We start from the raw sequence: 57671 nt of genomic DNA on the forward strand, positions 1-57671 counted from the left end.
TGTCAAAGATCTTCTCGCTCGTCGCCGATTGCTCGGTGACGCCCGGGACGTTTCGTCCTGGGTGAGCCGCCCATTCTACATCGCTTTTGAAGACCGTCAACACCCGTGATGAAGAAATTTTTCGTCGTCGGTTGTTGCGGAGACCTTCGCGAAAGGGCATCTCGTCGAAGGGGGTCGAATCATAGCGCCGCGACGTGGATCTGGGAAGAGGCACGAGCACTTTTCTGTCATGAAAAGTGTGCGCGGCGGCAACGCTACACTTCCACCACCTGATGATGAGCACCCACGATGAAGTCCATGCTCGTACCCATGCTGTTCCTGCTGGCCGGCTGCACCAACTCGGTTTCCGCGAGCCATGCATCACTCGCCGTGGAGCTGCACGGGCAGCATTTTTCAGTCGAACTGGCTACAAACGATGCCAGTCGCGAGCACGGACTGATGATGCGCACCACGCTTCCTGCCGATCACGGCATGCTGTTCGTGTTTCCCGATACGGCGCCGCGGGGGTTCTGGATGAAGAGCACGCTGATCCCGCTCGATATCCTGTATTTCGACGCCGATCGCCGGCTGGTCTCGATGCAGTTGAATACCGCCCCGTGCAAAGCCGACCCGTGTCCCATATATCCGAGCAGTGGACCTGCCCGTTACGTGCTGGAACTCTCGGCCGGAACGGCGGCACGCATCGGGGCAAGAGTGGCTGATGAGTTGAAGATCGCGGGCGACGTAGGAACAGTGCGTTGAGCAGACGCTTGCGGCAGATCCAGCAGGCCGACGCGATAGGGAATGAGCGCTTCGGGACGCAGGCTTTCCAGAGCGTCCCAGTCGTCTTCGAACGGAATGAACTGCTGCATGAGGATGTTCCTGGGTGTGATGCGCGAACTGATCACGCAGGAACATCAGAACAGGTGGCCCGGTCAATACGCTGACACGATCGGGCCATTTGCGGGCAGAACCGGGACCTCAGTCGATCTCGATCATCTCGAAGTCGTCCTTGGTGGTACCGCAGTCCGGGCAGGTCCAGGTATCAGGCACATCTTCCCAGCGCGTCCCGGCAGCGATGCCTTCGTCGGGCACACCCACAGCTTCGTCATAGATATAACCGCAAACGACACACATCCATTTGCGCAAGGCTACGGCTTCGGTGGAACTCTGGCTCATGATCGAACTTCTTTGCTCAAGGTTGAATGTCGCATTCTCGCAACTCGTCCGGCAATGCGAAAGTATGGCGACATCACCGGGCGCCTCTCCACACACATGAGACAAGCACTTGAAGCATGCCGCACCACTGCCAGGCCACGGCCTGTATGTCATTACCGATGGACCGCGTCCGGACCTGCTGGATGTCGTTGCGCAGGCGCTGGCCGGTGGCGCACGCCTTCTGCAGTACCGCGACAAAAGTGCCGACGCAGCACGACGCCATGCCGAGGCTACTGCACTCAGGCAACTGTGCACCATCCACGCGGTACCGCTGATCATCAACGATGATGTCGCCCTGGCGCATGCCGTGGCGGCGGACGGTGCGCATCTGGGCAAGGACGACGGGGACATCGGCGCCGCACGTGCCCTGCTGGGCGAAGACGCGATCATCGGCGTCTCATGCTACGACTCGCTGGCGCGCGCGCAGGCGGCAGCGCGTGCAGGCGCAGGCTATATCGCCTTCGGTGCGTTTTTCCCCTCGCCGACCAAGCCGCTGGCACCCCACGCCCCACTGGATCTGCTGAGGCACAGCGCCGCGCTCGGCGTGCCGCGGGTGGCGATCGGCGGCATCACGCCGGACAATGCCGTTTCCCTGGTGGAAGCAGGTGCGGAATATCTTGCCGTGATCTCCGCCGTGTTTGGCGCTGCCGATGTGCATGCCGCCGCGCAACACTTCGCCCACCTTTACCCCTCCGATTGAGAATCCGACGATGACCAACCACGAACTCTTCCAGCGCGCGCAGAAACTGATGCCCGGCGGCGTGAACTCGCCGGTGCGCGCGTTCAAGTCCGTCGGCGGCGAACCCTTCTTCACAGCCCGCGCCGACGGCGCTTATCTGTGGGACGTGGAAGGCACGCGCTACATCGACTACGTCGGCTCATGGGGCCCAATGATCGTCGGTCACAACCACCCGGTAGTGCGCGAGGCGGTCGAACGTGCCGCGAAAAACGGCCTGTCATTCGGCACGCCCTGCGCGGCCGAGGTGACCATGGCCGAGACGATCACGCGCCTGATCCCGTCGATCGAGATGGCGCGCATGGTCAACTCCGGCACCGAGGCGACGATGTCGGCAATCCGCCTGGCACGCGGCGCTACCGGCCGCGCGAAGATCGTGAAGTTCGAGGGCTGTTACCACGGCCACGGCGACAGCTTCCTGGTGAAGGCCGGTTCCGGTGCGCTGACGTTCGGCGTGCCGACCTCACCAGGCGTACCGAAGGCAAATGCCGATCTCACGCTCACCCTGCCCTACAACGACCTGGATTCCGCCAAAGCGCTGTTCTCGGAGCACGGCAACGAGATCGCCGGCCTGATCATCGAACCGGTCGCCGGCAACATGAACTGTATCCCGCCGAAGGACGGCTACCTGCAGGCGTTGCGTGAGCTGTGCACGCAACATGGCACCCTGCTGATTTTCGACGAAGTGATGACCGGCTTCCGCGTCGCACTCGGTGGCGCGCAGGCGTATTACGGCGTGACGCCCGACCTGACCACGTTCGGCAAGATTATCGGCGGCGGCATGCCGGTAGGTGCCTACGGTGGCCGACGCGACCTGATGGAACAGATCGCACCGGCCGGCCCGATCTACCAGGCCGGCACGCTGAGCGGCAATCCGGTGGCAATGGCGGCCGGCCTGGCCATGCTGGAGCTGATCCAGGCACCCGGCTTCCACGAAAAGCTTGCCGCGCGCACGCGCCTGCTGACCGACGGCTTTCAGTCCGTGGCCGACGGCGAAGGTGTCGCATTCAGCAGCAACCGCGTGGGCGGCATGTTCGGGTTGTTCTTCATTGCCGAAAAAGTGGCGACCTACGCGCAGGCCACGGCGGCAGATACCGCGCTGTTCAACCGCTTCTTCCACGGCATGCTGAAGCGTGGCGTGTATCTCGCGCCTTCCGCATTCGAAGCCGGCTTCATGTCCAGCGCGCACAGCGACCAGGACATTGCCGATACGCTGGAGGCTGCACGCGGAGCACTGCGCGAAGCGAAGGGCTGATCACCACTGGCCGGTATTGGGCATGGACGCCCACGGCTCCTGTGGCGGCAAGTGGCCGTTCTGCAGCAACTCGATCGAAATCAGGTCGGGCGAGCGTACGAAAGCCATGTGACCGTCACGCGGCGGGCGATGGATGGTGCAACCCATCGCCTGCAGCCGCGCGCAAGTGGCGTAGATGTCGCCCACTCGAAACGCGAGATGGCCGAAGTTGCGTGCGGAGCCGTAGTCTTCCTGCGAGCCCCAGTTGTGCGTCAGCTCGATTTCCGCCTCGGGACTTTCCGGAGCGGACAGGAACACCAGCGTGTACTTGCCTTCAGGGACTTCCTTGCGGCGCACTTCGCGCAAACCGAGACCTTCGCAGTAGAACCGCAGCGAGGCGTCGAGATCGCGCACGCGTACCATGCTGTGCAGATATTTCATGTGGCAACCATCCGATAAAGTGATTCGCGGAGACTGCACATGATAGGACGGTCGTGTCATCACTGCCGTGACCGGGCAGGGCCGTGCTTCAGGCGTCGAGGCGCGCACGCAGAGATCGGGCAAGTGCATCCAGACGCACAGGCTCACTGATGGCCGGTAATCCGTCGGGATAGACTTGCAGCAGGCCGTCGCCCGGCCAGCGTGGATGTACGTGCAGGTGGAAATGAAGCACTTCCTGTCCGCCAGCCTCGCCATTGGATTGCCACAGGCTCAGTCCGGGCGGGCCAAATTCGGCCCGCAGTGCCTGTGCCACCCGCACTGCAGCCTGCATCACGCTTGCCGCCTCATCGGCAGCAAGCGCGTAAATGTCGGGCACATGCCGGCGCGGAACCACCAGCACATGTCCTGACACAGCTTGGCGCAGATCCATGAAGGCGAGTACCGCACCATCGTCCAGGATCACGCTGACCCGTTGCGTACCGGCAACGATCGCGCAAAATGGGCAGCAGTCCACCGTCATGCTTGGGCAAATGCCGTCAGGGCATGGCCCAGACGATCCAGACCCTCGGCCAGCTCCTCGTCGGTAATCGTCAGTGGTGGCACGAAGCGCAGCACATCCGGGCCAGCCTGCAACAGCAGCAAGCCGTGTCCGGCGGCATGATCGAGGATCTCGCCTGCCCTACCCTTGTACGCTTCGGCCAGCACCGCACCGATCATCAGGCCGCGCCCGCGTACCTCGGCGAACAGGTTCAGCTCTTGATTGATGCGCGCCAGTCCGGCGCGCAGGCCGTTTGCCTGGTGCTCCACATTCATCAGTACGGCGGGTGACGCGAGCTTGGCCAGCGCGACGCGCGCCACCGCAGCGCCCATCGGATTGCCACCGAAGGTGGTGCCGTGCGCGCCATACTGCATCACCTCGGCCACCTTAGGGCCGGCCAGCAGTGCGCCAATCGGGAAGCCACAGCCGAGTGCCTTGGCCAGCGTCACGATGTCCGGCACGACGCCGTCGGGCTCATGCGCGAACAAGGTGCCGGTGCGACCCATGCCGCACTGGATCTCGTCCAGCACCAGCAAGGCGTCGTGCGCGTCGCACAGCTCGCGCACGCGCCTGAGGAATTCGGGCGTTGCCGGCAGCACACCGCCCTCGCCCTGCACCGGCTCCAGCATCACCGCGGCGATGTCGCCTTGCGCAAATGCCGCCTCCAGCGCCGCGGCATCGTTGAAATCCAGATAGCGAAAACCAGCCGGCAACGGTTCGTAACCTTCCTGGTATTTCGGCTGTGCCGTGGCGGTGACCGTGGCCAGCGTGCGGCCATGAAACGAGCCGCGAAACGTGACGATCACCCGCTGCTCCGGCGCGCGACCTTTCGATGTGGCCCACTTGCGCACCAGCTTGATCGCCGCCTCGTTTGCCTCGGCGCCGGAATTGCAGAGGAATACTCGCTCGGCAAACTCCGCGGCGTTGACCAGTTCCTCGGCGAGCCTCAGCGGGGGCTCGGTATAGAACACGTTGCTGCTATGCCACAGCTTGTGCGCCTGTGCGGTCAACGCAGCGAGCAGATCCGGATCCTGATGACCGAGCGCATTCACTGCGATGCCGGCGCCGAAGTCGACGTAATCACGGCCCTGCGTATCCCACACCCGCGCACCCTTGCCGTGGTCCAGTACCACCTCGCGCGGTCGATACACCGGCAGCCAGTAGCGCTTGCCGAGATCAATCAGGGTGGATGTGGACGGGACGTGCGTATGCATGGCGTACTCCGAGCATCGCCGCCCGGGCGATGTCGTCTAATAGTGGGGAAGGGGGCTGCGCATCCTAGCCTAGCGAAATCCCGCAGCACCAGCCATCTGCGGATCGCGACGCCAGCCAGGCGTGACATCGGATGATTCCGGTCATTGCGGCGCTGGCGCGGTACTTACCTTCAACAAACATGCGGTGCCCATGCACTCACCGCTGCATGCGACTCTGGTGACGATGCAGGGCATGGCCTGGTGCAGGACGTACCGAATGACACGTTGGGCCTCAGGACCCTATATGTTCTGGGCCACTGGCGATGGATGATTGTTCACGCCCCCGGTCGCCAGCTGCTTCACGAATTTTCCGTTTCCACGCAATTCGCCCAGCGCCACCCTGTGCTTCTTGCACAAGCGGTAGACGGTCACTCGTGACACCTTGAGGCGTCGCGCGCATTCGCTGATGTTGAAATGACTTTCATGCAGGCAGGTCACCACGGCCTTGCGCTCGGCCGCCACACGCGACAGCCCGAGACTGGTGCGATCCCCAGCCGGCGGCACATCCTGCAGATCCAGATCGGCTGCGCTGATCAGCGCACTCTCGGTCATTACCGCCGCACGCTGCACGCGATTGATCAGCTCGCGTACATTGCCCGGCCATGCAAATCCACGCAGCGCCTGTCGCGCGTCACTGCTGAATGCACGGACACGACCACCATGCTGGTCGTGGAACATTTCGAGAAAATACTGGGCGAGCGCTTCGATATCGTCCTTGCGTTCGCGCAATGCCGGAACACGCAAACGCAGCACGTTGAGCCGGTAATACAGGTCCTCGCGGAAGGAACCTTGTGCCACCGCCTTTTCCAGATCCACATGCGTCGCGGCCAGCACACGCACGTCCAGCTTGATCAGCTGACTGGAGCCAACCCGCTCCAGCGTGCCCTCCTGCAGCAGGCGCAGCAGACTGGTCTGTGCATCCAGCGGCAGATCACCGACCTCATCGAGAAAAACCACCCCCCCGGTAGCCACTTCGAAATGACCGATGCGCCGCGCATTGGCTCCGGTGAAGGCCCCGCGCTCATGGCCAAACAATTCGGACTGCACCAGATTCTGCGGCAACGCTCCGCAATTGATTGCCACGAATGGCCGTTCACGGCGTGCCGACAATCTGTGCAGCGCGCGGGCCAACACTTCCTTGCCGGTGCCCGTCTCGCCGGTGATCAGCACAGGCAGATCCACCCATGCGAATTTTTGCAGACTGACCACGACCGCGCGCATCGCCGGGCTATGCGCATTGATGACACCGGGAATGTCCGCTTCCATCGCCGGCGACGGAAGGACGACAAACTTCATCAGCGTGTCGATCAGACACTGCATGTCAACCGGCGCCGTAAAGGACTCGACGCTGGCCCGCAGAATGCGCTCCACCTCCGCCGTGTGTACGGCCGTCTCCGGGGAAACCAGCGCAAGCCAGGGCAGCCACGGATGCCTGGCCATCACCTGTCCGATCGACCGCGCCGTATCCGCACTGCACCGGCGCAGATCGGCCATCGCCACCACAATATCGCCGCGCCGCATGCCGATACCATCCTGCAGCCGGGCATCGGCCACCCGCGTATGCCAGCCCGCCTGGGCCAGATGCGCGCGCTCCTCATCTCCTGAATGACCGAACCAGACGACACAGCGCCTGGGCGCTTCTATGCTAGTCATGGGGTACCCCTTAGCCCTTCCAGGGTCACAGACTGCAACTCGGATGAAACACCAGGACAGCCGTCGCCTCCCGGAAACTGCACAACGACCATCAGGAACCGCTGCGAAGGTGGTTCATTTGCGAGCTATATACTCCGTCTGAACAGCAAGTGCATGACAAATGGGCACATTTTTCAGCCGGTATGGCCACTCCATACGATGTATGGCTTATGCAAGAATTGACAGTTGACAGGCCATTGCCTGTCAGAAGTCCTGTCATTCACGGCCCTCAGTCCAGAAACAGATCCGGCATCAGCGGCGCCCCTGACTGCATCGCGTAGATATCGAAATTGCGGACTCCAAGGTCGCCCAGGACATCCTCGTCGATCGCGAAGTGGCCGGTGTAATCGCACGCCGGGCGAGTCAGGATGGCATGCGCGGCGTCGGCGACGATCTCGGGTTTGCGGCAATGCTCGGGTTTCACGCCATCGATCATGCCAATCGCTGCAGTGGCGATCACCGTGCGCGGCCACAGTGCATTCACCGCGATGCCCAGCGGGGCGAACTCCGCGCTCATGCCGAGTACGCACAGACTCATGCCGTACTTGGCGATAGTGTAGGCGGTGTGCGGCGCGAACCATTTCGGATCGAGGTTCGGCGGCGGCGACAGCATCAGCACATGTGGATTCGCTGCCTGCTTCAGATACGGCAGGCAGCTCTGGGTGACCAGGAAGGTGCCGCGGGTATTGACCTGGTGCATCAGGTCGTAGCGCTTCATCGGCGTATCGGCGGTGCCGGCCAGCCAGATCGCGCTGGCGTTGTTGACCACGATGTCGATACCGCCGAAGTGTTCCGCCGCCCGTGCAGCCGCAGCACGCACCTGTTCCTCTTCGCGGATATCGACCTGCAGCGCCAACGCCCTGCCACCGGCGGCCTCGACGGCTGCCGCGGCGGTGTGAATGGTGCCTGGCAGTTTCGGATTCGGCACGCCGCTCTTGGCTGCGATCACCACATTCGCGCCATCGCGGGCAGCGCGCAGCGCGATCGCAAGCCCGATACCACGCGAGGCACCGGTGATGAACAAGGTCTTGCCGCCCAAGTGGCTCATGCGCGTCGACTCCATCGGAAAATATCGGTTCGGAACCGTGGCAGTTTAACCGCCGCCGGTTCACGGCTTCTGGAAGCGCGGCAGGATGTCCCGCAACTCCTCCAGCCGCAGGATCGGATCGTTCAATTCGAGCATGTGCTGCTGCTCGTGCGCATCCAGCGGCAGCAGCTCGGCCAGGCGCAAGCCCAGCCAGCTGGCGTCGTCATATGCACTACGCGGAGCGTGTCGCCAATGCGGTGCCATGGTTTCGATCAGCCGTTCGAGAATGCTCTGCAACAACGCAAACTCCACCGGCACCGGCAACTCCGGCTCGGCGGGCCAGACCTCCACATCGCCGCGCAGCAAGCCATCGGCACGCACCCGGGTACGCGCGACCCGAAAACGCGAATCACCCACGGCAACGATGCCGAGCAGGCCGTCCTCACCACGATGAAAATCACTGATCCGCGCAATCGTGCCGATCGCTGCCGGGATCGCCGGCGCACCGGTCTCACGCCCTTCCAGGATCAAACACACGCCGAAACCGGTGCCAAGACGCGTGCATTCGCGCACGAGATCGAGATAACGTGGCTCGAAGATGCGCAACTGTAGCTGACCACCGGGAAACAGTACGGAGGCCAGCGGAAACAAGGGCATCTCGATGAGCGGCGACTGAGCAGCCATGGGGCGAGTGTAGCCAGTGCCACGCGTCCGGTCAGCGATCGCGCCCGTCAAGCCTGTAGCAAACGCTCGACGAAACGCCGCGGCGCCGCTTCGAAGCCGCCGTTGGACATGAAGATCACCTGGTCGCCCGGTCGTGCCTGCGCATGCAGCGCTTCGATCAACGCATCCACCGTCGGTGCGGTGCTGCCGCGACCACCAAGTGCCGCGGTAACATGACCGGCATCCCACGGCAACTCCGGGCGATGCAGGAACACCACGCTGTCGGCATCCGCCAGCGACGGTGCCAGCGCCTCGGCGTGCGCGCCCTGGCGCATCGAGTTGGAGCGTGGCTCCAGTGCCACCAGGATGCGTGCCGTGCCGACCTTGGCCCGCAGTCCGGCCAGCGTGGTGGCGATCGCGGTGGGGTGATGGGCGAAATCGTCGTAGACACGCACGCCATTCACCTCGCCGACCAGTTCCATCCGTCGCTTGACGCTTTCGAACGTGGCGAACGCGGGCAACAGGGCACGCGGATCGGCACCGGCGGCAGTAGCAGCCGCCAGCGCGGCCAATGCATTCATCACGCTGTGGTTGCCGAGCAGCAACCAGCGCACCTCGCCGATCAGCTCGCCATGATGCTGCACGGCAAACACCGAACCATCCGCCTCGATCAGCGTGGCCTGCCAGTCGCCACAACCGATGCCGAAGGTTTCCACCGGCGTCCAGCAGCCCATCGCCAGCACGTCGGCCAGACGCGCATCCGTTGCATTCACGATCAGGCGGCCATTGCCCGGCACCGTGCGTACCAGGTGATGGAACTGGCGCTGGATCGCCGCCACGTCGGGGAAAATGTCCGCGTGGTCGTATTCGAGGTTGTTGAGGATGGTGATGCGCGGCCGGTAGTGGACGAACTTCGAGCGCTTGTCGAAGAACGCGGTGTCGTACTCGTCCGCCTCGATCACGAACGGCTTGCCCTGCCCCAGCCGCGCCGACACACCGAAATTGCCCGGCACGCCGCCGACCAGGAAACCCGGCGCGAGTCCGGCCTGCTCGAGCAGATGCGCCAGCAGGCTGGTGGTGGTGGTCTTGCCGTGGGTGCCGGCCACCGCCAGCACCTCGCGCCCGGCCAGCAGGGTCTCGCCCAGCCATTGCGGACCGGAGATGTAACGCAGTTGCGCATCGAGCATGTACTCGACGGCAGGATTGCCGCGGGTCATCGCATTGCCGACCACAACCAGATCCGGCGAAGGCTGAAGATGCGCGGCCGCGTAGCCGCTCATCAATTCGATGCCAAGCGCTTCCAGTTGCGTGCTCATCGGCGGGTAGACGTTGGCGTCGGAGCCTTCGACCGTATGGCCCAGCTCGCGCGCCAGCGCGGCGACACCGCCCATGAAGGTGCCGCAGATGCCGAGGATATGCATACGCATGCTGGAAGGGATTCCGTTAAAGCCTCTCCCTACCGAAAAGGGAGAGGCATGGACTCAGCCGTTCGCGGCGGCCGATTCTTGCTGGAGTGCACGCTTGACCCGCGCCGTGACGTCGGCCAGTTCGCCGACACCGTCGACCACCTGCAGCTTGCCACGTCGGGCGTAGAAGTCGGCTACCGGCGCGGTCTGCTCGGCATAGATCGCCAGACGCTTGCGCACCGTGTCCGGGTTGTCGTCGGCGCGGCCTTCGGCCTTGAAGCGGATCTCGCAGCGGCTGATGATCGCCTCGTTTGGCACGTCCAGCTTCACCACCGCATCCAGCGGCTGGTCGAGCCTGGCCAACAGGTGGTCCAGCGCATCGGCCTGGGCCAGATTGCGCGGATAGCCGTCGAGGATGAAGCCGGCCCTGGCATCGTCTTGCGACAGGCGCTCTTCCAGCATGCCGAGCAGGATGTCGTCGGAGACCAGTTGGCCCGCATCCATCACCGTCTTGGCCTTGAGACCCATCGCGGTGCCCGCCGCCACCGCGGCACGCAGCATGTCGCCGGTGGAGATATGCGGCACGCCCAATTCCGCTTTCAGCCGGGCAGCCTGCGTACCTTTGCCCGAGCCGGGCGCACCAAGTAGGACCAGTCGCATAATGCTCCACAAGTTTGGCGGGCTGCTGCACACTGCAGCAGCCCGCCAGATTCCCAGAATTGGCTGTCAAATTAGCCGCTGCACCCGGTGCCGTCAAACGGAAGACACCACCTTCGGCAGCCAAATGCTTGTTGTCGCAAAAGTTTGTCATTGACCATCTTCCCCGTACCGTCACTCGATCGAGGATTCCAATGAGCCCGAAGCCCCCCCCGTCTACCATTGCCGGCAACCTGCTCTACGCCCAGTCCGGTGGCGTCACTGCAGTCATCAACGCCACGGCCGCCGGCGTGATCGAGGCCGCGCGCGTCAAGGGCGTGAAGGTGTACGCCGCCCGCAACGGCATCCTCGGTGCGTTGCGCGAAGAGCTGATCGACACCTCGAAGGAATCGGCCGCGGCGATCGGAGCATTGCGCCATACCCCCGGCGGCGCGTTCGGCTCCTGCCGCTACAAGCTGAAATCGCTGGAGGACAACCGCGCCGAATACGCGCGGCTGATCGACGTGTTCCGGGCCCATGACATCCGCTGGTTTCTCTACAACGGCGGCAACGACTCGGCCGACACCGCGCTGAAGATCTCGCAGCTGGGCAAGGCCATGAACTACGACATCCGCTGCATCGGCGTGCCGAAGACGGTGGACAACGACCTCGCCGTCACCGACTGCTGCCCCGGCTTCGGCTCGGTGGCGAAATACACCGCGATTTCCACGCTGGAAGCGAGCCTCGACGTCGCCTCGATGGCCGAGACCTCGACCAAGGTGTTCATCCTCGAAGTGATGGGGCGCCACGCGGGCTGGATCGCCGCCGCCGCCGGACTCGCCGGCGAAGGTGCGGATGCGCCGCCGCACATCATCCTGTTCCCCGAAAACGTGTTCGACGAAACCGCCTTCCTCGCCAAGGTGAAAGCCACCGTCGAGCGCGTGGGCTGGTGCACCGTAGTGGCCTCCGAAGGCGTGCGCAACTCGGCCGGGCAGTTCCTCGCCGAAGCCGGTACACGCGATGCGTTTGGTCATGCGCAACTCGGCGGCGTGGCGCCGGTACTGGCGGCGCTGGTGAAGGAGAAGCTCGGCTACAAATATCACTGGGCGCTGCCCGATTACCTGCAGCGCTCCGCGCGGCATGCCGCGTCGAAGGTCGATGCCGAACAGGCCTATGCGGTCGGCAAGGCCGCGGTCGGGTACGCACTGGCCGGCCTGAATGCGGTGATGCCGGTGGTCGTGCGCAGCAGCGACGCACCCTATCGCTGGAAGATCGAGCCGGCGCCGCTGGCGAAGATCGCCAATCGCGAGAAGAAGATGCCGAAGAACTTCATCAGTCGCGACGGATTCGGCATCACCGCCGCTGCACGCCGTTATCTGGCCCCGCTGATCCAGGGCGAGGCACCGCTGCCCTACGGCAAGGATGGCCTGCCGCGCTATGTGCAGCTGAAGAACACCGCGGTGGCGAAGAAGCTGCAACCCTTTCAGCGCTGAAGCGCAAATCCGTGCGATACATCCCAGTCAGCTGAGTCCGACCTGAAGCCAGGGTGGGCCAGCTGCCTTCCGTTCAGCCGCATGTTTTTACGATTCCTCCAACCCTAGTCGATCGCCGCGCCGTTGCGGCCACGACCTTCGTGGAGGAGACCATGATGAAACTCATCAGCCGCCTGATCATTGCCACCGCCCTGCTCGCCACCGGCAGCCTGGCGCTGGCCGCCCCCGATCGCGACGACCATGGCCGCCATGATCGTGACAGCCACGGACACAACCGCGGCCACGACGACCATCGTCGCTACGGCCATCACGATGGCGGCCCTCGCCACTACGGCCGCCCACACTGGCAACGCGGCCATCGCTACAACGGCCCGACCTATGTCGTGCGCAACTACGGCCATTACCGCCTGCGTCAGCCACCGCGCGGTTACCACTGGGTGCGCGCGAACAACGACTTCCTGCTGGTCGCGGTCGCCACCGGCATCATCCTGGACGTCGCGCTGCATTGATCCAGCATCGACACGCATGATCCGAGGCCATGCCATGCGCATGGCCTTTTTCATTTCAAAATGACGGCGTCCCTGCGCGCTGCGCCGCACAACAGCCTGCGCAGCAACGTCTGCCTATACTCCCCGGGACCGCCCGTTCCGGACGGCCGCTTACAACCCATGGGGAGGCTCAGATGTTGCAGCAGTATGGCTGGATCGTTCTGGCGTGTGCGGTAGTGGCGATTTTGTATGGCGCGATTTCCGCGCGCTGGATCCTGGCGCAATCGCCGGGCAACGATCGGATGCAGGAGATTGCGGCAGCCATCCAGGAAGGCGCACGCGCTTACCTCAACCGCCAATACACCACCATCGGGGTGGTCGGTGTGGTGCTGCTGCTGCTGATCGGCTTCTTTCTCAACTGGCCGACGGCGATCGGCTTTCTGTTCGGCGCGATTCTTTCCGGCGCTGCCGGCTACATCGGCATGAATGTATCCGTGCGCGCCAACGTGCGCACCGCCGAAGCTGCACGGCGCGGCCTGGGACCGGCGATGGACGTGGCATTCCGTGGCGGCGCGATCACCGGCATGCTGGTGGTCGGACTGGCCCTCCTCGGTGTCACCGGTTACTGGCTGGCACTCAACCACATGGGCATCAGCGGCGAGCCTGCCCTGCATGCACTGGTCGGACTGGCCTTCGGCAGCTCGCTGATCTCGATCTTCGCCCGTCTCGGTGGCGGCATCTTCACCAAGGGTGCCGACGTCGGCGCCGACCTGGTCGGCAAGGTCGAGGCCGGCATTCCGGAAGACGACCCGCGCAACCCGGCGGTGATCGCCGACAACGTCGGCGACAACGTCGGCGACTGCGCCGGCATGGCAGCCGACCTGTTCGAAACCTATGCGGTCACCGTGATCGCCACGATGCTGCTGGCCGGCCTGACCTTCGCCAACAACCTCAACGCGGTGCTGTACCCGCTGGTGCTTGGTGCCGTATCGATCATTGCCTCGATCATCGCGACCTTCTTCGTCAAGGTGAAACAGGGCGGCTCGATCATGGGCGCGCTGTACAAGGGCGTGATCGTCTCTGCGGTGCTTTCGGCGATCGCGTTCTGGTTCGTCACCGGCAACCTACTGCCGGACGGACTGATCACAGGCGACGGCCTGGTGATTTCCAACCACGCGCTGTTCCACTGCTCGCTGATCGGCCTGGTGCTGACCGGCCTGATCGTGTGGATCACCGAGTTCTACACCGGTACGCAGTACGGTCCGGTGCAGCACATCGCCGCCGCATCGACCACCGGCCATGGCACCAACATCATCGCGGGCCTGGGCGTCTCGATGAAGTCCACCGCGTTGCCGGTGATCGTGATCTGCGCGGCGATCTGGGGCGCGTATGCACTCGGTGGCCTGTACGGCATCGCGATCGCCGCCACCGCCATGCTGTCGATGGCGGGCATGATCGTGGCGCTCGACGCCTACGGCCCGATCACCGACAACGCCGGCGGCATCGCCGAGATGTCCGACCTGCCGCCGGAAGTGCGCGGCGTGACCGATCCGCTCGACGCGGTCGGCAACACCACCAAGGCGGTGACCAAGGGCTACGCGATCGGTTCGGCCGCACTGGCCGCACTGGTGCTGTTCGCCGATTACACGCATAACCTGGAAACGCATTTCGGCGCGGCGACCACGTTCGATCTCTCCAACCACTACGTGATCATCGGCCTGCTGATCGGCGGCCTGATCCCGTATCTGTTCGGCGCGATGGCGATGGAAGCGGTCGGCCGCGCGGCAGGCGCGGTGGTCGAGGAAGTGCGCCGCCAGTTCCGCGACATCCCCGGCATCATGGAGGGCACCGGCAAGCCGCAATACGACAAGGCGGTGGACATGCTGACCAAGTCCGCCATCAAGGAAATGATCGTGCCCTCGCTGTTGCCGGTGCTGGTGCCGGTGGTGGTCGCGTTCGGCTTCAAGTGGCTCGCCGGTTCGTCCTCGGCCGGCGCGCAGGCGCTTGGCGGCGTGCTGATCGGCACCATCGTCACCGGCCTGTTCGTGGCGATCTCGATGACCACTGGCGGTGGTGCGTGGGACAACGCCAAGAAGTACATCGAGGACGGCCATCACGGCGGCAAGGGTTCGGAAGCGCACAAGGCTGCGGTCACCGGCGACACTGTCGGCGATCCGTACAAGGACACCGCCGGCCCGGCGGTGAACCCGCTGATCAAGATCATCAACATCGTGGCACTGCTGCTGATTCCGCTGCTGTAAGCCACGCATTCCCTTGCAGCGAAAATCCCGCTTCGGCGGGATTTTCGTTTCATGGCGATGCTGATCGGGCTGCCCTGACTTTAGTCACAGGCGGGTGCATGTTCGTACGGTTACGCTCGATCCACGGCGGATCATGTCCGTCGTCTTCATTCGCACACGAGGGGCACACGATGAAATCGGTCTGGCTGATGCTGGCACTCGGCGTCACACTGACGGGCATGAGCAACAGCCACGCCCAGAATGAGAAACCCGCCAAGGCGCCCACGGACACGAAGGTCGCCGACGATCCCTACCTGTGGCTGGAAGACATTCGCGGCAGCCGCTCGATGGACTGGGTGAAGCAGCAGAACGCGGTGACGACGAAGCAGTTCGTCGACAACGCCGAGTTCACCAAAACCCGCGACGGCATTCTCGAGGTGCTCGATTCGGACGCACGGATTCCCGACGTCGAACGGATGGGGGAATACCTCTACAACTTCTGGCGCGACAAGGCGCACCCGCGCGGCATCTGGCGACGCGCCGCGCTGGCCGAATACCGCAAGGCCGAGCCGAAATGGGAGCTGCTGCTGGACGTCGACGCCTTGAACAAGGCCGAGGACAAGCGCTGGGTGTTCAAGGGCGTGCAATGCCTGAAACCGAAGTACGAACGCTGCCTGATCTCGCTGTCGCCGGACGGCGGTGACGCGGTGACCGTGCGCGAATTCGACATCCCCGGCAAATCCTTCGTCAAGGGCGGCTTCGAGCTGCCGGTGGCGAAGACCGAGGCCAGCTGGATCGACGACGACACGATCTACGTCGGCACCGATTTCGGCCCCGGCACGATGACCGAATCGAGCTACCCGCGCATCGTCAAGCAATGGAAGCGCGGCACGCCGCTGACGGCAGCCACCACGGTCTACGCCGGCAAGCCCACCGACCTCGCCATCGGCGCGTCGCACGACCGCACGCCGGGTTACGAGCGCGACTTCGTGTCGGTCGCCAAGGACTTCTTCCACAGCGAGCTGTACCAGCGCGTCGGCGACAAGCTGATCCGCGTCGATGTGCCGACCGATGCCAGCGCCGACGCCCATCGCGAATGGCTGCTGGTGCAGACACGCTCGCCGTGGACGGTCGGTGGAACCACCTGGCCGTCCGGTGCCCTGCTGGCGACGAAGTTCGACGACTTCATGGCCGGCAAGCGCGAATTCACGATGCTGTTCAAGCCGGATGCGCATACCTCGCTGGACACCTACGCCTGGACGCAGCATCACCTGATTCTTGACGTGCTGGACGACGTCAAGAGCCGCCTCGAAGTGCTGACGCCGCAAGGTTCGGGCGACTGGAAGCGCGAGGCGATGCCCGGCGCCCCGGCGATGAGCACGATCAGCGTGGTCGACACCGATCCCGATCACAGCGACGAATACTGGCTCGGCGTCACCGGCTTCCTCACCCCGTCGTCACTCGAACGCGGCGTGCTCGGCAGCGTGCCGGCCGAAACGATCAAGCAGGAACCGGCGTTCTTCGACGCGTCGAAATTCGAGGTCAGCCAGCACTTCGTCAACTCGAAGGACGGCACCCGCGTGCCGTACTTCGAGATCGCCCCGAAAGACGTGAAGCTGGATGGCAGCAACCGCACCTTGCTGTACGGCTACGGCGGCTTCGAAGTCTCGCTGCAGCCGCACTACAGCGGCAGCATCGGCCGTGCGTGGCTGGATCGCGGCGGCGTGTATGTAGTCGCCAACATCCGCGGCGGCGGCGAATACGGCCCGCAATGGCATCAGGCCGCATTGAAGGCAAACCGTCCGCGTGCCTACGAGGACTTTGCCGCCGTCGCCGAGGATCTGGTCAAGCGTGGCGTGACGTCCGCAAAACATCTCGGTGCCGAGGGCGGAAGCAACGGCGGCCTGCTGATGGGCAACATGCTGACGATGTATCCGCAACTGTTCGGCGCAATCGCCTGCGAAGTGCCGCTGCTGGACATGAAGCGCTATACCCACCTGTCCGCCGGTGCCTCGTGGATGGCCGAGTACGGCAATCCGGATACCGCGGACTGGAATTTCATCAAGACGTTCTCGCCATACCAGAACCTGCGCAAGGACGCGCACTACCCGCCGGTGCTGTTCTACACCACCACCAGCGATGACCGCGTCGGTCCGGTGCAGGCGCGCAAGATGGCCGCGAAGATGCAGGCGATGGGCATTCCGGACGTGTGGTCCTACGAGAACCTCGAAGGCGGCCACGGCGCCGGTGCCGACAACAAGCAGGCGGCACTGATGCATGCGCTGGCCTACGACTTCCTGTGGGATCAGCTGAAATAAGTCGACTCGCACGCTCATGCCGTCCACGCGAGCCGGCTTTTGCCGGCTTGCTTTATCTGGTCGACCGGATTTCGCCGAAACCCGCGTGTGAAGTAACCTTCGGGCTCACCGAACCACCCGCACCGTCATGCATTCACGAATCACGATCAGCCCCGAACTGCGCGAATGGATTCTTGCCACGACCCGCGCCGGTCATGGCGTGCCGGACGTGCTGCGGCTGATGAAGGAGAACGGCTACGATCCGCGGCAGAGCCGCAGCATCGTCGCCGAAGTGCTCAAGCTGCCGCTGGCCGCCCTGCATGCCAGCACCGACAAAATCCCGCCACAGGGCCTGCGCACGAAACATCCCGAGGCACCCGAGGTCAGCATTGACGGTCACGCCATCCAGGTCTCGCTCAGCGTGGAAGCACCGGCGCTGCGCGTGCTGGAAGGCATCCTCACCGATCAGGAATGCACCGGACTGATCGAACTGGCGCAGCCACGACTGCAACGCGCGCTCACCGTCGACACCGAAGGCCGACAGCAGGTCGATCATCGGCGTACCAGCGAAGGCATGTTCTTCACGTTGAACGAACTGCCCCTGATCGGCCGGATCGAACAGCGCCTGGCCAGCCTGCTCGGTGTGCCGGTGAATCACGGCGAAGGGCTGCAGATCCTGCACTACCTGCCCGGCCAGGAATACGAGCCGCATTACGACTGGTTCGATCCGGATCAGGCCGGCTATGGTGCAGTGACGGCGATCGGCGGCCAGCGCATCGCCAGCGTGGTGATGTATCTGAACACGCCCGAGCAAGGCGGGGGCACCGCCTTCCCCGAGATCGGCCTGACCGTCACTGCACGGCGCGGTTCAGCCGTTTACTTCGCCTACGAAGGCGGCGACCGCAGCTCGCTGCATGCCGGCCTGCCGGTGCTGCGCGGCGAGAAGTGGATCGCCACCAAATGGTTGCGGGAGCGGCCGTACCGGAACCAGCGACAGGCATGAGTCTTAGCCGGGGTTGATATCGGTCATTGCTGCGACGCAGCAGCGTTTGGCGTATCCTTGCGGGCCAACTTTCCTATCAGTGCAAGGACATCCCATGGGTCTGCATCTTGTCTCCGCCGGCCGCGACGTGCCGAATGAAATCAATGTCGTCATCGAAATCCCTAAGGATGCCGAGCCGGTCAAGTACGAGGTGGAGAAGGAAAGCGGCGCGATCTTTGTCGACCGCATCCTGTCCACCCCGATGCGCTATCCGTGCAACTACGGCTACGTGCCGGGCACGTTGGGCGGCGACGGCGATCCGCTGGACGCGCTGGTGATCCTGCCGCTGTCGCTGATCCCCGGTTCGGTGATCCGCTGCCATCCGGTCGGCATGCTGAAGATGACCGACGAGGCCGGCAGCGACGAGAAGCTGATCGTGATCCCGTCACCCAAGGTCTTTCCGGGCTACGCGCACATCAACGACATGAAGGGCGTTTCCCCGCACTGGCTGGAGCGCATCGGCCACTTCTTCGAGCACTACAAGGATCTGGAGAAGGGCAAGTGGGTGAAGGTGGAAGGCTGGGTCGGCGCCGACGAGGCGAAGGCCGAGATCACCGCCGGCATTGCCCGCTACAAGGCTAGCCACAAGTAAGATCGAACGATCGACGGCGCGTCACCCCCGCGGGTGGCGCGCCGTTTCTGCGTGTGCAGGCCGCATCGCGCGCTCCCACGGCGGGTCATCGCCCAGCCGCTCGGCCAGGAAATCGACGAACGCACGTACCCGCGGCGGCACCAGCCGGCGCTGCGGCATCACTGCATGGATGCCGGTGGCGGCGATCGGATAATCCGGCAGCACCACCTGCAACTGACCTGCGCGCAATTCCTCGTGCACATGCCAGATCGAGTGCACGGCGATGCCGAGCCCGGCCACCACGGCATCGCGCAGCAATTCGCCGAGATTGCTCTCGAAGCGGCCACCCACCCGCTGTGCGATCTCACCGCCCTTGCCGTCGCCGAAACGCCATACATCCTGCCGACCCTGACTGCCGACCAGCAGCAGACAATCGTGCGCCGCCAGATCGGCTGGCGTTCGCGGATGGCCATGCTGCTGCAGATAGGCCGGCGAGGCGCACAGCACGCGACGATTGGTGGCCAGTTTGCGCGCGACCAGGCCGGAATCGTCCAGCGCGCCCACGCGGATGCCCAGATCAAAACCGGAGCCGACCAGATCAAGCAACTGGTCGTTGAGGTTCACGCTCAGCTTCACCCGCGGGTACAGGGCGAGGAACTCCGGCAGCAACGGTGACACGTATTGGCGGCCGAATGAGGCCGGCAAGGTGACCCGCAAGGTACCGGCCACGTCGGTGGCCTCGCGGCGCAGGCCACTGGTCAATGCTTCCAGATCCTCCACCAGCACGCGCCCTTGCGCAGCCAGTGCAATGCCTTCCGGCGTGGCATGCAGCTGACGCGTGGTCCGATGCAGCAGGCGCACGCCGAGGTCGCGCTCCAGTCGCTTCAGGCGCTGGCTGGCCACCGCCACCGACAGATCCATGCTGCGTGCGGCCGCACTGATCGAACCCAGGTCGAGTACGCGCAGAAACAGGCTGAGGTCGCCGACGCGATCCATGATTATCAATTATTTATTGAAAATGATTAGTCATGCTGCCGGTTTTTCAGAAGGATGTCACGGCCTAGTCTGTTGCATCGCAATATTCCGGATACCTCGTCATGGCCATCCCCGCCACCAAACCACGCACGCCGCTGGCGCTTTACGCATTGACGGTCGGCGCGTTCGGCATCGGCACCACCGAATTCGTGATCATGGGCCTGTTGCTGCAGGTCGCCGCCGACCTGCACGTCAGCATCGCCGCCGCCGGCCTGCTGATCTCCGGCTATGCGCTGGGCGTGTTCGTCGGCGCGCCGCTACTCACCGTGGCGACCAGCCGGATGCCGCGCAAGGCGGTGCTGGTGGCGCTGATGGCGATCTTCACCCTGGGCAACCTCGCCTGTGCGCTGGCGCCGAATTACCCGCTGCTGATGCTGGCGCGGGTGATCACCTCACTGGCGCACGGCACCTTCTTCGGTGTCGGTGCGGTGGTGGCCACCGGCCTGGTTCCTGCCGACCGCAGGGCTTCGGCGATCTCGATCATGTTCACCGGACTCACCGTGGCGACCCTGCTCGGCGTGCCGGCTGGCGCCTGGCTGGGTCTGCATTTCGGCTGGCGTGCCACGTTCTGGGCGGTGAGCGCGATCGGCGTGATCGCCACACTCGTGATCGCCACCCTGGTGCCGGCCGGTCATGGCGATGTCACGCCGATTGCCGTGCGCGAGGAACTGAAAGCGATCGCCCGCCCGCCGGTGCTGCTGGGCCTGCTGATGACCGTGCTGGGCTTCGCCGGCGTGTTCACCGTGTACACCTATATCCAACCGATTCTCACCCAGGTCAGCGGCTTCGGCGAAAGCGCGGTGTCGCCGATCCTGCTGGTGTTTGGCGTCGGCATGATCGCCGGCAACCTGCTCGGCGGCCGTCTCGCCGATCGCCGACTGATGCCGGCCCTGCTGCTGACACTGGCGACACTGGCGGTGGTGCTGGGCGTAATGGGTTTTGTCCTGCACAGCCAGATGCTGACCGTGATCTTCACCGGCCTGCTCGGCGTGGCCGCGTTCGCCACCGTGCCGCCGCTGCAGCTATGGGTGCTGCAAAAGGCCGAAGGCGCGCAAAGCCTGGCGTCCAGCCTAAACATCGGCGCCTTCAATCTCGGCAACGCATTGGGCGCGTGGCTCGGCGGTGTGGTGATCGAGCACGGCCCCGGCCTCGGCGCGGTGACCTGGGTCGCTGCGCTGGTGACCGCGTCCGGCCTGGTGGTCGCGCTGTGCGGCCTGCGTCTCGAACGCGCACGCCAGCCACTGCTGGCAGCGGCCTGTCCGCAGGCATAACTAACGCCTCACTCATCCACTACGCATTCATTGCAACGGAGCACGCTCATGGACTACCGCTATCTCGGCAACTCCGGCTTCAAGGTTCCCGCACTCGGCTTCGGTGCAGGCACGTTCGGTGGCAAGGGGCCGTTGTTCAGCGCATGGGGCAACACCGATATCGCGGAAGCGAAGCGGCTGGTCGACATCTGCCTTGAAGCCGGCGTCAATCTGTTCGATACCGCGGACGTCTATTCGGATGGCGCATCGGAGTCGATCCTCGGCGCGGCGCTGAAGGGCAGGCGCGAGCAGGCGATCATTTCGACCAAGCTCAGCTTGCGCGCGGGCGATGACCCGAACGATGTCGGCGCCTCGCGCCAGCACCTGATCAGCGGTGTGGAGCGCGCACTGAAACGACTCGGCACCGACTACATCGACCTGCTGCAACTGCATCACTTCGATGCGATGACGCCGGTGGAACAGGTGATGTCGACGCTGGACGACCTGGTGCGCGCCGGCAAGCTGCGTTATCTCGGCGCGTCGAACTTCTCCGGCTGGCAGCTGATGAAGTCGCAGGCCGCGGCCGACCGGCACGGTTACTCACGCTTCGTCGCCAACCAGACCTATTACTCGCTGATCGGCCGCGATTACGAATGGGAGCTGATGCCGCTTGGCCTCGATCAAGGGGTCGGCGCGGTGGTCTGGAGTCCGCTCGGCTGGGGCCGCCTCACCGGCAAGATCCGCCGCGGCCAGCCGTTGCCCGAAGGCAGCCGATTGCACGACACCGCCGGCTTCGCGCCGCCGGTGGATGAGGAACGGCTGTATCGCGTGGTCGATGCACTAGACGCGCTCGCCGCGGAAACCGGCAAGAGCGTGCCGCAGATCGCACTGAACTGGCTGCTGCAACGACCGACCGTATCGACCGTGCTGATCGGTGCGCGCAACGAGCAACAACTGCGCCAGAACCTCGATGCGGCCAGCTGGAATCTCAGCCGCGAACAGGTCGCGCAACTCGATGCCGCCAGCGCCGTCACGCCGCCTTATCCTTATTACCCGTATTGGAACGGGCAGTTCGCCGAGCGCAATCCACCGGCCGTCTGAATCGTCCCATCATGCATGCCATGCATTACTCCGGAGCCCCCATGAAAGCCGTTGCCCTCATCCGCTACCTGCCGATCGACGATCCGGAATCCCTCGTCGATGTCGAACTGCCCAAGCCGGTGGCTGGCGTACACGATCTGCTGGTGCGCGTCGAAGCTGTCTCGGTGAATCCGGTCGATACCAAGATCCGCTCGCCGAAACCGCAGGTCGAGGCGCAGCCGAAAGTGCTCGGCTATGACGCGGCCGGTACTGTCGAAGTCGTCGGCACTGACGTCACCGGGTTCAAGCCGGGCGACCGCGTGTACTACGTCGGCGATGTCACCCGCCCCGGCAGCAATGCCGAGTACCAGTTGGTCGATGCACGTCTGGTCGGCCATGCGCCTCAATCGCTGGATCTGGCGGACGCGGCGGCGCTGCCGTTGACCACGATCACCGCATGGGAGCTGCTGTTCCAGCGCATGCCGTTCGACAGCGAACACGGCGGCGATGGCAAGTCGCTGCTGATCATCGGCGGTGCCGGTGGCGTCGGTTCGATCGCGATCCAGCTGGCGCGCCGCGCCGGCTTCACGGTGATCGCCACGGCCTCGCGTCCCGAGACCATCGCGTGGTGCCGCAGCATGGGCGCGCAGCATGTGATCAATCATCGTGAGCCGTTGGCAACGCAACTGGCGGCATTGGGTTTTTCGCAGATCGACGCCGCGATCAATCTCGCCGACACCGACCGTTACTGGGAAACGCTGGGCGAACTGCTTGCGCCGCAAGGCCATCTCGGCCTGATCGTGGAGCCCAGCGGCACGTTGAAGATCGGCGATCCGTACAAGGCCAAGTGCATCGGCATCCACTGGGAAATGATGTTCGCCCGCCCGCGCTTCAAAACCGCGGATCAGGCCGAGCAAGGCCGCATCCTCGAACGCGTCGCGGCATTGATCGATGCCGGCGAGCTGCGCACCACGCGCACGGATGCACTGACCCCGATCAACGCAGCGAATCTGCGCGAAGTGCACCGTCGGCTGGAGTCAGGCACCACCATCGGCAAGCTGGTGCTGACCGGTTGGTGAGACGTCATCGGGCACGGTGGCATGCCGTGCCCGACTCTTTAAGTCGCGATGGTCACCCATGTTTGCGTGCCGACGCTTTCGCCGGTGCCGATTTCGCCGGCTCACCCTTTTTGCCCAGTTGCTCCAGCAACGTGTTCATGTCTTCGGCGTGCTCCTCTTCCATTGCCAGGATGCCTTCCAGCATGCGGCGCGTGGTGGGATCGTCGGTGCCGATATAGGTGATCATCTCGCGATAGCTGTCGATCGCGATGCGCTCGGCGACCAGATCCTCCTTGATCATGTCGACCAGATCGTCACCCTCGACGTAATCGGAATGACTTCGGCTGAGCAGGCCATCCGGCGACAGGTTCGGCTTGCCGTCGAGCTGGGTGATACGCTCGGCGATCAGGTCGGCATGTCCCTGCTCCTCGCCCGCATGCTGCAGGAACTCGGCCTTGATCGCCTGCGAGTTGATGCCCGACGCCATGTAGTAGTGGTACTTGTAGCGCAGCACACAGACCAGCTCGGTCGCGAGCGCATGGTTGAGCAGCTTGACCACGGTGGCACGGTCGGCGCTATAGCCCGCGGTCATCGCACCCTTCTCGATATCCTTGCGTGCGCGTTTGCGGATGTTCTCGATGTCGCTGACGAACGGCTTGCTCTTGGCCATGGCGTGCTCCGGTGGGACGTGGGAATGGGCATCGGCGTGCGTTTGCACCGACGGCCCGCACAGCGTAGGAATGCCCGTGAAAAAGCCAGGTGAAGGAGGCACCAGCAGGCTAGGCCCGCCCCGAGGGGAATCCCGCCATCCTCCCGATTCAGCGTGCCGCAAATCGCTCCGCGCGATCCATCGTGTCCCGCAGGCTCGGAAGTACCTGTTCGATCAGGTCCTCATGCCTGCGCCATTTGTCCGCTGCTGGTTCCGACACGGTATAGCGCGAAAGGGGAAGCGCACCATCGAGTGAATAATCCCAACCAAGATCGAGTGCAGTGCACAGACGACCCACCTCGTCGGCAGGATTCGCAAGAAAGCTGTCGTAACGCGCAACATGACAGCTTCCGGCCGGCAGTGCACCAAGGTCGTCGAGCAGTGTGCGCATGGTGATGTCCCACTGCGCCGCCACGATTTCCTGGAGTGGCCGCCCGATCAATTCACGCCAGCCCGGCACCAGCAGCAGCGACCAGGGCAACCCGGTCCAGCCGGGAAGATCCGCATAGGTGCGAAAGCGGCCCGATTGCCAGGCCTCGATCATGCTGCTCAGGGTCTGGCGCGGATCGCGGTACAGGTAGACGAAGTGAGCTTCCGGGAAGACCTTCGCCAGGAACGGTACACGTAGTGCGTTCTTCGGGGTTTTCTCGAGCATGCGAAACGGCCGGTCTGTCGCAGGATGGCCGTCCCGGTCACGCAGCTCGACAAGGAAACGCTGCCGCAATGCCTCCGTCGATGGCGTCGTCGCTGCCATCGCATCGAGCCGGTTGGAGGGAAAATCGTGGATAGCGGGATTCAGCGCCGGAACTCCCTCGATCAGGGCATGGCTTTCCCGGCCAGTGGTGAACAGCCCGGGCGCCTGCGCCAATGTCTCGAACAACAGGGTCGAGCCCGAACGCGGTGACGAAACGATGAACACCGGACGGTCGAATGCCGGATCACGACCGCCCCGGGTGGTGCGTGAAGCGGGCGTTGCCGGCTGCCGTGGCTCATAGGCCGGCAGATTCTGGTCCTGGCCGGCGACGGCCATGTCCAGGATCATCGGCCGCAGGACCTGCACGATCTTCGCGCCGTTGACCACCCTGAGCTCGCCCGCAGCCTGCGTCATGGCCTGCTCGAATGCCTCCAGCTCCGCATGATAGGCCGGCCAGCCGGCGCGATCCGTGCCGTATTGCGCCCAGAGCACTTTCCAATTCGACATGAAGCGCGTCGCCATCAGCTGCGCGACGGGCAGTTGCTGGTGTGGCTGCACTTCCCCGAGCAGGAAGACGATGTGTTCCTTCAGTTCCCATGGCGTCATCACCACGGGCACGTTGACCGACTCGTAGGCCAGCGGGGGACATGCGTCGATCTGCGGAGGCACGGCTTCCGCGTGCCAGCCGGCCGCATCGGCGCTGCCGGGCACGCGTCCACGCGCGACCAGGTTCCAGAAACCCTCGCTGCCGACCGTATCGGCGACCAGGTGAATCCGCTCGGCCTCATCCGCATTGATCACCCGGTGATTGCGCCAGGTATCGAAGATCCAGCATTCGCCGGGAGCCATGTTGACCTCGGCCTCGCCGCACATGAACCTGACCGCCGGCCTGGTCAGGATCGGCACGTGGACACGCGTGCGCTCGCGCCAGTAATAGCTGACATCGGCATGCGGCGTGACTTCGGCGTGGCCGCTCAGCTTCATCAGGCGGGTGCGCCCCCACACTGCGCCGATCCGCCCCAGCACCTGGGTCAGATACGGGCATTGCTCAAGATAAGGTGTGGGCCGCATCGGGCCATTGATGTCATCGACATCCGGATCGCCATGCACCGAAATCAGCGACAGCGCGAAATTGCCGGGAAACTTCTGTGGATGTTCACGCCAGCAGGTCTTGTCGAAAGCGCCGACCTCTGCGGACAGGCGGTCGGCGTCGAATTGCAGCGGCAGTTGAACAAAAGGCACTGAAAGCTTCATCGGTCTCCTCAACTTCGTCGATAGATCTCGCTGCCGGCCGCACGGAATTCGGCCGCCTTTTCGGCCATGCCTTCATCGATCGCCACGAACCCTTCCACGCCGTGCTCGGCGGCATAGTCGCGTACGTCCTGCGTGATCTTCATCGAGCAGAACTTCGGACCGCACATGGAACAGAAGTGTGCACTTTTGTGCGCATCCTTGGGTAGCGTCTCGTCGTGGAATTCCTTGGCTTTCTCCGGATCGAGGCCGAGGTTGAACTGGTCGTCCCAGCGGAATTCGAAACGTGCCTTGCTCAGTGCGTTGTCCCGAACCTGCGCGCCCGGATGCCCCTTGGCCAGATCTGCCGCATGCGCGGCGATCTTGTAGGCGATGATGCCGTCGCGCACGTCCTGCTTGTTCGGTAGCCCGAGATGTTCCTTCGGTGTCACGTAGCAGAGCATCGCGGTACCGAACCAGCCGATCATCGCCGCGCCGATCGCCGAGGTGATGTGGTCGTAGCCCGGCGCGATGTCGGTGGTCAGCGGCCCCAGCGTGTAGAACGGCGCCTCACCGCACTTCTCCAACTGGCGATCCATGTTCTCCTTGATCAAATGCATCGGCACATGGCCGGGGCCTTCGATCATCACCTGCACGTCATGCTTCCAGGCGATCCGGGTCAGCTCGCCCAGCGTGTCCAGCTCGCCGAACTGCGCGGCATCGTTCGCATCCGCGATGCAGCCCGGGCGCAGGCCGTCGCCGAGACTGAAGGACACGTCGTACGCCTTCATGATCTCGCAGATGTCCTCGAAGTGCGTGTAGAGGAAATTCTCCTTGTGATGTGCCAGGCACCACTTCGCCATGATCGATCCACCACGCGAGACGATGCCGGTGACACGTTTGGCGGTCAGCGGCACGAAGCGCAGCAATACACCGGCATGAATCGTGAAGTAATCCACACCCTGCTCGGCCTGCTCGATCAGAGTGTCGCGATAGATTTCCCAGGTGAGGTTCTCGGCGACACCGTCGACCTTCTCCAGCGCCTGGTAGATCGGCACCGTGCCGATCGGCACCGGTGAGTTGCGGATGATCCACTCGCGCGTCTCGTGGATGTGCTTGCCGGTGGAAAGATCCATCACGGTGTCGCCGCCCCAGCGGATCGACCACACCAGCTTCTCCACTTCCTCGGCGATGCCCGACGACACCGCCGAGTTGCCGATGTTCGCGTTGATCTTGGTGAGGAAGTTGCGGCCGATGATCATCGGCTCGCTTTCCGGATGATTGATGTTGGCCGGGATGATCGCGCGGCCGCGCGCCACTTCATCACGCACGAATTCCGCGGTGATCCGCTTCGGCAGGGATGCGCCAAACGATTCGCCGGGATGCTGGTTGAGCAGCGCACTACCCGCCAGCGCCTCGATTTTCTGGTTCTCGCGGATCGCGATGTATTCCATCTCCGGCGTGATGATGCCGCGCCGGGCGTAATGCATCTGCGTCACGTTGGCACCGGCTTGGGCACGACGCGGCACGCGGAGGCCGGTGAAGCGCAGTGCATCCAGCTTCGGGTCAGTGGCTCGCTTGCGACCGAATTCGGAACTCAGGCCTTCGAGCTGCCCGGTATCACCACGCTCGGCGATCCAGGCAGCACGCAGTGCCGGCAGGCCGGCAGCCAGATCGACTGCATGGCCCGGATCGGTGTACGGACCGGAAGTGTCGTAGACAGTGATCGGCAGATTGCTTTCTCCACCGAACAGGGTCGGCGTCTGCGCCTGGCAGATTTCGCGCAGCGGCACCTTCAGGTCGGGCCGGCTGCCCTGCACATGGATCTTGCGCGAACCGGGAATGGGCCGCGTCACGGCATCGGAGAGTTCCTGTGCGGCGCGCGCAAGGTCGGTGGGCAAGGCATTCATCGGCATGTGTCCGGCGGCTTCTGTTGAAAAACCCGCACACAAGGTGCGGCTCCTGCGATGGACTCGCATACAAGCAACAGAAGCGGCGGCACCGGACGCACGATGGCTGACCTCGTGCGACGAAGCTCCCTACACCGGTGCTAACCGGATCAGGTTCGAAGGGACTCTCTCAGCCGGCTTGCGTCGGCACCCCCGCTTCAACCGGGCTATTCAAGCACGAAGCGGGGTGACTGGCGAGCGTGGCAGCTCAACGTGTCCGATAGGCGCGCAGGAACATCGTGACCCCGGCATGCGCCGTGGCTTCGATTTCCTCGGCATAACTCTGTGGGCAATCGGTACAGCCGAACATCTGGCGCATCATCAGGTTGCCCTTGATCAACGCCAGAAACTGTCCGGCGGCGCGCGGCACATCGTCAATGTCCAGCTGCCCGGCGTCGACCGCCTGTTGCAGCAGGTGCTCCATCAAACCATGGGTGCGCGTCGTGCCTTCTTCCCAGATCAACTTGCCGTAACGCGGATTGCCTTGGCGGCAGTCACTGAGGATGGCACGGAAGGTGCCTACGGTTTCGGCGTTGCAATCCAGACGAGCGTGGGTCAACGCCACCCGCAACAAGGTGTCGCGGATATCGAGACGAGGGTCGAAGGCGTAGGTTTCTTCCGGCAGCAGGTCCTGAATGCGCGAACGGATCACTTCGCGAAACAGATTGTCCTTGTCGCCGAAATGACTGTACACGGTGAGTTTGGAAACGCCGGCATCCGCCGCGATGGCATCCATGCTGGTGCCGGCAAACGCATTGCGGATGAACAGCGCCTTGGCCGCGACCAGAATCGCGGCACGCTTCTCCATGTCCTTCGGGCGACCGGGGCCCTGCTGGGGTCTGATTTGCGCGCTGCTGACCATGCCCGCACCTTCACAAATGAATAGCCAAGCTTTATTATACGAGGCGGTTCAATTATTTTCCAGAACGGCAGCTTTACCCGGTTCAGGCACGCCATCCAGCACCTCCCCGGTGTCGGGTGACGCCCGTCAACTGCTTGCGATGACTTCCGGCACTACGTGGGCTGGCACGCAACCGGCAGGCTTGGCACTGTCGAATGTTTGTCATTGTAGGTCAGGGCTCAAGCGCTTATCCTTTTTGACCTTTTTCGATCCGCACGGGACACGAGCAGATGGCGATGAACTTCGAGCAGGCGCGACTGAACATGGTGGAAAACCAGGTGCGCCCGTGGGAGGTGCTGGACAGCCGCGTACTGGACGTCATCAGCAGGGTACGTCGCGAGGACTTCGTCGATGCCGCGCATCGCCAGCTGGCCTTCGCTGATCTGTGCCTGCCACTGGGTCACGGCGAAGTGATGATGAAGCCGGTGGTGGAGGGCCGCGTACTGCAGGCGCTCGAACTGCTGCCGACCGACCACGTGCTGGAAATCGGCACCGGCTCGGGTTTCCTCACCGCCTGCATGGCCTCGCTGTCGGCACAGATGACCAGCGTCGACATCCATGCTGACTTCATCGCTGCGGCTACGCAGCGGCTGCACACGGCAGGCATCGCCAACGCCACCCTGATCACTGGCGAAGCAGTCAATGCATGGCAGCCGAACGAGTTGTTCGATGCGCTGGTGGTGACCGGGGCGGTGTCCGCGATTCCTCCGCGCTGGCTGACCTGGCTCAAGCCCGGCGGTCGTGCGCTGATCGTGCACGGCCAATCACCGGTGCAGCACGCCACCTTGCTGACCCATGAAGGCGCGGGCCGCTACCGCGAAGAAGTCCTGTTCGAAACCGATCTGCCCTATCTGACCCATGCCGAACCGCCGCAGCGGTTCGTCTTCTGATTGCGCCCCCGACCATCCCCACGAGGCAACCCATGCGTTTGAAGCTGCTCACCCTGGCCCTGGCCCTGGCCGCCACGTCGTTGCCCAGCCATGGCGAGGATCTGCTCGATGCCTACCGTGACGCACGCGCCAACGATCCGGTGCTGGCGCAGGCCGATGCCACCCGGCTGTCCACCGGTGAAGGCGTGGATCAGGCGCGCGCGTTGTTGCTGCCGCAGGTAACGGCTGGCTTGACACTGAGCCAGAGCAAGAGCTCGGGCAGCCAGACCTTCCAGGATCCGAACAATCCCGGCCAGCTCATCAGCACCAGCGGCTTCGGCCATACGCGTACGCGGGACATCAACGGCCAGCTCAGCCAGAGCGTGCTCGACTTCAGCAAGTACGCCAATCTCAAGGCGGCCCACTCGGCTGCGGAAGCACAGGACCAGACCTACCAAGCCGCCGTACAGGCCCTGTTCGTGCGCGTTACCACCGCCTATTTCACCGTCCTGACTGACGAAGACCAGCTGACCTTCGCCAAGGCAAACGAGGAAGCGTTCAAGCGGCAATACGATCAGGCCGACCAGCAGTACAAGGTCGGCATCGCGGCGGTGACCGGTTCCTACCAGGCCAAGGCCGCCTACGAGGCAGCCAAGGCACAGACGATTGCCGCGCAGAACACCCTCGACAACGACCGTGAAGCATTGAGCCAGATCACCGGCAAGCCCACCGGCGACCTGAAGAAGCTGCGCGACGACCTGCCGCTCGATCCACCCACGCCCGCCGACCCGGATGCCTGGGTGAAGACCGCGCTGGCATCCAACCCCAGCCTGCTCGCGCAGCGGGACAACGTGCAGACCGCCGAGCACAACATCAGCGCCGCGCGTGCCGGCCATCTGCCGACCATCAGCGCGAACGTCACCTATGGCAAGAGTGCCAGCTGGTACCAGAACTCCGACATCCATTCGAATACCCCGGCCTCGACCACGATCGGGCTGACCCTGAGCGTGCCGATCTTCTCCGGTGGCCTTACCCAGTCCCAGGTGCGCCAGTCGATCTACGAGCGCGACGCCGCCCAGGATTCGCTGGAATCCGAACGACGCCAGATCAAGGCCAATACGCTGAACTATTACCGCTCGGTGCTTGCCGGCATCGCACAGGTGCAGTCCGGCAAGGCTTCGGTGCAGTCCGGCCAGGAGGCACTGGATGCCACCCGCGCCGGTTACTCGGTAGGTACCCAGACCATGACCGACGTGCTGCTGGCGATCCAGACCCTGACTTCCTCGGAAAGCAGCTATTCGCAGGCCCGCCATCAGTTCGTCGTGAACAAGCTGCTGTTGCAGCAGGCCGCCGGCACCGCCGACTACAAGGATATCGAGGCGATCAACGCACTGCTGCAGTAACCCGCCAACCACGCATGTCGCATGCACCAGACGGCCGGGCTCACCACCCGGCCGTCTTTCTTTTTGCAGCTATTCCTGCAGCAAGGTATCGATCAGCTGCATGGTCCGTTGCACCGCGCCGCGTTCGCGCTCGAACACGTGCTGCGCCGCCAGACCCATCTGCTCCCGCTTCGCGGGATCACGCAACAACTGCAGCACGTCAGGACCGAGTTGAGCACTGTCCTTCACACGCTCGGCCCCTCCCTGCTCGATCAGGCTGTGCGTGATCGCCTCGAAATTGAAGGTATGTGGCCCCACCAGCACCGGGATCGACAACGCCGCCGGTTCCAGCACGTTGTGGCCGCCGATCGGCACCAGACTGCCGCCGACGAAGGCCACATCGGCGGCCGCGAAGAACGGCATAAGCTGCCCCATCGCATCGATCACGAAGACCTGGTTCGACGGCGACGGCATGCCGTCGGCGCTGCGCGTGCCGACCGCAAAGCCCAGGCTGCGCACCGAGTGCTCGACCACGCGGAAGCGCTCGGGATGCCGTGGTGCCAGCAGCAACAACGCGTCCGGCAGTCGCTTGAGCACCTGCAGATGCGCCTCCAGTACGGCCAGCTCCTCGCCTTCGTGCGTGCTGGCGGCCATCCATACCGGCCGCCGCGGCCCCCAATGGCCGCGCATGATGGCACCATCCGCCACCGCGCCCTCGGGTATCGGCATGTCGAACTTCATGTTGCCGGTGACCACGATCTGCTGCGGGTCGGCACCGAGCAGCCGATAGCGTGCAGCATCCGTGCGTGACTGCGCGGCAATCTGCCGTACGCAGCGCAGCGCCGAGCGTGCCAGCGAACGCAGTGGCCGGTAGCCGCGCATCGAGCGCTCGGACAGCCGTGCATTGACGATCATCAGCGGGATGCCGCGCCGGCGGCAGGCGAAATACAGGTTCGGCCAGATTTCGGTTTCCACGATCAGCGCGAGCCGCGGCCGCACCTTCTTCAGGAAACGACCTACTGAATACGGCAGGTCATACGGCAGGTAGACATGGAACACGCTGTCCCCAAACAGCTGGTGCACCCGCGCGGTTCCGGTCGGTGTGACCGTGGTGATCACCACGGGAGCGTTCGGATAATCCCGGCGCAGCGCCTTGATCAGCGGTTCGGCCGCATTCACCTCGCCGACCGACACCGCGTGCACCCACAAGCTGCCACTGAAGCCAGGCGCCCGGAAGAATCCGAAACGCTCCGGCCAGCGTCGATGGTATGGCCGCGAGCGCACGCCACGTGCGAGCAGGCGAAGCACCAGCAACGGCGTCGCCAGATACATCGCGAGTGTGTAGAGATAGCGCAACGGTCGATCCTTGCTGGCAACGCGGGAGTATAGCGAGAGCGGGCAACCCGAGCCGGATCGGAAGCAGGCCGCTACAATGCCGACGATGCCCGGCATGCCCCGTCCCGCCTTCACCCCCTCGCTGCTTGCACCGCGCCGCTGGCCGGCGTGGCTGGGTGCGGCTGCCATCTGGCTGATCGCGCAGCTGCCACAGAGGGCACTGCTGTGGCTGGGTCGCCGACTCGGCGCCCTGGTATTGCGCGTGCCTTCGGAACGGCGACATATCGCCGAGATGAACATCGCACTGTGCTTTCCCGAACTCGACGCCGCCGAGCAGGCCGCGCTGGTCGACGCCAACCTGCGCGATATCGGCCTGATGCTGGTCGAGTTTGCATTGGGCTGGATGGGCAGCGACCGCCGCATGGCCAGCATCCCGACCCGCATCGAGGGACTCCAGCATCTCGAAACAGCACGGGCACAGGGCAAGGGCGTGCTGCTGGTGGGCGGCCATTTTTCGCATCTGGAGCTGTGCGCACGACTGGTCTCGCAACGCATCCGCATTGCCGGCATGTACCGCAAGATGGATTCGGCCGTGTTCGAGTGGACCGTGTTGCGTGCCCGGCTGCATTACGCCGAAGCGATGTTCGAGAAGGACGACATCCGCGGCACGGTGAAATACCTGCGTAGCGGCGGCACGCTGTGGTATGCGCCGGATCAGGACATGCGCAGCAAGGACAGCGTATTCGTGCCGTTCTTCGGCGTGCCGGCAGCCACCATCACCGCGACCCACCACCTGGCGCGGATGTCCGGTGCCGTGGTCATTCCGTTCTTCCATCGCCGCCTGCCCGATGGCCAAGGCTACGCCTTGCGTCTTGGCGCGCCGCTGGAAGATTTCCCCAGCGCCGACGTCCTGGGCGATACCGCGCGCATCAACGCCTGCATCGAGCAGATGGTGCGCGAGGCACCGGAACAGTATCTGTGGGTGCATAAACGCTTCAAGACGCGGCCACCGGATACTGCCCCCCTGTACTGAGGTCGACAGGTCGCCGAAAGGATGCTCTGTGTGAAATTGCACCAGCATCCGAAGACCTCACCTCCTCTATGTCGACCCCTAATTGTCCGTGCCAGCCGCGCGTTCATCGGTGCGAGTGCACCCGATGCAGCAAGCGCGATGGCGTTGCCTGCCTGCCATGGGCATCTTGCGCAGCACGAGGCACCGAATGACCCGCGAGATGGCGCAGCAGGCGCCGGCCCTGCCGATCCTCACCTACCACAACATCGCGAACGCCCCGCGCGGCCTTCGCCGCTGGCGCAGCCTGTACGTCAGCCCCGGCGCATTCGCGCGGCAGATGTGGCTGCTGAAGCGTTTCGGCTATACCGGGATGTCCATGTCGGCCGCGATGCCCTACCTGCAAGGCGAGCGTACCGGTCGCGTCGCGGTCATCACCCTGGACGACGGTTATCTGGACAATCTGGACTCGGCCCTGCCGGTGTTGCAGAAGTATGGTTTCAGTGCCACCTGCTATGTCGTCAGCGGCAGCATCGGGCAATACAACCAGTGGGACGCCGAACGGCTGGGCGTGCGCAAGCCGTTGATGTCGGTGGAGCAACTGCGCGGCTGGCATCGCGGCGGCATGGAGATTGGCGCACATACATGCAGCCACCCGCGGTTGACGCAATGCAGTGACACACAACTGCACGACGAGATCCACGGCAGCAAGGCGACGCTGGAGAATCACCTCGATAGCCCGGTCACGCAGTTCTGCTACCCCTATGGCGATGCCGACGACCGCGTGGCCGACGTGGTGCGCGAGGCCGGGTTCGCCGCCGCCACTACGACCCGGCGTGGCCGCGCCACCGCCGGCATGGACCTGTGGCAGCTGCCACGGGTACAGGTAGCGCGCCATCACATGCTGCCGCAGTTCGCCATGCGCGCGATGTCAGCCTACGAGGATCGGCGCGCGTGAAACTGCTCTTTGTCGGCACCAATCCCGAAAACACCGGGGCCGCCAGCCATTTTGTCGCCCTGGTTCAGGCCATGGCCGAAGCCGGGCATGAAGTCAGTGCCGTGGTCTATCCCGACGGCGTGATATGGCAGGGGCTGTCGCAGTCCCCTGTCCGTCTGTACAGGGCGCAGTTCCGCAACGTGTTCGATTTGCGTGGTTATGTCGCCGTCTTCAAGGCAGCGTGGCAGCTGAAACCCGACTGGCTGGTAGGAAACTCCGGCAAGGAATATTGGCCGCTGATCCTGGCCGGCTGGCTGTTGCGCGTGCCGGTTGCGCTGTTCCGGCATCGCACCCCGCCCATGAAGCGGCTTTCCGCTTACCTGATCCCACGCCTCGCGCAACGATTCTTCGCCGTCTCGAAACATGCCCGTCAGGCCTACCTGGACCGGGGCATTCCGGGCCAGCTGGTACGGGTGCTGTACAACCCGGTCAACATGGAGTTGTGCCGGCACGATGCGCAGCAACGCAGCGAGATCCTGAGCTCGCTCGGCCTGGACGAGGAAACCATCGTGCTCGGCTATGCCGGGCGCATGCACAACGGCAAGGGCATCTTCCCCCTGTTCGAAGCTGCCACGGCGGCCATGGCTGCGGAGCCTCGACTGCACTGCGTATGGCTGGGCGACGGGCCGGATGCACAGACGCTGCGCGAGCGTGCCGCCACGCACCCCACCGCAGCCCGGCACCATTTCCTCGGCTGGATCAACGACGCCCTCCCCTATTACAGTGCGTTCTCCATGCTGGCCTTTCCATCGATAGCGACAGAAACGTTCGGCCGCGTCTCGGTCGAAGCACAGGCTGCCGGCGTCCCGGTGCTGGGCAGCGATATCGGCGGCATTCCCGAGACACTGCAAGCCGACGTGACCGGTCTGCTGCTACCGCCAGGCGATGTGACTGCCTGGCACGAAGCGATCCTGAAGCTGTGCGATCCGTCGCTGCGAATGTCGATGGGTACGGCTGCGCACGAATACGTGCAGCAGCACTTCAGTACGCGCGTGATCGCCGACGAGTTCCAGCGGATCCTGACCGGCGGCTGATCCTCGATCCTTCGCCGGATCAGTCCCGCCGCTGCCGCAGCTCGTACAACTTGGCGTATTTCAGGAACGCGTAGAACGCGTGGATACGTGCCGCGATGAAACCGGCCCAGCCCGAGCGGTAGTGGCCGCGCAGCACGTAGTAACGCAGGAAGGCCACGGTGGGATAGACCACCATGCGCAAGCGCAGCCAGGACACCTTGCGCCGGCCCAGGTCGGCCAGCTGCAGGCTGGAGTAACGGTTCGCCTTGGCGGTGCGTCCGGCAATGTCGGGTTCGCCGACATGATCGATCACCACGTCGAGCACACCGATCGAGCCGTCCACCAGCACCGACTCGTGAACCTGGTGATCGCTCATCCGCGCCCGTTGTCGATCGAACAGCCGCACGTAGTGATTGAGCCGGCTGCGCAGCGATTGCCAGCGCCAGAACTGCCACTCGCGCCGCCACAACTGGTAGCCGGCATGAACCGGCGCCTGCAAGGCCTGCTGCAACAGTGCCGCCGCCGCCGGGGTGAATGATTCATCGGAATCGAGCAACAACACCCAGCGCTGGCTGGCTAGGTCAATCGCTGCCTGCTTCTGCGCGCTGTAGCCGGCAAACGGCTGGGTATGAATGCGCGCACCGTAATGCGCGGCAATCGCCAAGGTGGCATCCGTCGAACCCGAGTCCAGCACGACAATTTCGTCAGCCCAGGCCACCGAGCGCAGGCAGGCGTCAAGCGTGGCGGCGTTGTTCATCGTGGTGACCACCACCGACAGCGGTTCACGCTGGCTCATCGTCGCCCCCTGTTACATACAGCGCGGCACACCACAGCCCGAGCAGCCAGCCGAACAACAGCCCCCACCAGGCCGAATAGAAGGCCAGATGGGTGTTCAGCGGGAACAGCATCACGCCCAGCGCCAGCGTGACCGGAAACGCCCGCGTGCGCGCCGCTGCCCCGACCCGGCGCCATGCGCGCCACGCCAGCACGACGCCGGCCAGCCACAGCAGCAAGCCGAGCGCACCCGTCTCGGTGAGGATTTCCAGCACCAGCTGATGCGCATGGCAGGCACCCTCGCCCACACCGCACGACTCGGCGGTGAGAAAGTGATCATCTGCCGGCGCATAGTGCGGATAGGCATAGCGGAAGCCACGCACGCCGACGCCATTGACCGGATGCGCGGCGATCATCTCCACGCTGGTATGCCAGATATCCAGCCGGCCACTGAGCGCGGTATCGATGGACTGATCGGTGCCGTGCAAGGCAAGCAGGGTGCGATCCATCCGCAGCTGGAAGCGGCCAGAGGTTTTCCAGGCGATCCCGCCAGCGAGTCCCAGCAACAGCATGCCGATCACGCAAAACCCGGCAAATCGCAACGGTGAGCGCGCTTCACGCCAGGCAAAGCCCAGTGCCACCAGGGCATAGCACACCCACGCCGCGCGCGAGCCGGCCAGCAGCACCGGACCCAGCATCAGCACGAACGCCAGCAGCAGACCCGGCAGCCCCCAGCGCCGCCGCGCCGCCCATAGCGCAAACGGCGACAGCACCGCCAGCGTCGGGCCCAGCTTGAGATCGGTGGCGCCGAAGATGCCGGAAACACGCTCGGCCTCGGCGTGGCCACCCAGGCTCCAGCCTGTCAGTGCCTGCACCCAGGCATCGACCGTCCACAACGCCAGCACCAGCGCCACCGCGATGTAGAACGCCTGCAGCTTGCTGTCGCGACGGATCGCGAAGCAGGCATACAGACCCAGCGGCACATAGCGCAGCAGTGCGCCCACCGTACCCCAGCTCTTGCCCGGCGCCACCGAGTCGAGCGCGGAAAACAAGGCGGCAGCGATGTAGGCACCCAGCAGCCACAACAGCAGGCGCGCACCGGGATGCTGCTGCAACGCCCGCGGCTCCCGTGCAAACAGCAGGATCACCCCGAGCAGGCACAGAAAGGTGCCCAGTTCGGAACTGCGCCCGAACGGCAACAGGGCCACCACCAGCCAGTACGGCAGCAGCGGTGAACGCAGCGCCGCCTTGAGCGAGGTACCAAAAGAGTTCATGCGCGGATCAGAGGAGAAGGCGATCCCGCATTGTAGGCGAGCGCGGATACCCGCGGATTACGGTCTCAGCCGCCAGTCACTTCGTCGTACAGCGCCAGTGTGGCCTGCTGCATGTCGATCAGGCGATAGCTCTGCAGCGGCGAAATCGGCGGCGCCACCCGCAGCAGCTCGGCGGCACGCTCGACCAGTCGCTCGCGATCACCCGGCGGCACGCGGCCAGCCGGATACAGTTCGGCCAGCAGTTCACCCACGCCGCCGTGCGCATAGCCAAGCACCGGTCGACACAGCGACAACGCCTCGATCACGGTGCGTCCGAAGGATTCGGGCTTGTTCGACAGCTGCAGCACCAGCGTCGACACCGCATAGATATCGCAGATGTCATTGCGCGGCGGCGTCAGCACGACCTGGTTGGTTACTCCACGCATGCTGATCAATTCGCGCAGTTCCTTCACATAGTCCTCGCGACCGGGTTCGATCACGCCCAGCAGCAGCAGGCGCGCCTCGATCCCGCGCCGCTTCAGGTCAGCCAGCAGTTCGATCGCGTCATGATGCCCCTTCAGACGCGTACCGCGCCCGGGCAGGGTCAGCAGCGGCGCACCGGCCAGCGCGGGATACTCCGCAAAGAACGCCTTCTGCCAGGCATCCTCCGGTCGGTGCCCGTATGGAAAGGCCGAAGGGTCGATGCCGCGCGGGATCACCCGGACCCGGCCCGGCTCCAGCCAGGGATAATGACTGAGCACGTAGTCACGCACGGTCTGCGAGACGGCAATCACCCGCTCCCCGCGCAACAGGATCGCACTGTAATTTCCCGGCGTATTGAGTCCATGCACGGTGGTGATGAAATGCGGCCGAGGCGCCATCCCCTTCAGCGCCCACCAGCCCATCCATGCGGGCAGCCGCGAGCGGGCATGCACGATGTCGGGTTTGAGCTCGCGCAGCACACGCCGCAATACGCCCAGACGGGTCAACGTGCCCAGCGACTTGCGGCCCAGGTCAAGCGTGATGTGCTCGCTGCCCTCGGCCAGCAGCTGTGCGGCCAGCCGGCCACCGGCCGAGATCACCACCGAACGATGCCCGGCCTGCACCAGCGCCCGGGCCACTTCCAGCGCCGAGCGCTCCGCGCCGCCCGAATGCAGTGCGGGGATCAACTGGACCACAGTCATCAGCTTGGCGGGAATGACAATGCTGGACATGAGCTCTGGACTGGCGGCTTTCATTCCCTGTTGCAAGCAAAAACAATGCCGCCAGCCACCCGGATGAAGCCAGTCGATCAGTCGCGCAGGATGTAATGCGCGCCACAGTAGGCGCAGGTTGACTCACCACCGTCATCAACGATCGGCAGATATACCTTCGGATGCGAGTTCCACAGCGCCATGCCCGGCATCGGGCAGGACAGCGGCAGGTCCTTGCGCGTCACTTCGTAACGATTTTCGGCATTTGCCGGTACCAGCGGCACCGCCGCGGAAAGGGGACCCGACATGGGCAAACTCCAGGCTGGACATCAGACCGTGAATGGTAGCAGGCCGGTGGCATCACCCGCCCTCATGCTTGAAACGCGAGCCAGCCGAAGGGCATAGCCCGTGCGATCAATACAGATTGTGATCCCCCGGGCCGAGAATCCCTGAGCGGTTCGCATCGGAGCCGCCGGCCTCGAGGGGACAGACTCATGGATTTCGGGAAAATCATCGAACGCGCCAGGGCCATCCTGATCACGCCACGGACGGAATGGCCGATCGCCGCCGCCGAACCGGCCACGGTTGGCGGCCTGTATGGCGGCTACATCGCGATCCTCGCGGCACTGCCCGTCATCGCCGCCTTCATCAAGAGCAGTCTGATCGGCAGCGGTACGTTCGGCATCACGATACGCATGCCGATTGGCTACGGCATCGGCGAGATGCTGCTGCGCTATGTACTGACCCTGATACTTGCCTATGTTGTCGCATTGATCATCAACGCGCTGGCGCCGACCTTCGGCGGCCAGAAAGGCATCACGCAGGCGCTGAAGACGGTGGCCTACGCGTGGACCGCCTATTGGGTGGCCGGCATCGCAGTGGTCGTGCCCTGGCTGGGTTGGCTGATCGCGATCCTCGGCGGCATCTACTCGATCTACCTGCTCTACCTGGGCCTGCCGCACACCATGAATTGCCCACCGGACAAGGCCGCCGGCTACACCGCGGTCAGCGTGGTCATCGCGATCGTGCTGGGCTGGATCATCGGCGTCATCCTCGGCTCGGTCTTTGCGGTTGCCGCGCTCGGTGGCGGCGCGATGAGCGGCATGCAGATCAGCGGCAACGATGGCAGCAGCGTCAGCATCGACAGCAACAGCGCATTGGGTGCACTCGCCGCGATGGGCCAGCGTGCCGAACAGGCCGGCAAGGAGATGGACGCCGCGCAGAAATCAGACGACAGCCATGCGCAGCAGGCGGCGATGGGCAAGATGGTGGGCGCGATATCCGGCACCGGCAGTAGCGTCGAGGCGCTCGCCCCGGACCAGGTCAAGACCTTCCTGCCCGACAGCCTGGGCAGCTTCAAGCGGACCAGTATCTCGGCCCAGCGCAACAACGCGATGGGCATGCAGGTGTCCGATGCCAGTGCCGAGTACGCCGGCGACAGCGGCCAGCACATCACGCTGGAAGTCACCGATACCGGTGGCGCCAGGGGTTTCGTGGCACTGGCCGCTGCGATGGCGCCGGAAGAGGAAAAGGAAACCGACCATGGCTACGACAGGACCCACACCGTCGACGGCAACCTGGTGCACGAGGCATGGGACACCCAGTCCAAGTCCGGCGAGTACAGCGTGGTGCTTGGCCAGCGCTTCACGGTCAAGGCAACCGGCAACGCCGACAACATCGACCAGCTGAAGCAGGCCGTGGCCAGCATCGACCTGGGCAAGCTGGCATCGATGAAGGATGCGGGTGTGAAATCCAACTGATCCAGCCAGCCACCACCTGCAAAAAAGCCGCGCCATTCCCGGCGCGGCTTTTTTCTGACGCGGGCGCTTACTTTGCCGCGTCGGCCTTCGGCACCGAACCTTCGGTGGTGATGCGGATCGTGATCTCGTCGCTGACGTTCGGCACGTAGGCACCAATGCCGAAATCCTTGCGCTTCAAGGTCGTGGTGGCGTCGAAGCCGATCGCCTGGGCCTTCGTCATCGGATGCGGCCCCACCTTGTTCAGCGTGGCATCCAGCACGACCGGCTTGGTCACGCCATGCACGGTCAGGTCACCAGTGACCTTGAACTTGTGGCCGCCGAGCGGCTGCACGTTGGTGCTCTTGAACGTCACGGTCGGGTACTTGTCGGCATCGAAGAAGTCGGCTTCCTTCAGGTGCTTGTCGAGCGCAGGCACGTGAGTGTCGAGGTTGGCCAGCGGCAGGGTCACTTCCACGCTGGACTGCGCCGGATGCTGCTCGTCGAACACCAGGGTGCCTTCACCCAGGCCAAGGTCGGCAGTGGGGTTGGAATAGCCGAAGTGGTTCCAGCTGAACAGCACCATGGTGTGGTTCGGATCGAGCTTGTAGGTGACCGGTGCGGCCTGTGCCACGACGGCGGTGCCGAGCAACCCGGCGAGAACGAGATATTTCAGTGCGCGCATGGGAGTGACTCCTTGGGGATGTGATCTGACAGATGGTTCAGGCGATCGTGCAGGCTTCGTCAAACGTGAGACGGGGACTGCGCGGGAACAGGTTGCGGCTGGTATCGCCATAACCGATGCTGATCAGGAAATTCGACTTGATCGCGGTGCCGGCAAAGAAGGCCGCATCGACGCCGGCATTGTCGAAGCCGGACATCGGCCCGCAGTCGAGCCCGAGTGCGCGCGCCGCCATCAGCACATAGGCGCCCTGCAGGGTGCCGTTGCGAAATGCGGTGGTGTCGATCAGCGGCTGATTGCCGACGAACCAGCTGCGTGCGTCGGCATGCGGAAACAGCTTGGGCAGATGCTCGAAGAACTCATGATCGGTAGCGACGATCGCGGTCACTGGCGCTTCCATGGTCTTGCCCCGGTTGCCCTCGGACAGGAACGGCGCCAGTTTCGCCTTGGCTTCCTTCGACTTCACGAACACCAGCCGCATCGGCGAGGCATTGGCACTGGTCGGGCCGAACTTGGCCAGCTCATAGAGCTGGTGCAGCTGCGCATCGCTCACATCCTTCGGCAGCCACGCATTGAGCGTGCGGGCATGGCGGAACAACTGGTCAAGGGCGGCCTCGGAAAGCAACTCGCTCATGGGTATCCTCTGCTGCATGGACGCGCCGACATGGCGCTATGGCGTGCAAGTGTATAGGTGGACGCACATCAACAGATCATGATCCGGGGAACGTACTGTGTTGATCAGGGAAACAATGTCACGCCGTCTGAGCCCATGCTGAAACTGCAGGGCGAATGCTGGGTGATCACCGATGCAGCCGCGGGCAACCAGCGACAGGCGCTGGCGCTGGCCGAATATCTGCAGGTACCGTTTCGCCATCTGGTGCTGGAGCCGCACGCGCCATGGTCGTGGCTGGCACCGCGCCTTGTCCTCGGTGGCCGGCTGGCGCTGCCGCCCCACCAGCGCATCCTGTTTGCGCCACCCTGGCCGAGCGTGGCCATCGGCTGCGGCCGCGCCGCCGCCCTGTTCACCCGCCTGCTGCGGCGTCTTTCCCGTGGCGAGTGTTACACCGTGCAGATCCTCGACCCGCGTATCGATCCCGCACACTGGGACACGGTGATTGCGCCACGGCACGACCGTGTCGATGGGAGCAACGTGCTGCAGCCGCTCGGTTCGCTGAATGCGGTGGATGACGCGTGGCTGGCCGACGGCCGCGAATCCTGCCCGCAGTTTGCAGAACTGCCGCAGCCGCGCATCGGCGTGCTGCTCGGCGGCCCGCGCAAGGGCATTGCGCTGGATACGGACTACGCCCGCCAGCTGGCCACGCGCCTGCTGCAACGGCAACAACGCGAAGGCGGCAGCCTGCTGGTACTGGCCTCGCGCCGCACTCCGTCTGGCCTGATCGAGGTCTTCCGCGACACACTGAGAGACGTGCCCGGACTGATCTGGGCCGGCCGCGACGATGGCCGCAACCCCTACCCCGGCGTGCTCGGCTGGGCCGACCGGCTGATCGTCACGCCCGATTCGGTGAACATGCTCAGCGAAGCCTGCGCGGTCGGCTGCCCGGTACAGACCTTCGTCACCACCCCACTGCCCCCGAAGATCGCGCGGTTCCATCGCATGCTGCGCGAAGCCGGACTGTTGCAGGATCTCGATACCCCGGCACCCCCGGAGCACAGGCCGCCTCTGCGCGAAACCGCCGCGATCGCCATCGAACTGTGCGAACGGATCCGCCACCACGGACCGGACGACGCGTAACGTGGCGAAGGCGAATCGGCCTCAGGATGTTTCGCGCACCCAGCGCAACCGGTCCGCGGCGATCAGCGCGTCGAGTTGCCCGGCGAACGGACTGCCCAGGATTTCCGCCGGCAACAGCGCGGGGGCGATCAGTCCGACACAGGTGTTTCGTCCATCCTGTTTGGCCCGGTACAACGCGAGGTCGGCCAGTTCTAGGGCAGCCTCGAATGTGCCGCTATCGGCCCGGATCGCGAGCGGATACAGGCTGAAGCCGATCGAGCAGGTCAAGCGGATGCTGCCGCCGCGGCCATCGGCGAAATCCTGTGCGGCAATATCCCGCCGCAGGCGCTCGGCAATGCTCAGCGCACCAGCAGCATCGATGCCGGGCAGCAGCAGCAGAAACTCCTCGCCACCCCAGCGCACGGTGATGTCGCTGCCGCGCCGCGCCGCCAGTAGCAGACGACCAAGCGCGCGCAATACAGCATCACCGGTTGCATGACCGTAGTCGTCGTTGACCTGCTTGAAATAGTCGATATCGAGCTGCAGCACGCCAACGCTCTCGTTGGCGGAAAGCAACCCAGGCAGCCGCCGCAGCAGGTAACGCCGGTTGTGCAGTGCGGTCAGAGCGTCGGTATGACTCTCCTCGGCCAGCGCGAGATTGGCCACCCGCAGGCGTTCGACCGCGCGTGCAAGTTGCGCGGTGCGTCGTACGACTTGCGCCTCCAGCCGTGCATTGCGGCGACGTTGCGTGCGCAGACTCCAAGCAACCAGCAGGATGATCGCCAGACCCGACAGCAGGATTGCCGCAGCACGCACCAGGGCGCGTTCGTACCAATGCGGCTCGACCCGGATCGCCAGATCCGCCTCGGGACCGAAACCGGGGTCACCGGAAATCGCCGCGGCGACACGGAAACGGTATTTCCCCGGCGGCAGATGCGTGTAGAACGCGACGCGCCGGGCGCCCACATCCTGCCAATCCGTGTCGTAACCTTCCAGCTGATAGCGGAAACGCAACGCACCTATGCGCAGATAGGGCGCGGTGTAATGAACGGCCAGGTCGCGCGCACCATCACGCAGCTCGAATGATGTACCGGCAAACTGACGACCATCATGTTCGACGGATTCGATCGTCGCGGCCGGCGACTTCGGCTGGGTACCCAGGGCACGCGTATCCACCCCGAGCGCACCGTCCGTCGTGCTGTACCAGATGACATCCCCCACGATCAGGCTGCGCGCGCCGGCTCCGCCATTGCAGCAGTGCGTATTGTGCAGGCTGGTGGTGCGCTCCTCGCCAGCGAGCAGCTGCGGTACCACCTGCCGCGACGGCGAACCCGGCATGGGCAGTTGCGCGAGCGGCAGCCGCCACGCACCGGCAATCGAGCCGACGTAAAGCTCTCCATCGAGCACGTTGAGTGTCCAGGCATTGTCGCTGGGCAGGCCATCCTTCTGGGTGGTCATGCGCAGCTGTCCGTTCACCATGACGCCGACGCCGGCATCTGTGGTGGCGATCCCGAGCATGCCCGGACCCAGCATCGTCACCCGGGACACGAAATGGCCACGCAGCGGTTCGGCCCATGCGGGCTGCGTCAGCTTGCCGTCGTGCCACTCGCGCACACCATCCTCGGTAGCCAGGTACAGATGGTCCGGCGTCAACGACAGGATCGAGCGGATGATCGAGGCGGCTGCCGGCGCGCCAGCATCGGCGCGACTGAGGGTGCCTGCGTACCAGTGATACAGCCCGCCGGAAGTGCCGATCCAGAAATCGTCATCGGCCGTTTCGCGGACATCGTTGATCTGCAGACTGGCCAGCGCAGACAAGGCCGGTGGGGTGACGTCTTTGCCGTGATCAAAAACCGCGATGCCCGAGCGGGTACCGATCCACAACCGGGCGCGATGGTCGTAATACAACTCGTAGGCGGAAGGGTTCGGCAGTGCCTTGCCGGCGATCCAGGGTTGCACGCGCCGACCATCGAAGATTTCCACATCGGTATTGGTGCCGAACACGATCCTGCCATCCGGTGCGCGCACGATGCTCCACACGAGGGAGTCGGTCAGCCCGTCGCGTAAAGACACACGGCGTGTCCAGCCATTCCAGATCCGGTACAGGCCACCGATATGGGTTCCCATCCACAGATTGCCCGCACGATCCTCATACAGCGCCTGGACCCATGGGTGGCGAGCGATATCGGTGTCGTCCGCCTGCTCCAGGGCAGCGTCGGGCGGCAGCCGATACAACGCCGGCACGGTGCCGATCCACAATGTGCCATCGCGATCGGTCAACAGGCTTTCGATCGACGTGGTATCGAGATCGTGGTCCAGTCCGGCGGAAACGATGCGATCTCCGTCCAGGCGCATCAGCCCGATGTGCGTACCCAGCCACAGGCTGCCCCGGCTGCTCGCGATCTGGGTGATGGCCACCGGCTGATGGCCTGCCATGTCTTGCGCCACGCATGTCACCACCGGCGAATCCAGCGCGGCCGTGAGCCGGCAAACACGGCCCAGGCCACCAATCCATAGCGCGTCACCCACGCGCAACAGACTGTAGGCAGGGCCGCTGTAGCCGGGAACCGGAATGATCCGGCCATCGCGCACACGTGCCAGGCCGCGTGACGTGGCCAGCAGCGGGGTGCCATCGCCCGCATCGATGATCGCGTTGACCGCCTCGCCGCCCAGCGCGGTGAAATGGTTCCGCGCCTCGTGCAACAGACCATGCGCACCGCCGAACCAGACCTGCCCGAGCGGATCCGCCCAGACCGCGGTGAGCATGCTGGTATCGATCCCGGTGCCGGCCCGGTCGAACGCGACAAACTGCACGCCATCGAAACGCGCCACGGCAGCCTGGGTATTGATCCACAAAAAACCGGCACGATCCTGGGCAATGCCGAGGACGGTGATCTGCGGCAGGCCCTGCTCGACGCTCCAGTGGTCGGTGACGAAGGCGTGGATCGGAATCTGCGGACTCAACGCGGCGGCGGACCGCATACCGGATATGCAGATCGAAACCGCGAACAGGACCGTGTACAACGCCCGTGCCATGCGCCCCCTTCTACCGGCAAGGTCACGCCCCTGGATGACGTCGCCGGCTTCTGGCGATCTTGCCCTGTTGGCAAGGCGACAGACAAGCATTGCCGCCCAGGTTCTCGCACTCATGGCGCAAGGACTACACGCAATAACCTGCAGCCAGCCGCGTACCTCGATGGTGCCCGGCCACACACCGATACGACGGGACCGGTTACATCGGGCTGCCGGATGCACCGAATACAAAACCCAGCGCATCGGTGACTTCGCGTACGCTGGCACACAACTGTTCCAGTTCCGCATCACGCGGCGCGATGCGTGAACGCAAATCGAGCGTGCAGGCCAGCGCACGCTGCAGCAGATCGGCATGCGCCACGGACAGGATCGCGGCCTGGTTGGCATCGAGCAGGGCGGCAGCGCGGCAGGCTTCGATCAAACCGGCGTTGGCGGTGACGCCAAGCAGCCCGGGATGCTGCGACGCATGCGCCAGCACCAGGCCCTGCAGCGCGAATTCGATATCGAGCAGCCCGCCATGGCCTTGCTTGAGATCGAGCTGGCGCGCGTCGGAACGATCGCGTTCGGCACGCCAGCGTGAGCGCATGCTGCCGACCTCGGCCAACACGGCGGTACGTTCACGCGGTACCGCGAGAATGCCGCGCCGCACTTCCGCCAGCCCCGCATTGAGTGCTGCGTCGCCGGCTACCGGGCGGGCGCGCAACAGCGCCTGATGCTCCCATGTCCACGCGCGGCTCTTCTGGTATGCCACGAAGGCATCGAGGCTGCTCACCAGCAGTCCCTTGGAGCCGTCCGGGCGCAGTCGCGCATCCACCTCGTACAGGCGACCGCCGCGGGTCAGTACGGTGAGCCAGTTCATCACGCGCTGCGCCAGCCGCTGGTACCAGCGCGAACCCTCGATCGGGCGCACCCCGTCACTCATAGCCTGCGCGCGGCGGCCGTCATAGACGAACACCAGATCCAGGTCCGAAGCGAAACCCAGCTCCTCACCGCCCAGGCTGCCGTAACCGAGTATGGAAAAACCAGAGCCGGTACCGGGCAGCCGGCCGTGCTGCGCAACCAGCTCGCGCTCGGCCAGTGCCAGCACGACACCCACCACCGATTCGGCCAGTGCGGCGAGCCGGCGCGCGGTGGCCACCGCGTCGGCGCGGCCATCGTTGAAGGCCAATCCCAATCGGAACGCGGTGGAGGCCTTGAACTCGTTGATCCGGTCGAGCTCCGCTTCCGCTTCGCGTTCGTCCAGCGTGGTCAGCACGCGAGCGATCTCGGCGGTGATGTCGGCGCGCTTGAACGGCAGTTGATCGATGCGCGGATCGAGCACGTCGTCCAGCAGCAGCGGTTGCGCAATGACGCGCTCGGCCAGGAACGCGCTGTCACCGAACAGGCGCACCAGCCGCTTGCGCGCGGCCGGCTGTTCCTCCAGCAGGGCCAGGTACGAGGAGCGCCGCGCCACTGCCTGCATCAACCGGCACAGTCGCAGCAGGCACGGCACCGCCACGGCACTGCCGCGGGCGGCGCTGAACAACTGCGGCATCAGATGATCCAGCCGCTCGCGCGAACGTGGCGACATCGCGCGTACCGCGGCGGCCTGCGGCAGCTTCCCCAGGGCTTCGGCGAGTTCCGCACCGGGCACGAAACCGGACGCTTCCAGAACAGCAGCATCCAGCGATTCATCGCAGGCGCGCTGCCACAACACCAGATCGGCAGCCGGCACGCTGGCGGCACGGCCGCCCTGCGGCATCAACACCGCGGCAAATTCCTCGCTGACGATGGCGCGATGTTTCGCCAAGGCGGCATTCAACGTGTCCCAGTCGGGATAATCGAGACTCAGCGCGATGCGCTCGCGACTCAGTGCGTCACCGGGAATGTCGTGCGTCTGCGCGTCGCGCAGCATCTGCACGCGGTTCTCCACCCGGCGCAGCAATACATAGGCCTCGCGCAGCATGCGCGCTCGCGCGGCACCGATGTGCCCGCGCGCCTCGCACGCCGTCAGTGCCGGCAGCAGGCCGCGCACGCGCAGACTGGGTTCGCGACCGCCGCGAATCAGCTGGGTCAGCTGCACGATGAACTCGATCTCGCGAATGCCGCCAGGGCCGAGCTTGAGGTTGTCGGCCAGATCCTTGCGCACGACTTCCGCATCGATCAGCGCCTTCATCTCGCGCAACCCGGCGAACGCCGTGTAATCGAGATACTTGCGATAGACAAATGGCCGCAACAGCTCCTGCAGCTGCTTTCCGGCAGCCACATCGCCGGCGACCGGACGCGCCTTGATCCAGGCATAACGCTCCCAGTCGCGCCCCTCGCTCTGGTAGTACTGCTCCATCGCGGCGAACGACAGCGCCAGCCGGCCCGCATTGCCGAACGGACGCAGGCGCAGGTCGACTCGCGCGCAGATGCCATCCACGGTCGGTTCGTTCAGCAGGCGCACCAGATGGCGGCCAAGCCGGATGAAGTATTCGCTGTTGTCGAGCGCACGCGCGCCATCGGTCTGACCCGCGTGCGGATAGGCCAGCACCAGGTCGATGTCGGAGGAGAAGTTCAGCTCGCTGCCGCCCAGCTTGCCGAAACCGATCACCAGCAAACGCTGCCGCGCACCCTCATGCGTGCGACTGTGGCCGTAGCGCGCTGCCAGTGCATGTTCGGACCAGCCCAGCGCGACGCCCAGCAACGCCTCGTACAGCACGCTGGTGGCCGACAGGGTTTCCGGCAGCTCGTCCAGCCCGTTGACGTCGCGAAACACCAGCCGCAACGCCTCGGCATGACGGAAGCGCCGCAACGCAACCATGCACGCGGCCTCGTCGTCGGGCAGCTTCAAGGCGTCGATGCGCGCTCCGGCATCGCTGCCGGAGCGCAATCGTTCCAGCCCCTGCGGGGCCAGCAGTTGCGGCTGGCGACACCACACGTCGAAGGCGAAGTCGCTGGCCAGCAGGGTGCGCCGGATCCGTTCGGCCACGCCGGCATCGTCGTGCAACGGCACGCCGGCAGCACGGCAACGGGCAGCGAGGTCGCCGTAACGGTCGTCGATCAGCGCACGCAGCGCAGCGGATTCATGGGCAGCCATCGAACTATTGTGCCGCAGTGCGGCAATCGATGCCGGTCCGGGCGAGAACCACTGGAGCCTGTGCACCGACGGCATGTCGGGACGTTGTAGAACCAGCCCGCAGGCCCGAAACTTGCGGATTCCGCAGCAACACCTGGTTCATCCGGGTCCGATTACATTTCCATGTCCGCCCCATGACAGCAAGCACAGGACTGCCATGCCGTTGAATTCCACCAGCCCATCCCGTCACCGGCGCGTGCTGATTACGCGCGTCGCGCTGCTGTTGTTGCTGGCGCTGGTGTTCGTGCTGCTGACCGGCCTGCTGGATGGCGGCGCGGGCGTGGCGCCGTCGCAATTGTTCGATCAGCCACGATTCCCGCTGGCCAATGCATGGCCTGGCCTGTTGCTGGCCGGCGTGCTGCTGGCCATCAGCCGGCGCATGTTGCTGTCGTTCGGGCTCGCGTTCCTGCTGCAGGGATTGCTGTACGCGGTCAACATGCTGAAGGTGGCCAACCTCGGCACCCCGCTGCTGCCGGACGACTTCCGCATGGTGGGCCAGTTGCGCAAGGGTGGCGCGCATCTGCTGTTCGGCTACCTGCCGCACAGCCCGTGGCCCTGGCTGGGCTTGCTGGCCGGGCTGGCCCTGATCGTCGCGATGTGGCGTTTCGAGCCTCCGATATTTCCGCGGCGCACCCGCGGCAAACGATTGCTGGGTGGCGGCGTGCTGGCGGTGGCGCTGGCCAGCATGCTGGCCGGGCAGTCCGCGTGGGGGCATGTCTACAACGCCCGGGTGCTCTGGCTGGAGCCTTGGTCGGCCTCGTCCACCAGCGCCCATTCCGGCCTGATCAGTTCGCTGGTGATGTTTCACCTGCAGTATGGCCAGGGCAAGCGCAAGCCTGACGGTGCCGCGGCATCGCAGTTGATCGGCCAGTCCGCGGCGGCGCTGCAGCAGTCGATGCAGATCCCGGGCACCGGTAACGCCCTGCCCGACATCGTGGTGATCCAGAGTGAGTCGTTCTTCGATCCCACCATCATGCGCGGCTACGAACACAGCGATTTCGCCCCCAACCTGCGCCGGCTTGCCGCGCACGGGACCAGCGGCAGCCTGCATGTGCCGACCTTCGGCGGCGGCACCATCCGCACCGAGTTCGAGGTGCTCACCGGACTGTCGCTGCGCTACTTCGAGAACCTGCAGTTCCCCTATCTGCAGATGAGCCACAAGTCCGTGCCGAGCCTGGTGCACACCCTGAACGCGCATGGCTACGAGACCATCGCGCTGCATGGCAACGACCCGGCGTTCTGGAACCGCACCGCCGCCTTCAAGTCGCTGGGCTTCCAGCGCTTCGTGTCGCAGTCATCGTTCCCCGCCCACGTGGCGATGGACGGCAAGTACATGGCCGACAGTGCAATGACCACCGAGATCATGCAGCAGCTGAAGGACAGCGGGCCGCCGCAATTCATCTTCGCCATCAGCATCGAGGCGCACGGCCCGTACGACGTCGAGCCGGCTCGTCCTGCCGAACGCGATGCCATTCCGGTGCCCGACGGCATCACGGGCGAAGACAAGCGGGAGCTGCAGACCTATCTCTATCACCTGCAACACGCCGACGCCGAACTCGGCCGACTGGTGACCTGGCTCGCCCAGCGCAAACGGCCCAGCCTGGTGCTGTTCTACGGTGATCACCTGCCGGGGCTGAGCAACAGCTATCGCATCACCGGCTTCGTCAACGGCGAGGACATGCTGAGCCAGGCCGGCACCTGGCTGCTGGTCGATCCGCACTCCCTGGGCCAGCCGGTGCACGAGGACACCGCCGCCTGGCTGCTGCCCGGCAAACTGCTGGCGCAGGCCGGCATCCACGACGATGCCTACTTTGCCCTGACCGGCGTGGTCGGCCCGCAACTCGCCGCCCTGACCGCCGCGCCCGGCGCACCGCCGCCGGCCGAGAACGGCGACCGGCAGAAAATAGACAACGCCATGGCCAGCGTCGATCAACTGCGCATGAACGGCAAACTCGACAAGCTGCTGCCGAAGGCAGCCGCGCCGCCCACCGGCGGCATCGCCCACAATGACGTCGTGCCGACGCAACCTCCGGCAACCGCCGCGCTGCCTCGGTAGACAAGGGCGATGCCGGTTCCGCTGTGGTTGGTGTGAAGGGTCCGCCAATCCATGGGGCTGCGATTCAGCGAGCTGTCTGCCAACTGAAGTGAAACCGGCCGTGTTCAGACCCCAGCAGGGGAACGGCTCCTAGCGTCGATGCAGCCTCGAGGTCTGTTTCCAGGTTTGAGCTTCGAGCCGTTCTCTCACCAGGAGCCACTCGCCATGCACAAGACCCTACTTGCCACCCTCGTGATCGGTGCCAGCGCACTTGCCATTCCAGCTTTCGCCCAGGTCAACCTGAGCGGTGCCGCCCGGGTCGGCGCCGGTGTGAATACCGGCGCTGTCGCCCCCGGTGCGATGCACACGGTCGGCCAGATCGGCAACCAGACCGATGAAACCCTGCAACACACCACCCACAGGGCAAAACATGTCGTGCACCAGACCACCGGTCAAGCCAGCTCGACCATCGGCGGCAGCGGCATCGCCAATGCCAGCGTGAATGGTGGTGGTGCGATGAGTGCCGGTGCGGGCAACAACAGCGCGGCCGCGTACGCCGGCATCGATGCCGGTGGCGCCGCCAATCTGATGGGTCAGGCCGGACAGAATCTCGGCAACCGGGCCGGCAATTCCATCCACTCGGTCGGCAATGCGGCCGGCCAGGCCACCACCGGGCAGTCCGTCGGCGCCGATGCCAACGTAAATGCCAACGCCGACGCGCACGGCCACTGAGTTCCACCACATCGCGCAAAAGAAAACCCCGCCGAGGCGGGGTTTTCCTTGTTGCAGCGTGACGAACCGGACTTAGAAGTCCATACCGCCCATGCCGCCCATGCCGCCGCCCATGCCACCGCCGCCATGGCTGTGGCCTTCGTCCTTCTTCGGCAGCTCGGCCACCAGCGCCTCGCTGGTGATCAGCAGGCCGGCCACCGACGAAGCGTGCTGCAGCGCGGTGCGGGTCACCTTGGTCGGGTCCAGGATGCCCATGGCCACCATGTCACCGAACTCGCCGGTGGCAGCGTTGTAGCCGTAGTTGCCCTTGCCTTCCTTCACCTTGTTGAGGATGACGGAGGGCTCTTCGCCAGCGTTGGCGACGATGGCGCGCAGCGGTGCTTCCAGCGCACGACGGGTGATCGCGATACCCAGATCCTGGTCGGTGTTGTCGCCCTTCAGGCCTTCGACCGCCACCAGCGAACGGATCAGCGCAACGCCGCCGCCCGGCACCACGCCTTCTTCGACGGCTGCGCGGGTCGCGTGCAGGGCGTCTTCGACGCGGGCCTTCTTTTCCTTCATCTCGATCTCGGTGCCGGCACCGACCTTGATGACCGCAACGCCGCCGGCCAGCTTGGCCACGCGCTCCTGCAGCTTCTCGCGATCGTAGTCCGACGAGGTCTCCTCGATCTGCGCCTTGATCTGGCCGATGCGCGACTGGATGCGGGCGGCTTCGCCGGCACCGTCGATGATCGTGGTGTTTTCCTTGGTGATGACGATGCGCTTGGCACGACCCAGATCGTTGATCGTGGTCTTTTCCAGCGACAGGCCCACTTCCTCGGACACGACCTGGCCGTTGGTCAGGATCGCGATGTCTTCCAGGATCGCCTTGCGACGGTCACCGAAGCCCGGCGCCTTCACGGCAGCAACCTTGACGATGCCGCGGATGGTGTTGACCACCAGGGTGGCCAGCGCCTCGCCTTCCACTTCCTCGGCGACGATCAGCAGCGGCTTGCCAGCCTTGGCGACGGCTTCCAGCACCGGCAGCAGCTCACGGACGTTGGAGACCTTCTTGTCGTGGATCAGGATGTACGGGTCATCCAGTTCGACCTGCTGCGACTGCTGGTTGTTGATGAAGTACGGCGACAGGTAGCCGCGGTCGAACTGCATGCCTTCGACGACGTCGAGCTCGTTCTCGAGACCCGAACCTTCCTCGACCGTGATCACGCCTTCCTTGCCGACCTTCTTCATCGCGGTGGCGATGATGTCGCCGATGGCGGCATCCGAGTTGGCGGAAATGGTACCGACCTGAGCGATGGCCTTGTCATCAGCGGTCGGGTTGGAGAGCTTCTTCAGCTCGCCGACGGCGGCGATAACCGCCTTGTCGATACCGCGCTTCAGGTCCATCGGGTTGATGCCGGCGGCCACGGCCTTGAGGCCTTCCTGGATGAACGCCTGCGCCAGCACGGTAGCGGTGGTGGTGCCGTCACCGGCCACGTCGGAGGTCTTGGAGGCGGCTTCCTTGACGATCTGCGCGCCGAGGTTCTCGTACTTGTCGGCCAGCTCGATCTCCTTGGCGACGGACACGCCGTCCTTGGTGATCGTCGGGGCGCCGAAGCTCTTCTCGAGCACGACGTTGCGGCCCTTCGGGCCCAGGGTGACCTTGACTGCGTTGGCCAGGGTGTTCACGCCCTTGAGCAGGCGGGAGCGGGCGTCTTCGCCGAAGCGTACTTCTTTGGCTGCCATGATTTTTTTGCCTCAAAAAAATTGAATAGGAATGGGGTTTTGCTTTTCAAGCGGTAGCGCGAAAGATCAGGAGCCGGCGAAGATCAGCGTGCGCGAATGCACGCGCTCTTGCGAATCCCGACCCCGGAAGGCAATCAGCCTTCGATCACCGCCACGATGTCGTCTTCCTTCAGGAAGACCAGCTCTTCGCCGTCGATCTTGATTTCCTGGCCGGCGTACTTGCCGAACAGCACCACGTCACCGGCCTTCAGCGACATCGGGCGCACCTTGCCGTCGCTCATGATCAGGCCGGTACCGGCGGCGACAACCTTGCCGCGGGTCGGCTTCTCGGTGGCGCTGTCGGGGATGACGATGCCGCCGGCGGAGACGCGCTCCTCTTCAAGGCGCTTGACGATGACGCGATCATGCAACGGACGCAGTGTGCTCATGGACAACTCCAGCTGACTAATTGAGGTGGGACAAGGCTTTAGAAGACCCGGATCGGCAGTCTTGTTAGCACTCTAGGGAAACGAGTGCCAATTTTACGGGTATGGAACGCCGCTGCAAGATGCTTGAACCGGGGATGGACAGCTAATTGGGTGGGTGGAGACAGGTTTCAAGGGCGGCCTGCGAAATCACCTTCCGCCACGCAAGCACGACGCAGGACGACCCGTTTCCCTTTACGCTGCCCCGATGACGCCATCGACCAGTCCCGACACCGTCCTGCTCTGCTACTGCAGCTGCCCCGACAGCACCTGTGCGCAGGCGCTCGCCGAGGCGCTGGTCAGCGAACGGCTGGCCGCCTGCGTCAACCGGCTGCCCGGCATCAGCTCAACCTATCGCTGGCAAGGTCAAGTGACTACCGACCGCGAGGAACTACTGCTGATCAAGACCACCACTGGATGCTTCGACGCGCTGAAAGCCCGCCTGCTGCAACTGCATCCCTACGAACTGCCGGAGCTAATTGCCATACCAGTGGAACACGGTCACTCCGCCTATATGGACTGGGTAAGGCAGAGCGTCGGTGACTGAGCGGCAATCCGACCCGCCCACGTGATGACCCCATGGCGGAATGCGCCCCGACAAGACTGCTGACAGGTTCTGTCAGTGCACGGGGTTAGCCTGCGTTGTCCGCCACACTCAAACCGATGCCATGAAAAAGTCCGACGCCGCCGCCCTGTTGCTGCTTGGCGCCTTGTGGGGCGCCTCGTTCCTGTTCATGCGCATGGGTGCCAACCAGTTCGGCGGCATGGCGCTGGCCGGCATGCGCGCCATCGGCGCGGCCATCTGCTCCATTCCGTTGCTGAACTCGCGTGAGCGGCTGGCCGAACTGCGCATGCACTGACGATCGGTGCTTATCGTCGGCATCGCCAACTCGGCGTTGCCGTTCATCCTGTTCTCCTACGCCGCGCAAAGCCTGCCAGCCGGCCTCTCCGCCATCTTCGATGCGATCGCGCCGTTGCTGGTGGCGGCCTCCGGCTGGCTGTGGCTGGGCGAAAGGCTCGATCTTCCCCGTGCCAGCGGCTTGCTGATCGGCCTGGCCGGCGTGGTCTGGCTGATCGGCGGCAGCCTGGGTTTCGGCCACGGCGGCACTGCGGTCGGCTGGGCGATGGCCGCCTGCGTCGGCGCCAACCTCTGCTACACCTTCGGTGCCCATTACAGCCATCGGCGCCTGCAGGTGGTTTCGCCGATGACCGTGGCGATCGGCAGCCAGTTCGCCGCTGCGCTCCTGCTGCTGCCCTTCACCGTCTGGCTGTGGCCGGCGAAAGCACCGACGGCGCAAGCCTGGTTCGCCATGTTCGGCCTCGCCACGGCCTGCACCTCGCTCGCCTACGTGCTGTTCTACCGGCTGATGGCGCGCATCGGCTCGACGCGCTCGATGGCGGTGCTGTACCTGATTCCGGTATTCGGCGTGCTGTGGGGCGCGCTGTTCCTCGGCGAGGTGATCACCGTCGCGATGGCTGGCGGCTGCATGGTGATCCTGCTCGGCGTGGCCCTGACCACCGGCATGCTGCGTTTCGGAGCGAACAGTGCCACTCCGCTCGATCAAGCCGGGCAGGCCTGATCGCAAACAGGCTCTAATGCCGCACGCCCGGGCATCGATCGAAAGCTGGGCCATAATCCGCTTTCACGCCGAAGCACGATTCAGAACCGCGGAGTTGCAATGCGCTCGATTTTCCACGGCCGCCGGGCCGCACTGTTGTCGATCCTGCTGGCCCTGCTGGCAGGCGTGCAGGCCGTTCTTGCGCAGGACACCGCCAATCTGCTGCCGGTCACCGAGGCCTACAAGCTCAGCGCGGACACGTCTTCCCCGGGCGTACTCAAGCTGCACTGGACGATCGCGCCGGACTATTACCTCTACCGCGGCCGCATGAAATTCAAGGCCGGCGACGGCGTGACACTGGGCGAAGCGCAGCTCCCTGACGGCGAAAAGCATGTCGACCCGTATCTGGGGCCGGTCGAGACGTACCACCACGGCGTCGATGCCACGCTGCCCTACAGCGTGGCCGCCGGCACCACGCGGCTGAAGCTGAGCGTGCAATACCAGGGCTGCCACGAGGTCGACCCGAAGATCTGCTACCCGCCGCATACCGAGCAGCTGGATCTGCCGTTGCCGGTGCCTGCGAGCCTTGGCGAGACAGCCACGCCCGCCGCAGGCAATCCGCTCGGCGCAGCACTCAGCCAGCTCGGCGGCCGCGCGGGAAGCGCAACGACGCGAATGGACAGCGCGCCACTGCCAGCCGAACAGGCGTTTCGTTTCGAGGCACTGGCGCAGAACCCGCACCAGCTGCTGCTGCGCTGGACGATGCCGAAGGGTTACTACCTGTATCGCGACCAGACCACGCTGCATCTCAAGGACGCAGCCGGTCTCAACCTGAAGCCGATGTGGCCGGCCGGCACCACGCATCACGACGCACACTACGGCGATGTCATCGTGTACTTCGACCAGGTCGAATTGCCGGTGACAATCGAGGGTGATCCTGGTGATCGCAAGCAGTTGTCGCTGGAGGCCAGTTTCCAGGGTTGCCAGGACGGTGGCCTGTGTTATCCGCTGATGACCCGCGCCGTAAATATCGATCTCGGTAGCGGTGTTGCCGCCACTGGCCAGACCACGGAGACCGCACCGGAGCTACCGCCGGCCAATGCCACCGCAGCTGCATCACCGATCGGCCTGATCGCTGCGCTGCTGCTGGCGCTCGGCGGCGGTCTGGTATTGAACCTGATGCCGTGTGTGCTGCCGGTGCTGTCGATCAAGGCGGTGAGCGTGCTGGAGAGTGGCGAGAACCGTGCCACCGCGCGGCGCCATGCCTTGTTCTATACCGCCGGCGTGCTGTGCAGCTTCGCCGCGCTGGGACTGGGCATCCTCGCCCTGCGCTCGGCCGGCCATGCGCTTGGCTGGGGCACACAGTTGCAGCAGCCGTTGCTGGTCGGTGTGCTGGCCTGTGTGATGCTGGCCGTGGGCCTGTCGATGTCCGGCGTGGTGCAGTTCGGCGTTTCGCTGGGCAATACCGGCGCGAATCTGGCCAGCCGCTCCGGCCCGGCCGGCGACTTCTTTACCGGTGTGCTGGCCGTGGTGGTGGCCAGTCCGTGCACCGCGCCGTTCATGGGTAGCGCGCTGGCGTATGCGTTCGCCGCGCCGATGCTGGCGGCGCTGCTGGTATTTCTGGCGCTGGGCATCGGACTGGCGTTGCCGTTCCTGCTGATCGGCTTTGTGCCGGCGCTGTCACGCCTGCTGCCACGGCCTGGGCGCTGGATGGAAACGCTGAAGCAGGTGCTGGCGTTCCCGATGTATCTCACCGCCACATGGCTTGTATGGGTGCTGGCCAAGCAGCGCGGTGCCGATGCCGTGGGTCTCGTGCTGGTGGCCATGGTGCTGCTGGCGATGACGCTGTGGTGGTTCGAACGCAGCCGCTCACGCGGCGTGACAAGCAAGCTCGCGGTCGCCGTGCTGGCGGTCGTCACCCTGGTGCCGATGTACCTGCTCGCCCATGTGCCACCGCCGTCGGCCGTCGCTGCCACCGAGGAAGGCGTGGTGGCCTACAGCCCGGAAAAACTGGCCGAACTGCGCGCTGCCGGTACGCCGGTGTTCGTCGACATGACCGCCGACTGGTGCGTCACCTGCAAGGCGAACGAGCACACCGTGCTGGATACGCAGGCCTTCCGCGACCTGCTCCGGCACACCGGTGCGATCTACATGAAAGGCGACTGGACCGACGTCAATCCGACCATCA

At 64.6% G+C, this 57671-nt stretch carries 50 protein-coding genes and 1 riboswitch (1 of these 51 running past the window's edge); of the genes, 25 read left to right on the forward strand and 25 right to left on the reverse strand.

Annotated elements, in window-relative coordinates:
• The first annotated feature begins 297 nt into the window (after positions 1-297).
• Positions 298-741 carry a DUF192 domain-containing protein gene (locus ACYVKM_RS12315; RefSeq protein WP_460878146.1) on the forward strand — a complete coding sequence of 148 codons (444 nt, stop codon included), beginning with the start codon at positions 298-300 and terminating at the stop codon, positions 739-741.
• 219 nt (positions 742-960) lie between these two features.
• Here the strand turns inward: ACYVKM_RS12315 and ACYVKM_RS12320 are convergent, their stop codons facing one another.
• Positions 961-1158: a rubredoxin gene (locus tag ACYVKM_RS12320; RefSeq protein ID WP_460877905.1), complete on the reverse strand. Its 198-nt coding sequence runs from the start codon at positions 1156-1158 to the stop codon at positions 961-963.
• Positions 1159-1267: 109 nt separating this feature from the next.
• On the opposite strand from ACYVKM_RS12320, the gene thiE reads away from it, so the two are divergent.
• Both thiE and hemL read left to right on the forward strand, forming a co-directional pair.
• Positions 1268-1897, forward strand: a complete 630-nt coding sequence (thiE, locus tag ACYVKM_RS12325) for a thiamine phosphate synthase (RefSeq protein WP_460877906.1) — start codon at positions 1268-1270, stop codon at positions 1895-1897.
• A 10-nt stretch (positions 1898-1907) separates the two neighbouring features.
• Positions 1908-3188 carry a glutamate-1-semialdehyde 2,1-aminomutase gene (gene hemL, locus ACYVKM_RS12330; protein WP_460877907.1) on the forward strand — a complete coding sequence of 427 codons (1281 nt, stop codon included), beginning with the start codon at positions 1908-1910 and terminating at the stop codon, positions 3186-3188.
• Here the strand turns inward: hemL and ACYVKM_RS12335 are convergent, their stop codons facing one another.
• The 8 genes from ACYVKM_RS12335 to ACYVKM_RS12370 all read right to left on the reverse strand — a co-directional run bounded on the left by ACYVKM_RS12335 (position 3189) and on the right by ACYVKM_RS12370 (position 10847).
• Entirely contained in the window at positions 3189-3608 is a 420-nt protein-coding gene (locus ACYVKM_RS12335) for a VOC family protein (RefSeq protein WP_460877908.1), read from the reverse strand.
• Positions 3609-3696: 88 nt separating this feature from the next.
• A complete protein-coding gene (locus ACYVKM_RS12340; protein ID WP_460877909.1) occupies positions 3697-4128 on the reverse strand; it encodes an HIT family protein in 432 nt (143 codons plus the stop codon).
• Positions 4125-5360: an acetylornithine/succinylornithine family transaminase gene (locus tag ACYVKM_RS12345; protein ID WP_460877910.1), complete on the reverse strand. Its 1236-nt coding sequence runs from the start codon at positions 5358-5360 to the stop codon at positions 4125-4127. The genes ACYVKM_RS12340 and ACYVKM_RS12345 overlap by 4 nt, the downstream gene beginning before the upstream one ends.
• A 279-nt stretch (positions 5361-5639) precedes the next feature.
• Positions 5640-7052, reverse strand: a complete 1413-nt coding sequence (locus ACYVKM_RS12350) for a sigma-54 dependent transcriptional regulator (RefSeq protein ID WP_460877911.1) — start codon at positions 7050-7052, stop codon at positions 5640-5642.
• Between the two features lie 268 nt (positions 7053-7320).
• Positions 7321-8139 (reverse strand): SDR family oxidoreductase, encoded by an 819-nt coding sequence (locus ACYVKM_RS12355; protein WP_460877912.1) that lies wholly within the window; start codon positions 8137-8139, stop codon positions 7321-7323.
• Between the two features lie 60 nt (positions 8140-8199).
• Positions 8200-8802 (reverse strand): LON peptidase substrate-binding domain-containing protein, encoded by a 603-nt coding sequence (locus ACYVKM_RS12360; RefSeq protein ID WP_460877913.1) that lies wholly within the window; start codon positions 8800-8802, stop codon positions 8200-8202.
• Between the two features lie 47 nt (positions 8803-8849).
• Positions 8850-10208 (reverse strand): UDP-N-acetylmuramate:L-alanyl-gamma-D-glutamyl-meso-diaminopimelate ligase, encoded by a 1359-nt coding sequence (gene mpl, locus ACYVKM_RS12365; protein ID WP_460877914.1) that lies wholly within the window; start codon positions 10206-10208, stop codon positions 8850-8852.
• Between the two features lie 54 nt (positions 10209-10262).
• Positions 10263-10847, reverse strand: coding sequence for an adenylate kinase (locus tag ACYVKM_RS12370; protein ID WP_460877915.1), 585 nt, complete (start codon positions 10845-10847; stop codon positions 10263-10265).
• Positions 10848-11038: 191 nt separating this feature from the next.
• On the opposite strand from ACYVKM_RS12370, the gene ACYVKM_RS12375 reads away from it, so the two are divergent.
• From ACYVKM_RS12375 to ppa, 6 genes are all read left to right on the forward strand, one after another.
• Positions 11039-12316: a 6-phosphofructokinase gene (locus ACYVKM_RS12375; protein ID WP_460877916.1), complete on the forward strand. Its 1278-nt coding sequence runs from the start codon at positions 11039-11041 to the stop codon at positions 12314-12316.
• Between the two features lie 155 nt (positions 12317-12471).
• Positions 12472-12825 carry an RcnB family protein gene (locus ACYVKM_RS12380; protein ID WP_460877917.1) on the forward strand — a complete coding sequence of 118 codons (354 nt, stop codon included), beginning with the start codon at positions 12472-12474 and terminating at the stop codon, positions 12823-12825.
• A gap of 173 nt (positions 12826-12998) precedes the next feature.
• Entirely contained in the window at positions 12999-15065 is a 2067-nt protein-coding gene (locus ACYVKM_RS12385) for a sodium-translocating pyrophosphatase (protein ID WP_460877918.1), read from the forward strand.
• Positions 15066-15283: 218 nt separating this feature from the next.
• Positions 15284-17362 (forward strand): prolyl oligopeptidase family serine peptidase, encoded by a 2079-nt coding sequence (locus ACYVKM_RS12390; protein WP_460878147.1) that lies wholly within the window; start codon positions 15284-15286, stop codon positions 17360-17362.
• A gap of 127 nt (positions 17363-17489) precedes the next feature.
• Positions 17490-18344, forward strand: coding sequence for a 2OG-Fe(II) oxygenase (locus ACYVKM_RS12395; protein WP_460877919.1), 855 nt, complete (start codon positions 17490-17492; stop codon positions 18342-18344).
• Between the two features lie 94 nt (positions 18345-18438).
• Positions 18439-18975, forward strand: coding sequence for an inorganic diphosphatase (gene ppa / locus ACYVKM_RS12400; protein ID WP_460877920.1), 537 nt, complete (start codon positions 18439-18441; stop codon positions 18973-18975).
• A gap of 21 nt (positions 18976-18996) precedes the next feature.
• Here ppa and ACYVKM_RS12405 read toward each other — a convergent pair whose 3' ends face one another.
• Positions 18997-19950 carry a LysR family transcriptional regulator gene (locus ACYVKM_RS12405; protein ID WP_460877921.1) on the reverse strand — a complete coding sequence of 318 codons (954 nt, stop codon included), beginning with the start codon at positions 19948-19950 and terminating at the stop codon, positions 18997-18999.
• Positions 19951-20051: 101 nt separating this feature from the next.
• Between ACYVKM_RS12405 and ACYVKM_RS12410 the strand changes: the two genes are divergently transcribed.
• The 3 genes from ACYVKM_RS12410 to ACYVKM_RS12420 are packed head-to-tail and all read left to right on the forward strand — an operon-like array spanning position 20052 to position 23398.
• Entirely contained in the window at positions 20052-21260 is a 1209-nt protein-coding gene (locus ACYVKM_RS12410; protein WP_460877922.1) for an MFS transporter, read from the forward strand.
• A gap of 48 nt (positions 21261-21308) precedes the next feature.
• On the forward strand, positions 21309-22340 hold the full coding sequence (locus ACYVKM_RS12415; protein ID WP_460877923.1) for an aldo/keto reductase: 1032 nt from the start codon (positions 21309-21311) through the stop codon (positions 22338-22340).
• A gap of 41 nt (positions 22341-22381) precedes the next feature.
• On the forward strand, positions 22382-23398 hold the full coding sequence (locus ACYVKM_RS12420) for a zinc-binding alcohol dehydrogenase family protein (protein WP_460877924.1): 1017 nt from the start codon (positions 22382-22384) through the stop codon (positions 23396-23398).
• Between the two features lie 52 nt (positions 23399-23450).
• On the opposite strand, the gene ACYVKM_RS12425 is transcribed toward ACYVKM_RS12420, so the two are convergent.
• The 4 genes from ACYVKM_RS12425 to ACYVKM_RS12440 all read right to left on the reverse strand — a co-directional run bounded on the left by ACYVKM_RS12425 (position 23451) and on the right by ACYVKM_RS12440 (position 28767).
• Complete coding sequence (locus tag ACYVKM_RS12425) at positions 23451-24047, reverse strand: ferritin-like domain-containing protein (RefSeq protein WP_460877925.1); 597 nt, start codon at positions 24045-24047, stop codon at positions 23451-23453.
• A gap of 148 nt (positions 24048-24195) precedes the next feature.
• Positions 24196-26034 (reverse strand): sulfotransferase, encoded by a 1839-nt coding sequence (locus ACYVKM_RS12430; RefSeq protein ID WP_460877926.1) that lies wholly within the window; start codon positions 26032-26034, stop codon positions 24196-24198.
• A gap of 8 nt (positions 26035-26042) precedes the next feature.
• The gene (thiC, locus tag ACYVKM_RS12435; RefSeq protein ID WP_460877927.1) at positions 26043-27920 is read right to left on the reverse strand and encodes a phosphomethylpyrimidine synthase ThiC; all 1878 of its coding nucleotides are present in this window, start codon (positions 27918-27920) and stop codon (positions 26043-26045) included.
• Positions 27921-28029: 109 nt separating this feature from the next.
• A riboswitch (TPP riboswitch) is annotated at positions 28030-28124 on the reverse strand.
• A 43-nt stretch (positions 28125-28167) separates the two neighbouring features.
• Positions 28168-28767 (reverse strand): TetR/AcrR family transcriptional regulator, encoded by a 600-nt coding sequence (locus tag ACYVKM_RS12440; RefSeq protein ID WP_460877928.1) that lies wholly within the window; start codon positions 28765-28767, stop codon positions 28168-28170.
• A 323-nt stretch (positions 28768-29090) separates the two neighbouring features.
• Here ACYVKM_RS12440 and ACYVKM_RS12445 point away from each other — a divergent pair, with 323 nt between their 5' ends.
• A complete protein-coding gene (locus ACYVKM_RS12445) occupies positions 29091-29750 on the forward strand; it encodes a protein-L-isoaspartate O-methyltransferase family protein (RefSeq protein WP_460877929.1) in 660 nt (219 codons plus the stop codon).
• A 32-nt stretch (positions 29751-29782) separates the two neighbouring features.
• Positions 29783-31132, forward strand: a complete 1350-nt coding sequence (locus ACYVKM_RS12450) for a TolC family outer membrane protein (RefSeq protein WP_460877930.1) — start codon at positions 29783-29785, stop codon at positions 31130-31132.
• Positions 31133-31201: 69 nt separating this feature from the next.
• Here the strand turns inward: ACYVKM_RS12450 and waaA are convergent, their stop codons facing one another.
• Positions 31202-32467, reverse strand: a complete 1266-nt coding sequence (gene waaA / locus ACYVKM_RS12455; protein WP_460877931.1) for a lipid IV(A) 3-deoxy-D-manno-octulosonic acid transferase — start codon at positions 32465-32467, stop codon at positions 31202-31204.
• 94 nt (positions 32468-32561) lie between these two features.
• On the opposite strand from waaA, the gene lpxL reads away from it, so the two are divergent.
• The 3 genes from lpxL to ACYVKM_RS12470 all read left to right on the forward strand — a co-directional run bounded on the left by lpxL (position 32562) and on the right by ACYVKM_RS12470 (position 35486).
• On the forward strand, positions 32562-33479 hold the full coding sequence (lpxL, locus tag ACYVKM_RS12460) for an LpxL/LpxP family Kdo(2)-lipid IV(A) lauroyl/palmitoleoyl acyltransferase (protein ID WP_460877932.1): 918 nt from the start codon (positions 32562-32564) through the stop codon (positions 33477-33479).
• A gap of 187 nt (positions 33480-33666) precedes the next feature.
• Complete coding sequence (locus ACYVKM_RS12465; RefSeq protein WP_460877933.1) at positions 33667-34413, forward strand: polysaccharide deacetylase family protein; 747 nt, start codon at positions 33667-33669, stop codon at positions 34411-34413.
• Positions 34410-35486 carry a glycosyltransferase family 4 protein gene (locus ACYVKM_RS12470; protein WP_460877934.1) on the forward strand — a complete coding sequence of 359 codons (1077 nt, stop codon included), beginning with the start codon at positions 34410-34412 and terminating at the stop codon, positions 35484-35486. The genes ACYVKM_RS12465 and ACYVKM_RS12470 overlap by 4 nt, the downstream gene beginning before the upstream one ends.
• Positions 35487-35505: 19 nt before the next feature.
• On the opposite strand, the gene ACYVKM_RS12475 is transcribed toward ACYVKM_RS12470, so the two are convergent.
• The 4 genes from ACYVKM_RS12475 to ACYVKM_RS12490 all read right to left on the reverse strand — a co-directional run bounded on the left by ACYVKM_RS12475 (position 35506) and on the right by ACYVKM_RS12490 (position 38993).
• Positions 35506-36261, reverse strand: a complete 756-nt coding sequence (locus ACYVKM_RS12475; RefSeq protein ID WP_460877935.1) for a glycosyltransferase family 2 protein — start codon at positions 36259-36261, stop codon at positions 35506-35508.
• Positions 36248-37513: an O-antigen ligase family protein gene (locus tag ACYVKM_RS12480; RefSeq protein WP_460877936.1), complete on the reverse strand. Its 1266-nt coding sequence runs from the start codon at positions 37511-37513 to the stop codon at positions 36248-36250. Before ACYVKM_RS12480 ends, ACYVKM_RS12475 begins: the two co-directional genes overlap by 14 nt.
• Before the next feature lie 65 nt (positions 37514-37578).
• A complete protein-coding gene (locus ACYVKM_RS12485) occupies positions 37579-38706 on the reverse strand; it encodes a glycosyltransferase (RefSeq protein WP_460877937.1) in 1128 nt (375 codons plus the stop codon).
• 77 nt (positions 38707-38783) lie between these two features.
• Positions 38784-38993 carry a zinc-finger domain-containing protein gene (locus ACYVKM_RS12490; RefSeq protein WP_460877938.1) on the reverse strand — a complete coding sequence of 70 codons (210 nt, stop codon included), beginning with the start codon at positions 38991-38993 and terminating at the stop codon, positions 38784-38786.
• Positions 38994-39179: 186 nt separating this feature from the next.
• On the opposite strand from ACYVKM_RS12490, the gene ACYVKM_RS12495 reads away from it, so the two are divergent.
• On the forward strand, positions 39180-40445 hold the full coding sequence (locus tag ACYVKM_RS12495) for a Yip1 family protein (protein WP_460877939.1): 1266 nt from the start codon (positions 39180-39182) through the stop codon (positions 40443-40445).
• Positions 40446-40512: 67 nt separating this feature from the next.
• Here ACYVKM_RS12495 and ACYVKM_RS12500 read toward each other — a convergent pair whose 3' ends face one another.
• Together ACYVKM_RS12500 and ACYVKM_RS12505 are read right to left on the reverse strand one after the other, a co-directional pair.
• Positions 40513-41106, reverse strand: a complete 594-nt coding sequence (locus ACYVKM_RS12500; RefSeq protein ID WP_460877940.1) for a YceI family protein — start codon at positions 41104-41106, stop codon at positions 40513-40515.
• 37 nt (positions 41107-41143) lie between these two features.
• Positions 41144-41737: a malonic semialdehyde reductase gene (locus ACYVKM_RS12505; RefSeq protein ID WP_460877941.1), complete on the reverse strand. Its 594-nt coding sequence runs from the start codon at positions 41735-41737 to the stop codon at positions 41144-41146.
• A gap of 135 nt (positions 41738-41872) precedes the next feature.
• On the opposite strand from ACYVKM_RS12505, the gene ACYVKM_RS12510 reads away from it, so the two are divergent.
• Positions 41873-42856 carry a mitochondrial fission ELM1 family protein gene (locus ACYVKM_RS12510; protein WP_460877942.1) on the forward strand — a complete coding sequence of 328 codons (984 nt, stop codon included), beginning with the start codon at positions 41873-41875 and terminating at the stop codon, positions 42854-42856.
• A gap of 21 nt (positions 42857-42877) precedes the next feature.
• Here the strand turns inward: ACYVKM_RS12510 and ACYVKM_RS12515 are convergent, their stop codons facing one another.
• Entirely contained in the window at positions 42878-45817 is a 2940-nt protein-coding gene (locus ACYVKM_RS12515; protein ID WP_460877943.1) for a diguanylate cyclase, read from the reverse strand.
• A 250-nt stretch (positions 45818-46067) separates the two neighbouring features.
• Entirely contained in the window at positions 46068-48929 is a 2862-nt protein-coding gene (gene glnE, locus ACYVKM_RS12520) for a bifunctional [glutamate--ammonia ligase]-adenylyl-L-tyrosine phosphorylase/[glutamate--ammonia-ligase] adenylyltransferase (protein WP_460877944.1), read from the reverse strand.
• Between the two features lie 196 nt (positions 48930-49125).
• Between glnE and ACYVKM_RS12525 the strand changes: the two genes are divergently transcribed.
• Entirely contained in the window at positions 49126-51024 is a 1899-nt protein-coding gene (locus ACYVKM_RS12525; RefSeq protein ID WP_460877945.1) for an LTA synthase family protein, read from the forward strand.
• 204 nt (positions 51025-51228) lie between these two features.
• Entirely contained in the window at positions 51229-51735 is a 507-nt protein-coding gene (locus tag ACYVKM_RS12530) for a hypothetical protein (RefSeq protein ID WP_460877946.1), read from the forward strand.
• A 72-nt stretch (positions 51736-51807) separates the two neighbouring features.
• On the opposite strand, the gene groL is transcribed toward ACYVKM_RS12530, so the two are convergent.
• Both groL and ACYVKM_RS12540 read right to left on the reverse strand, forming a co-directional pair.
• Positions 51808-53460: a chaperonin GroEL gene (gene groL, locus ACYVKM_RS12535; protein ID WP_460877947.1), complete on the reverse strand. Its 1653-nt coding sequence runs from the start codon at positions 53458-53460 to the stop codon at positions 51808-51810.
• 134 nt (positions 53461-53594) lie between these two features.
• Complete coding sequence (locus ACYVKM_RS12540) at positions 53595-53888, reverse strand: co-chaperone GroES (protein WP_007514157.1); 294 nt, start codon at positions 53886-53888, stop codon at positions 53595-53597.
• A 244-nt stretch (positions 53889-54132) separates the two neighbouring features.
• On the opposite strand from ACYVKM_RS12540, the gene cutA reads away from it, so the two are divergent.
• The 4 genes from cutA to ACYVKM_RS12560 form a co-directional block, all read left to right on the forward strand.
• Positions 54133-54471, forward strand: coding sequence for a divalent-cation tolerance protein CutA (gene cutA, locus ACYVKM_RS12545; protein WP_460877948.1), 339 nt, complete (start codon positions 54133-54135; stop codon positions 54469-54471).
• Between the two features lie 121 nt (positions 54472-54592).
• Positions 54593-54784 carry a hypothetical protein gene (locus tag ACYVKM_RS12550; protein ID WP_460877949.1) on the forward strand — a complete coding sequence of 64 codons (192 nt, stop codon included), beginning with the start codon at positions 54593-54595 and terminating at the stop codon, positions 54782-54784.
• Between the two features lie 6 nt (positions 54785-54790).
• Positions 54791-55504 carry a DMT family transporter gene (locus ACYVKM_RS12555; RefSeq protein ID WP_460877950.1) on the forward strand — a complete coding sequence of 238 codons (714 nt, stop codon included), beginning with the start codon at positions 54791-54793 and terminating at the stop codon, positions 55502-55504.
• 99 nt (positions 55505-55603) lie between these two features.
• Positions 55604-57671 carry the 5' portion of a protein-disulfide reductase DsbD family protein gene (locus ACYVKM_RS12560; protein ID WP_460877951.1) on the forward strand. The gene runs 140 nt beyond the window's last position, so 2068 of the gene's 2208 nt are visible here — the first part of the coding sequence; it begins with the start codon at positions 55604-55606; the stop codon falls past the right edge of the window.

The organism is Rhodanobacter koreensis, from assembly GCF_054782855.1.

What these genes read in the sequence shown, in the direction of transcription:
- ACYVKM_RS12395 (WP_460877919.1), top strand. Translation starts at nt 17,490, where the DNA reads ATGCATTCACGAATCACGATCAGCCCCGAACTGCGCGAATGGATTCTT.
- ACYVKM_RS12425 (WP_460877925.1), bottom strand. Translation starts at nt 24,047, where the DNA reads ATGGCCAAGAGCAAGCCGTTCGTCAGCGACATCGAGAACATCCGCAAA.
- ACYVKM_RS12510 (WP_460877942.1), top strand. Translation starts at nt 41,873, where the DNA reads ATGCTGAAACTGCAGGGCGAATGCTGGGTGATCACCGATGCAGCCGCG.
- ACYVKM_RS12380 (WP_460877917.1), top strand. Translation starts at nt 12,472, where the DNA reads ATGAAACTCATCAGCCGCCTGATCATTGCCACCGCCCTGCTCGCCACC.
- ACYVKM_RS12550 (WP_460877949.1), top strand. Translation starts at nt 54,593, where the DNA reads ATGAAAAAGTCCGACGCCGCCGCCCTGTTGCTGCTTGGCGCCTTGTGG.
- hemL (WP_460877907.1), top strand. Translation starts at nt 1,908, where the DNA reads ATGACCAACCACGAACTCTTCCAGCGCGCGCAGAAACTGATGCCCGGC.
- ACYVKM_RS12320 (WP_460877905.1), bottom strand. Translation starts at nt 1,158, where the DNA reads ATGAGCCAGAGTTCCACCGAAGCCGTAGCCTTGCGCAAATGGATGTGT.
- groL (WP_460877947.1), bottom strand. Translation starts at nt 53,460, where the DNA reads ATGGCAGCCAAAGAAGTACGCTTCGGCGAAGACGCCCGCTCCCGCCTG.
- ACYVKM_RS12445 (WP_460877929.1), top strand. Translation starts at nt 29,091, where the DNA reads ATGGCGATGAACTTCGAGCAGGCGCGACTGAACATGGTGGAAAACCAG.
- ACYVKM_RS12315 (WP_460878146.1), top strand. Translation starts at nt 298, where the DNA reads ATGCTCGTACCCATGCTGTTCCTGCTGGCCGGCTGCACCAACTCGGTT.
- ACYVKM_RS12475 (WP_460877935.1), bottom strand. Translation starts at nt 36,261, where the DNA reads ATGAGCCAGCGTGAACCGCTGTCGGTGGTGGTCACCACGATGAACAAC.
- ACYVKM_RS12485 (WP_460877937.1), bottom strand. Translation starts at nt 38,706, where the DNA reads ATGTCCAGCATTGTCATTCCCGCCAAGCTGATGACTGTGGTCCAGTTG.
- ACYVKM_RS12530 (WP_460877946.1), top strand. Translation starts at nt 51,229, where the DNA reads ATGCACAAGACCCTACTTGCCACCCTCGTGATCGGTGCCAGCGCACTT.
- ACYVKM_RS12525 (WP_460877945.1), top strand. Translation starts at nt 49,126, where the DNA reads ATGCCGTTGAATTCCACCAGCCCATCCCGTCACCGGCGCGTGCTGATT.
- ACYVKM_RS12500 (WP_460877940.1), bottom strand. Translation starts at nt 41,106, where the DNA reads ATGCGCGCACTGAAATATCTCGTTCTCGCCGGGTTGCTCGGCACCGCC.
- ACYVKM_RS12505 (WP_460877941.1), bottom strand. Translation starts at nt 41,737, where the DNA reads ATGAGCGAGTTGCTTTCCGAGGCCGCCCTTGACCAGTTGTTCCGCCAT.
- ACYVKM_RS12335 (WP_460877908.1), bottom strand. Translation starts at nt 3,608, where the DNA reads ATGAAATATCTGCACAGCATGGTACGCGTGCGCGATCTCGACGCCTCG.
- ACYVKM_RS12390 (WP_460878147.1), top strand. Translation starts at nt 15,284, where the DNA reads ATGAGCAACAGCCACGCCCAGAATGAGAAACCCGCCAAGGCGCCCACG.
- ACYVKM_RS12540 (WP_007514157.1), bottom strand. Translation starts at nt 53,888, where the DNA reads ATGAGCACACTGCGTCCGTTGCATGATCGCGTCATCGTCAAGCGCCTT.
- cutA (WP_460877948.1), top strand. Translation starts at nt 54,133, where the DNA reads ATGACGCCATCGACCAGTCCCGACACCGTCCTGCTCTGCTACTGCAGC.
- ACYVKM_RS12375 (WP_460877916.1), top strand. Translation starts at nt 11,039, where the DNA reads ATGAGCCCGAAGCCCCCCCCGTCTACCATTGCCGGCAACCTGCTCTAC.
- ACYVKM_RS12410 (WP_460877922.1), top strand. Translation starts at nt 20,052, where the DNA reads ATGGCCATCCCCGCCACCAAACCACGCACGCCGCTGGCGCTTTACGCA.
- ACYVKM_RS12340 (WP_460877909.1), bottom strand. Translation starts at nt 4,128, where the DNA reads ATGACGGTGGACTGCTGCCCATTTTGCGCGATCGTTGCCGGTACGCAA.
- ACYVKM_RS12345 (WP_460877910.1), bottom strand. Translation starts at nt 5,360, where the DNA reads ATGCATACGCACGTCCCGTCCACATCCACCCTGATTGATCTCGGCAAG.
- ACYVKM_RS12385 (WP_460877918.1), top strand. Translation starts at nt 12,999, where the DNA reads ATGTTGCAGCAGTATGGCTGGATCGTTCTGGCGTGTGCGGTAGTGGCG.
- ACYVKM_RS12360 (WP_460877913.1), bottom strand. Translation starts at nt 8,802, where the DNA reads ATGGCTGCTCAGTCGCCGCTCATCGAGATGCCCTTGTTTCCGCTGGCC.
- mpl (WP_460877914.1), bottom strand. Translation starts at nt 10,208, where the DNA reads ATGCGTATGCATATCCTCGGCATCTGCGGCACCTTCATGGGCGGTGTC.
- ACYVKM_RS12450 (WP_460877930.1), top strand. Translation starts at nt 29,783, where the DNA reads ATGCGTTTGAAGCTGCTCACCCTGGCCCTGGCCCTGGCCGCCACGTCG.
- ACYVKM_RS12480 (WP_460877936.1), bottom strand. Translation starts at nt 37,513, where the DNA reads ATGAACTCTTTTGGTACCTCGCTCAAGGCGGCGCTGCGTTCACCGCTG.
- ACYVKM_RS12430 (WP_460877926.1), bottom strand. Translation starts at nt 26,034, where the DNA reads ATGAAGCTTTCAGTGCCTTTTGTTCAACTGCCGCTGCAATTCGACGCC.
- ACYVKM_RS12490 (WP_460877938.1), bottom strand. Translation starts at nt 38,993, where the DNA reads ATGTCGGGTCCCCTTTCCGCGGCGGTGCCGCTGGTACCGGCAAATGCC.
- ACYVKM_RS12370 (WP_460877915.1), bottom strand. Translation starts at nt 10,847, where the DNA reads ATGCGACTGGTCCTACTTGGTGCGCCCGGCTCGGGCAAAGGTACGCAG.
- ACYVKM_RS12415 (WP_460877923.1), top strand. Translation starts at nt 21,309, where the DNA reads ATGGACTACCGCTATCTCGGCAACTCCGGCTTCAAGGTTCCCGCACTC.
- ACYVKM_RS12515 (WP_460877943.1), bottom strand. Translation starts at nt 45,817, where the DNA reads ATGCGGTCCGCCGCCGCGTTGAGTCCGCAGATTCCGATCCACGCCTTC.
- ACYVKM_RS12495 (WP_460877939.1), top strand. Translation starts at nt 39,180, where the DNA reads ATGGATTTCGGGAAAATCATCGAACGCGCCAGGGCCATCCTGATCACG.
- ACYVKM_RS12405 (WP_460877921.1), bottom strand. Translation starts at nt 19,950, where the DNA reads ATGGATCGCGTCGGCGACCTCAGCCTGTTTCTGCGCGTACTCGACCTG.
- ppa (WP_460877920.1), top strand. Translation starts at nt 18,439, where the DNA reads ATGGGTCTGCATCTTGTCTCCGCCGGCCGCGACGTGCCGAATGAAATC.
- ACYVKM_RS12465 (WP_460877933.1), top strand. Translation starts at nt 33,667, where the DNA reads ATGACCCGCGAGATGGCGCAGCAGGCGCCGGCCCTGCCGATCCTCACC.
- ACYVKM_RS12355 (WP_460877912.1), bottom strand. Translation starts at nt 8,139, where the DNA reads ATGAGCCACTTGGGCGGCAAGACCTTGTTCATCACCGGTGCCTCGCGT.
- ACYVKM_RS12420 (WP_460877924.1), top strand. Translation starts at nt 22,382, where the DNA reads ATGAAAGCCGTTGCCCTCATCCGCTACCTGCCGATCGACGATCCGGAA.
- glnE (WP_460877944.1), bottom strand. Translation starts at nt 48,929, where the DNA reads ATGGCTGCCCATGAATCCGCTGCGCTGCGTGCGCTGATCGACGACCGT.
- ACYVKM_RS12350 (WP_460877911.1), bottom strand. Translation starts at nt 7,052, where the DNA reads ATGACTAGCATAGAAGCGCCCAGGCGCTGTGTCGTCTGGTTCGGTCAT.
- lpxL (WP_460877932.1), top strand. Translation starts at nt 32,562, where the DNA reads ATGCCCCGTCCCGCCTTCACCCCCTCGCTGCTTGCACCGCGCCGCTGG.
- ACYVKM_RS12440 (WP_460877928.1), bottom strand. Translation starts at nt 28,767, where the DNA reads ATGGAGAAGCGTGCCGCGATTCTGGTCGCGGCCAAGGCGCTGTTCATC.
- thiC (WP_460877927.1), bottom strand. Translation starts at nt 27,920, where the DNA reads ATGAATGCCTTGCCCACCGACCTTGCGCGCGCCGCACAGGAACTCTCC.